The organism is Polynucleobacter ibericus (assembly GCF_018687955.1).
In the GTDB taxonomy this organism is placed as follows: domain Bacteria; phylum Pseudomonadota; class Gammaproteobacteria; order Burkholderiales; family Burkholderiaceae; genus Polynucleobacter; species Polynucleobacter ibericus.
The window spans coordinates 912,297-968,654 of the sequence record NZ_CP061309.1; the positions used below are offsets into that span (position 1 = coordinate 912,297).

The window sequence follows — 56,358 nt, forward strand, 5'->3', positions numbered from 1 at the left end:
GCGCTTATTGCGGCGACGTCATTCATGAGAACCAAGCCGAGGCTGAGCACATCATTCCCAATAGTCGTGGCGGTAAATATAGCTGGATGAATTTAGTGATCTCATGTCGACCATGCAATCAACGCAAGGGTAATCGAACGCCAGAGCAAGCTGGAATGGCATTGCTTTACACACCTTATTTACCGAGCCTCTATGAAGACATGATTCTCAAAGGCCGAAATATTCTGGCAGATCAAATGGACTTCCTGGCTGCAAATCTTCCTAAAAATAGTCGTCTTCTTGAGAGTCTGCCCTGAGCCTGAATCTAGGGCGGGGTCACTTTTTTCATCCGCCTAAGACTAACTCCTTCAGAATCCTTATCGCGGCATTGCTGCTATCAATAGCGGGGCATCTCGTCTTATTTTTTGGTCTACCTTTTTTCTCTTTTTCTGAGCCACCACCCATTGCGGATGACTTAATCATTAGGACTGAATTAAAGGCTGAACCCCCCAAAAAAATTCAGATGGCCAATGCCGCAAAGAAGACTCCTAAAAAAAGTACATCGAGTAATCTTGCAGATGACCTTAAATCGAATATTGATGGACAGCAGGGTGGCTCTAATAATCAATCGGGAGTAGCTTTTAAATTACCAGAGTCCGGAATTATTTATTACGACTCTTATGTCGACGGTCAAAAATACCAAACTGGTGAAATTGATTGGATTGTTGAAGGCAATAATTACCGTCTTTATATCAACATTCCCTATGCATTTGTCGGTCCGTTTGTTTTTGAATCGCGTGGAACTGTGGATGCCTATGGAATTGCTCCTAGCATCTATTGGACCCAACGTGGTACTAAGCCCCCACGCTATTCTCGTTTTGACCGCAATGAAAAAGGGGAGGGGCAGATGTTCTTTTCTGAGAAGCCTGAACATACTCCAGCGATACTGCCAGGCACTCAAGATCGTTTTAGCCTGCTGTTTCAGTTGGCGTCATTGCTCAATGGGGATAGCAAAATAGATGAAGCGGGCTCTATTCGCGCCATCCCAGTTGTGGATTACAACACCTTGGAAATGTGGAACTTTAAGAGTTATGGTGAGAAAGAATCAGAAGACGTGCCCAGTCTTGGAAAATCAGTTAGCCGCCATTACGCTTTGATGCAGCGGGAGAATGACCCATATAAGCGTCAAGTTGATATATGGCTTTCCAAAGACTTGGAGTGGCTTCCTGGTCGCATTCGGTCGCTTGAGTCCAATGGTAGGGTACTTGAGCTTGTTTTCAAGCAGAAGAGCCCGATACCAGCTGGAATGAGACCCTAAGTTTAAAAGCCAGAGCCAGACTTTGGGTTTTGATTGTTATGGCCCAATAGTGCGCCCATCATTGAGTACAGCGCTGCTCCCGACATGGATACAGCAAAAATACCGCTAAAGGAAATAATGATTGGCAAGATTCTCCAATGCTCAGGGAGCGTGTAATTACCGTAGCCTACAGTTGTATACATTTCACCGGCAAAATAAAAGGTTTGCGGATTGGTCGGAAATACTTTTAAAGCCACGCAGATATATGCCCAAAGTACGATTTCACCTAAATGGCTGGCAATGACAAGCAGGATTGCGATGAAGTAGGATAGAAAGCTACCTCCGTACACTCGCTTTCTAGTCATCAAGCGATCAATTGCATGAAATGCTCCTGCGATAGCGAGTACAGCAACTCCATGAATTGCAAGCATTCCGCAAGCAAAAATTAAAACTTCCCAAATCTGGCTATTGCCCATGTCGGCATTAATCTGACTGAATAGGGTGCCGAAGCTTGGCAAACTGGCATTGCGATATAAGTCTAGAAGTAACATGTCATTAAATAAGAAGTTGGCTCAATTGGAGTCTATTGGCATGAAATTAAGAGGTTTGATTATTATTTTTAACAGGGTCGGTAAAGGTGCAGATCAAAAGACTATATAAAGCTGCTCCAGATATAGCCACAGCGAAAAGGCCCGAAAAAGAGATCAAGATCGGCAACATACGCCATTGCGAGCTAAGAACGTAAATGGGGTCATTGTGATCAAGGTTTGTGTACATCTCACCAGCAAAATAAAAGGTGTTTAGGATGCTCGAGTACACCTCAACACTAACCATCGCATAGGTCCAAATGAAAATATCAATGAGGTGGCTAAAAAGGATTAGCAGCACTACGGTGAAATAGACTAGGCCATCAATCTTCTTATTTCTAAAGTTGCTATATCTTTTATTAAAGGCATGAAAGCAGCTCATGATGATCAGAATTAAGACGCCATGAACAAGCACAACCAACACGGCAATAAAACTCATCAGCCTGATTCCAAAATTAGTCAGGCTGCCTGTAATTTCACTCAGGATGTAATAGACGTTGGGTAGGGAGTTAAGGAAGTCTGGCATAAGCGAATTTGTATTGATGTTTAATGAGTGACTCAAATATCTTATTTGACATAATAATGATTATACGCAGATAGAGATATTAAGGTTTCGAGGTCTCAAGACTCTTTGGGCGGATATATTGTTGCTTATAAAGCCTTTGCCAACGTGAACTTAAGCCCTCTGCAATCCATGGTTTCTCATAAATATAAGCAATATCAATAGCAGTAAAACCTTGATCATTCCGTAATTTGAGATCGGCGCCTTTATCCAGCAATAGCTTGATCAGCGTTTCATTGCCGCCTAAAACGGCCATCATTAACGGCGTTGTATTACTCGGACTCAAAGAATCAATAATTGCTCCGTTAGCAATGAGATATTGAGCAACCTCTAGCTGACCCTTTGAGCAAGCGTAATGTAATGGCGTCCAGCCTATATGGTTAATTTGCGCCTTATTTTGCACAACCAGCGTCTTAACCAGCCCTAAATCGCCTTCAATTGAGGCAATCATGAGGGGTGTCTCACCGAACTTATTGGATATATCTACATCAGTTGCCTTATTGGCGAGCAAATAAGAAATAACGGCATCTGACTTATCTCTAATAGCTAGATTGAGCATTAGCTCACCCTTAGGATCAAGGATGTTAGGACTAACGCCCTGCGAAATGAGGGTTTTAATGGTTGAAACATCATTAAATTTAGCTGCTTTTGCGAACTCAGCAATTTGCACATCGGACTGTGCAAGTGCCGCTCCATTTAGAGTTAAAAAAATGGTAAATATATTAAATAACTTTCTCATATTACGGATCTATCTATATGAAAACATTCATAAAAATTACTGGTAGTATGACTAGCCAGGTCCTCAAGAGGAACGCCTTTTAGGTCAGCTATAAATTCACCTACCTTGGAAACCCATGCAGGCTCATTAATCTTGCCGCGATAAGGAATCGGAGCTAAGTAAGGCGAATCTGTCTCAATCAGCATGCGCTCCAAAGGCACCTGCTTGCAGGTTTCCTGAAGCTCCTTAGCACTCTTAAAGGTCACAATTCCGGAAAAGGAGATAAAAAATCCCATTTCCATGGCTGCTTTTGCAACTTCATAAGACTCAGTAAAGCAATGCATCACACCGCCAATTTGCTGAGCACCCTCCTCTTTAAGGATTTTGATGGTGTCATCAGAGGATGAGCGGGTGTGGATTATCAATGGTTTCTTTGCAGCAATCGAAGCTCTAATATGGGTTCTAAAGCGCTCTCGTTGCCATTCCATGGACTCATAACTGCGATCCCCCATTCGATAGTAATCAAGCCCCGTCTCGCCAATAGCGACAATTTTGGGATGCTGTAGAGCGGTCTCAACTAAAAACTCTAGGGTTGGTTCGGGGGTGTCTTCATAATCAGGGTGAACACCCACTGAAGCAAAGAGGTTGGGATGATTTTGCGCTAGCTTTAAGACATTTGGAAAGTCCGGCAAATCAACCGATACGCATAAAGCATGACTCACCTTGGCGGATTCCATGTTATTCAAGACCTCAGGTAGGCGGGCTTGAAATTCTGGGAAGTCTAGATGGCAATGGGAGTCTATAAACATGACTCGCTATTTTAGACTGCCTAAGCTGTTTTTAGGCTTTAAAGATCTGCTGATATTGGGAAAGTAATGCCTCCAACTGAATTCTGTTGGCCAGGGGGTGGTTTTCATGACGGCGTGCTTGAACCAGGGACTTCCAAAATTGCAGCATTCTTTCAATATTCACCATTTTTGATAAGCCCTGAAGGGTCGCCAAATGCTTAGGGTAGTAACGTGGAATGCCGCCCTGAGTTACTGACTGCAGATCCGAAGCCCAGCGCTGCATACTGGCTAATAAAAAGGAATATTGAGCTTTATGAGTTTTTTCAGCGGTATCGAGCCAATTGATTCTGATACCTTGGGCCATTGATTGCAGTAAGTAGCGAGATGCTTGAATTGAGATGCTTAATTCATCCTTATCATCTTTATTGTGTCTAGCAATCAGGGAATCAAGAACCAAAAACGGCGCCCCGCCCTGTTCATCATAGACGGTCTCAATGTCTGCATCACTCATTTTTAGACCGCTAATGTTGTTCAATTGAGTTTTCAGCCAAGCCAATCCCTGCGCTCGATCAGGTCGAGGTGCAGTCAATAAGCGGCACCGTGAACGAATGGTTGGCAAAACACGATCAACTCGATCGGCAAGCAATATAAAAATAGTATTTGCAGGTGGCTCCTCTAATGACTTCAGTAAAGTATTGGCGGAGTCTGAACGCAGCATTTCTAAGGGGTAAATCAAAATTACACGATTGCCGCCACGATGCGATCCAATGGAAAGATTTTCAATCGCATGACGAGTTTCTTCAATTGAAATATTTTTCTTTTCCTTTTTCTCGCTAGATTCACTGTCATCATCACGAGCTGCCTTACCCTTTTTCGGTGAGTCATCACCCTCATAATCGGCATGAGGTAAAAGTTTGCGATGGGTTTCAGGTACGAGTGGGATAAAGTCAGGATGATTGCCGGTATTGAACCAGTGACACGCCTCACATTGGTTGCATGGTTTTACAGCAGAGCTAGTATTTTCACAAAGAAGCGCCTTAGCAAGCTCGATAGAAAACGCAAACTTACCTATTCCAGACTGGCCATGCAACAAAATAGCATTGGGAAAGTTAGCAAGGTCTAGGCCTTCCCATAGAGGCTCAAGCCATGGCGCTATAGAAGTTTCTTGAATCACTTACAGTGCGATCTGAATCAGTTTCAGCCCTTCCCAGATGCGCTCTGGGGTTTGGGTTGCATCTACTAAGTGGAAGCGTTTGGGATCAGCTTTAGCTCGACGCAAGTATTCTTGCCGAACTCTTTCGAAAAAGTTCAAATCCATCTGTTCAAATTTATCTGGCGCACGAACTTTTGAGCGGCGAGACTCTGCAATCTCACCAGGTAAGTCAAACAAGATTGTTAAGTTAGGCTGCAGGATTGAGTGATCAGCGCGACCTTGAACCCAACGCTCCAAATCATTTAACTTGCTCAAACTCAAGCCACGCCCCCCGCCTTGATAGGCAAAACTGGCATCCGTAAAGCGATCAGAGATCACTATCTTGCCTGCCAAAAGTGCTGGTTCGATTACTTGAGCAATATGTTCTCGCCGTGCCGCAAACATTAATAACGCTTCTGTCTCTAAATTCATGGGCGCATCTAATAGTAGATTGCGCAGTTGCTCACCAAGAACTGTACCTCCAGGCTCTCGAGTCAAGACTACTTCCGTATTGGGATAGCGTTCTTGCATGAGATTTCGGAATGCATCTACGTGTGTACTCTTACCTGCGCCATCGATACCTTCGAAGCTGATGAAATATCCGTTGTGTGCTGATGTCATATAAAAATGAATTTAGTTGGCGCTATTCTTAGGGGCAATCTTGCGTTGATATCGATCTACTGCTGTCTCATGCTCTTTTAAACTTTGAGAAAAATGACTACTTCCATCTCCTTTAGCTACAAAGAATAAAGCATTACTTTTGGCGGGATGCGCGGCAGCCAAAATAGACTCTTTACTTGGCATTGCTATAGGGCTAGGGGGTAATCCTTTATGCATATAGGTATTGTAGGCAGTGTCTTTACGTAAATCTGCTTTACGCAAGTTGCCATCAAATTTAGGCCCTATCCCATAAATAACCGTAGGATCGGTTTGAAGTGGCATTCCTTTATTCAGGCGGTTAATAAATACAGACGCTACCAGATCCCGATCACTTGACCGCCCTGTCTCTTTCTCAATTATCGAGCCCAGTATTAATAACTCATAGGGAGTTTTTAATGGGAGTGCTGCCTCCTTTTGATCCCATACTTGCGTTAATTGCTTTTGCATTGCTTGCGCAGCTCTACGATATATATTGACATCGGGCTCATCCGGATCAAATACATACGTATCCGGGAGGAAAATGCCTTCATCACTCGGATAGCTAAGATTCAGGGCCTGCAGTAACTCTTTGCTACTCATGCCCTTGGTTTGGTGGATCAGGGAGGGATGAGTATCAAACATTTTCCGCACTTGCCAAATAGTCATTCCCGGAATAATTGCAATACTTTCTCTTACGCGATCACCACGCGCAATTTGAAGCAAAATCTTTCCAAGGCTCGCCCCGCTTGGAAGCAGGTAAGTACCCGGCTTTAATTTGGATCCAATCAATAAACTTCTAGCGGCTACTTGTAGGACAAAGGAATTAACCGATATGCCTTGATCGCTTAGTTGATTAGCAATGCTTGATAGACTGGATTGGGGATTAATCTTGGCTTTGTATTGGTCTGCATTGTCAACATTAGACTGACTGGGAACCACTGGATATAGAAAAATACCAGCATAAAACGCACCTAAGGCGAATACAAAAACGATAAGCCAATACTTCAGACCTCGATCTTTAGACTTTTTCCTTGAAAACAGTGACCTGCTCTGAATTTTTCTGCTCATCAGGCTATGATAAAAGGGTCATGACAAATACTTCTCAAATTCAGAAAAATTGGCTGAATAACCCTTCCTCCCTTCCCTGCAATTTGTCGCAATGGGGCTTAATTCTGGTCGAGGGGCCTGACGCTGCCAGCTTTTTACAAAACCAAGTAACAAATTCTGTCCTTGGGCTAAAACGTACCTTTCCTGGGGCTATGGCACAGGGCTTTTCTGCGGCTAGGTTGATAGGCTATTGCAGCCCTAAAGGTAGGCTTTTGGCCAGTGCTTGGATTGGCCTATTTCCTAGTGACGAGAAAGCTGAAGATCGCTTTGCTCTATTTATCTCCAAGGATATCGCTGCCTCTACTGCCAAGCGTTTGTCCATGTATGTGTTGCGCTCCAAAGCTAAAGTTATTGATCTTTCGGCGGAGTGGACTGTTTCTGCTTTGTATGGCTCGGATCAACAGATTTCTAATTACAAGTTAGATAACAGCTACATTTCATTGCGCATGCCAGATGTTTTAGTGAACGATCAATCTATTGCTCGTCTATTAATAGCATCCCCTGGTAATAATGCTTTCAACACGGATGATTCTAAGGATTCATTTGACGCCTGGAATGAGCTCGAGGTTCTGAGTGCTATTCCACGCATTGTTCAGGCAACACAAGAACAGTTTGTGCCGCAAATGATTAATTTCGAGTCTGTTGCTGGTGTTGATTTTAAAAAAGGCTGTTACCCGGGGCAAGAAATCGTTGCCCGCAGCCAATATCGTGGAGCCATTAAGAGACGCCTTCATCTTGCCCACTTCAATAACGATGGCCTGAATATTAGCGAAGCCATGCCCGGAGCGGAACTTTTCCACTCAAAAGATCCAAGCCAGCCTGCTGGAATGGTGGTTTTATCGGCACTCAATCCTGGCGCCCCAGAACAAATTGATCTGCAAGTCGAGTGCAAACTTGAGGCGCTTTTAGATGGTGAAATTCATCTTGGTAGCACTGAAGGACCTGTGTTAAAAATAGACCCATTGCCTTACCCATTAATAGAAATTTAATTTTTTTATGTGCCTTGTTCTTTTCGCCTGGAATTCTCACCCAGATTACTCTTTAGTAGTAGCAGCGAATCGTGACGAATTTTATGAGAGAGATACCGAAGGTGTTTCATGGTGGCCTGAACATCCTCATGTATTAGCAGGTAGAGATCGGGCTGATGTATTGGGTAGTCCTGGCACATGGCTTGGATTTACTAAGACGGGAAAATTTGCAGCCTTAACTAATGTTAGGGCCCCAAGTGAAAAAAATCCGGATTCTAGAACTCGAGGTGAGCTTTCTTTATCCTATCTCACCAGCAAAGATAGGCCTGCCCAATTTATTCAAGATAACGCAAAACGTTTTCAGCAATACAACGGCTTTAATCTTTTGATGGCAGATCTGAGCAATCCTGAAAATGCTGAAATGCACTGGGTAAGCAACCGCATGATGATGGGTCAAAATATCCGTCCGCGTAAGATTTTTCCACAGCAAGCCCTAGAGCCTGGAGTATATGGACTATCCAATGCCATGCTGGACACTCCATGGCCTAAAGTGAACCATCGCATTGCTGCATTTGCGCAAACTCTAGCTATGGATCAAGGTCAGCTCAAGAATGCAGATCAGTACTTAAAACTATTGGCTGATACGCATCATGCCAGCGATAACGAGCTTCCTAATACTGGGGTGAGCAAAGAATGGGAAAAAGCCCTTTCACCTGCGTTTATTAAAACGGCTTCCTATGGAACGCGCTCAAGCACGATTTTGAGAGTGCGTAAGGATGGACAGTTTGAACTAGTGGAGCGCCGCTTTGATGCTTCTGGGGCTATAGGTCACGACGTTGTAACAGGCGTACTGAGTTCGGCTTCTGACTCCAATTTATCTGTTTAGTCTTGCTCAGAACGACCATCGTCGTTCACAACGCGTTCACCATCTGCATTACGCGCAGCTAAACGCTTAATGTATTTAAAGGTACCGGTAGCCATACAGCAAATTTCACCCTGATCGTTGTATAGCTTGGCTTCACAAAAGGCCATTGTTGCCGTTCTACGCACCGTGTCTGCTTTTACCCTAAGAACACCGGTTGCGGCTTGCATAAAGTTATTTTTCATTTCAATGGTGACAACACTGCGATCACTGGGATCGCCTGATCGCGCAGCAACTGCCATAGCAACGTCCATCAGAGTCAACAGAACCCCACCATGAGCTACTTCCCAGGTATTGTTATGCTCGGGTTTGAGGGCAAGCAAAATCTCGCCTTTACCCATTTCGGCGCTTAAGCATCGAACACCAAGAAGCTTTAAAAAGGGAACGTTTAGCTCTTCGCCTAAATTGGCAAGCTGGGTCTGCGGATTAATTTGGACTTGTTTGTTCATGGGTTAATTTTAGAGGCATGTACGCGATTTAGGAAATACTCCTAGAATAGCTTATGGCCTTTACTTTAAGCGGCGATGACGTCTGTCAAGCAACCCTTCCGACCCCAATACCCGCACCCTACTGGGTTGCATTTTCCCCCTCATCTGCGAAGTTAGTGAATATCCCTCTGGATGATTTCAGTCTCCCTATTGATCAAACCTGGCTTGAAGTTTTAGCGGGCAATCAGCTCAATACAAAAGATCATCAATTCTCTAATCCGATTTCAACTGCCTATAGCGGGCATCAATTTGGAGTGTGGGCAGGTCAACTGGGAGATGGTCGTGCGATATTGCTCGGAGATATAGCCGGGCAGGAACTGCAGCTTAAAGGTGCAGGTAAAACTCATTTCTCACGTATGGGTGATGGACGTGCAGTTCTTCGCTCCTCAATTAGGGAGTTCTTATGTAGCGAAGCAATGTATGCACTAGGAATTCCGACAACCAGAGCGTTATCCATTGTTGGCTCTGATTTACCGGTAAGGCGTGAAACCATGGAGACGGCTGCCGTTTGCTCTCGCCTTGCGCCAAGCTTTATTCGGGTTGGTCACTTTGAGCATTTTGCTGCACTTCAAAATCATGAAAGACTTCAAGAGCTAGCCGATTCGCTTATCAAATTGCATTACCCAGAGGCTCTGAATGCCGAAGACCCCTATTTGGATCTATTTAAAAGAATTTGCGAGCGTAACGCAAAATTAGTCGCACAGTGGCAGTCCGTTGGCTTTTGCCATGGTGTTCTCAATAGCGACAATATCAGCGTATTGGGATTAACAATTGACTATGGCCCTTTCGGATTTTTAGATCAATTTCAGATCGATCATATTTGTAACCATAGTGATCAAGGCGGGCGCTATGCCTATCATCGCCAACCACAAATCATGCATTGGAATATGGCATGCCTAGCAAGTTCAATGATTCCCCTGCTGGAGTTGCGCTCCGATGAAAAACAAGCTCAAGAACAACTTCGATCAGCGTTGGAGACCTTTCCAGTAATTTACGCACAAGCATGGCAAGAACTATTTCGCAAGAAACTAGGATTTATCACTGCTCAAGAGGGTGACATACCCTTAATTGAACGCTTGTTGCAGGCCATGCATGACTCAAGAGTCGATTTCACAAGCTTCTTTCGCAGGCTTGGCGATTTGAAGGTTGATGAACCAATTGAGAAAAATTCATTACGCGATGACTTTATCGATCGAGAGCTAATTGATCGGTGGTTCGCTGACTATGCAGCGCGTTTACGGAGTGAGTCTAGTGATGATTCATTGCGGCAACAATTAATGAATCAAGTGAACCCAAAATATATTTTGAGAAATCATCTTGCTCAGATCGCTATAGAGAAAGCCCAGAAAAAAGATTTTTCTGAAGTCAGAAAACTCCTCAACATATTCAGCAGACCTTTTGATGAGCAGCCTGAACATGAGTCGTATGCATTGGCGCCGCCTCCAAATTTGCATGCTGTTGAAGTCAGTTGTTCCTCATAATTTTGTGGCTGTATAAATTAGTTTATTGAGAGTAAAAATGAAAAAAACAGATCAAGAATATAAAGAATCTTTAAGTGAAATTGAATATCGTGTCACACGAGAAGCTGCAACTGAGCGCCCTTTTACCGGAAAATATTGGGATCACTGGGATAAGGGACGCTACCAATGTGTTTGTTGCGGGACGCCCCTCTTTTTATCGGAGACCAAGTTTGATGCTGGATGTGGATGGCCCAGCTATAACGCTCCAGAGATTGAGTCTTCCATCAAGGAAGTGAAAGATACGACCCACGGCATGATTCGGACTGAGGTTCGCTGTGCCAATTGTGATGCCCATTTGGGGCATGTATTTGAAGATGGCCCTATGCCAACTGGATTACGCTACTGCATTAACTCTGCATCCTTGAATTTTGAACCCAGTAGCAATGCCACCCCAACAAAAACTGAGGAATAAGCAAATAGCTGGATAATCCTTTTATGAAATTTTTATTTGACCTATTTCCTATCATCTTATTTTTTATCGCCTTTAAATTTGGCGATATCTATACAGCGACGATAGTGGCGATGGTAGCCACTATTGGACAGATTCTTTGGGTTTACTACCGCCACCGTAAAATCGACGCCATGCAATGGGTCAGTTTAGTGATGATTCTGGTGTTTGGTAGCCTCACTATCTTCCTGCATGACAAAACATTTATTCAGTTAAAGCCTACTGCCCTATATTGGCTCTTTTCTGGCGCCCTATTCGTTAGTGCTCAGTTCTTTCAAAAGAACTGGATACAAGTACTAATGGGTAAACAGGTAACCCTGAAAGCTAAAAGTGCCCCCTCTGTATGGCATACCCTGAACAAGGCCTGGGCACTTTTCTTTTTCTTCATGGGCGCCTTGAATCTTTACATTGCTTTTGAATTCTCAGAAGAAACCTGGGTCAACTTTAAGTTATTTGGCAGTACAGGCTTGTTGTTAGTATTTGTCATTGCTCAAGGAGTTTGGCTCTCCAAGCATATGGAGCATCCAAGCGAATGAGCATTAATCAACAACGGATAGCTGCTTTTGATGAAGACTTGCGCAAATCTTTTCAGATCCATGCTTTAAAGATTGAAGATGAAAGCCATCTTCATGCAGGGCATGCTGGAGCAGCTAGCGGCGGTGGCCACTTTCGACTGGAGATTGTTGCTCCAGAATTTAAGGGTTTAAACCTAGTGGCTCGCCATAGAGCGGTTTATGCCGCCCTAAACCGGCATATTCCCAAGGAAATACACGCCCTGACTATTTCTGCCCTCTCCCCAGACGAGATTGACAGCTAAGGCTACTTTAAAATATACCTATCTTTTTATTAACTATCAAAAACTATGCTTAATACACGTCAGATTTTCACTATCAGCATTTTGGGCGCCGCCCTCCTTTCCACAAATGGCATGGCACAAAATGCAGTCATTGTGAATGGCAAATCCATTCCAAAAGCCCAGTTGGATAAGTTGGTACAACGATCTGGCCAGCCTGATAATCCTCAGGTACGTGATCAAGCACGTGAAATGCTGGTTACTCGTGAGTTAATTTTGCAAGAAGCTGACAAGCGTGGCGTTATTCAGAAGGCAATAGTTCGCGAGCAATTAGAGCAAGCTAAAGTAGGCGTTTTGGTTGCCGCTGTATTTGAAGACTATGTTGAAAAAGAAGGTGTTGCTGAGGCTGACTTAAAGGCTGCTTATGAATCAGTAAAAGCGCAATACACTGGTAAGGAATATCACGTTGAGCATATCTTGGTAGAAAAAGAAGCTGATGCCAAAGCGATCATTGCCCAATTAAAGGCTAGTGCAAAATTTGAAGATATTGCTAAAGCTAAATCCATTGATCCTGGATCAGCAAAAAATGGTGGCGATCTTGGTTGGGTAAGCGATAAAGCGCTAGTGCCTGAATTTTCTAAGGCTATGGTGCAACTCAAGAATGGTCAAATCACTGACAAACCCGTTAAATCACAGTTTGGCTGGCACATCATTAAGACGGTTGACTCTCGCGACGTTAAAGCGCCAAGCATGGAAGAGTTGAAAGACCAGTTAAAACAAATGATCATGTCTGATAAAGAGTGGCAAAAAGCTAAATTCGCAGAGATGATGCAAAAACTGCGTACAAAAGCGAAGATTCAATAAGAGAAATTTATCGCTTTATTTGGCGGGGTAATGGCGGGGCCTGAGTTTTTGGATTGCCATACCCGCCAGTCCGCATGCAAACGCGGACATAACAAATACATCTCTAGGTTGAGATACTTCCCATATCCAGCCTGCACATAATCCACCCAGTGTTCCACCTAGTCCGTAAGAGATAGTTGCCATTAAGGCCTGACCTCTTGCTTGTAATGGACCAGTAAACCAACGTTGCAATAATTTTGTGGCAGCACTATGGTGGGCTGCAAAGGTACCGGCATGCATGAGTTGCGCCACGATCAACACTGAGGTGATCGGCAAAAATGCAATCAACACAAATCGAATCACGCCGACTCCAAAGGCAGCTTGTAATATCACTTCAGCGTCAAGTCTACTCAAAACCTTGCTTTGGTAATAAAAGAAAACTACTTCAGCCAAGACCCCTAGAGCCCAGAAGAGTCCAATTTGCAATTTATCGTAACCAAGGTCAGCAAGATAGAGAGAATAAAAAACATATAACGCTGCATGCGCAAAGATCATAAAGAATCCAGACACCAAGAACCAGCGAACATCTGGATTGAAGAGCACAACCAATAGCTCCCCTTTTACCATCTTGCGACGCTCCATTTTGGGTTCATGCAAGCAAAAAGTAATGAGTGCCAAAGCCATTAAAACTATGGTGCCAACAATGGGGTATAGCTCAATACTCTTACGCTGAAATAATTCTCCAGCAGCAAGAACCATGGCAATAAAACCGATAGAGCCCCATAGTCGTAAACGTCCGTAACGTTTATCAAAGGAATTATCTTTATATAACGCATGGATGGTGGCAGATTCACCCAGAGGCATTAAGCTGCTAAGGATGGTGTGTAAGACAAACATCCAGATAAAAAATCCAATATAGCTCTGCAAAAAATAGATACACAAGAAAACAATTGCAGCTAGGCAAGCGCAAAAGCGAATGATGCTAATGCGATTGGATAGATAGTCTGATAACCACCCCCAAGAGAAGGGTCCAATAATTCGCGTGACTTGCAACATGGACATTAATGCTGCAATCTCAATGACGCTAAAGCCTCTTTCCAAAAAGAAAAGGCTTGCATATGGGGATACCAGCCCAACATATGCAAAATATAAAAAGAAAAAGGACCCGAAGGCCCAGCGAAGCGAAGGCGTCATCTAATAGACCAATTAATCGCGATAGGCGCCTGGTTGAGCGGCTGGAATGGATGCACTTACAGGCACATCAGCACACTGTGCGCGATGACGTAAGGCATGGTCCATCAGAACAAGTGCCAGCATTGCTTCGGCTATTGGAGTGGCGCGAATGCCGACGCAGGGGTCATGTCGACCTTTTGTTTGGACGGTAATAGGTTTTCCATCCAAGTCAATTGATTGCTTTGGGCTCATAATGCTCGAGGTCGGCTTGATTGCAATCGAGACGCGGATATCTTGACCGCTACTAATGCCGCCAAGAGTGCCGCCTGAGTTGTTCGTTCCAAAGCCATCAGGGTGAAGTTCGTCGCCATGCTCGCTACCACGTTGGGATACAGACTTGAAGCCAGCGCCAATCTCAACGCCCTTTACCGCATTGATACCCATCATCGCGTGTGCAATATCCGCATCCAATTTATCGAACAAAGGCTCACCTAGTCCCGCAGGAACATTGCGAGCACGAACCTCTATACGCGCACCACAGGAGTCCCCTGCTTTACGCAACTCATCCATGTAAGTCTCAAGCTGAGGGATGATTTCTGCATTTGCAGCAAAGAATGGATTCTTTTCAATTTGAGCAAGATCTTGAAATGGAATTGCAAGATCTCCCAACTGACTCATATAGCCATAAAATTCGGTGCCGTACTTCTCGTGCAGCCATTTTTTAGCAATTGCTGCTGCAGCAACTACTGGTGCAGTTAAACGTGCAGATGAACGACCTCCACCACGGGGATCGCGAATTCCATATTTACTTTGATAGGCGTAATCAGCATGTCCAGGTCGGAACGTCTGCAAAATATCGCCGTAGTCTTGACTCCGTTGATCGGTATTGCGAATCAACAAAGCAATTGGTGTTCCAGTGGTTTTGCCTTCGAATACCCCGGAAAGGATCTCGACTTTATCCTCTTCCTTGCGCTGTGTAACATGACGAGATGTACCGGGTTTGCGGCGATCCAAATCTAACTGGATGTCAGACTCGGAGAGATTCATACCTGGCGGGCAACCATCAACAACCGCTCCGATTGCGGGACCGTGGGATTCACCAAAAGTGGTGACAGTAAAAAGAAGGCCTAATGTATTTCCTGACATACCAACATTATGTCATTTGTCGGAAAATGAGGCTAGAACAGCTCAGGAAGGCGCTTTTTCGGTGTCTTCCGGCCAATCCCGGATATAGGCCTTCAACATCGTATTTTCGAAGTCTTGTGCCTCTACTACGGATTTGGCAACGTCATAGAAAGAGATAACACCCATCAACATTTTTTGGTCAACGACTGGCAAGTAGCGAGCATGGTCCACCAACATCATGCGACGGACCTCATCAATCTCAGTCTCCATATTGCAGGTCAAGGGTTTTTGATTCATGACGGTGTTTACCTGAAGGCCCTCTAATTTGCCGTGATGCTTAGCTAAGGCAGCAATCACTTCACGAAAAGTCAAAATGCCAACAAGCTTGTCGTATTCCATGACAACTAAGGATCCAATATCGTGTTCGCTCATTACCAGCACTGCTGTTTGCAGCGCAGTATCAGGGGCTACTGTAAAAAGTGTGCTGCCCTTAACCCGTAATATGTCGCGTACTTTCATTTGATCTCCAAAAAACTATCTATCTATAAGCCTCAATATAGACTTAAGACCTCTTTGAATCAAGAGCTAGGGATTAATTTTAGTAACGAATAACCCTAACAACGCCGTTGCGGATATCTGGCAAATTGGCCACCAATACAGCTCCGGTCAGGGTAATCCACCAAGTCAAGAAAATCCACATAAGACCCAGAGGGAAAATCGCGAACGCCCCGTAAACCGTTTTGTAGAAGGCGGTATGAGATAGGAAAATGGCAAAGCCAAACTTCATTAACTCAAAGGCAAGCGCCGCCACTAAGGCTCCCGTGAAAGCATCGCGCCATAAAATCTTTGCATAGGGAAGAATTTTATAAACAACCGCATAGACCAAAATTGCCAAGAGGATTGGTGCAATGGTTGCAAATAATTTAAATCCTACGGATACCGCACTTATCCAACCCTCCGAGGCGCTAAACAGTACACCGCTTAAATAGATTCCAATACCCAGCAATATTGGCCCCAGTATTGTTGCGGCACTATAGATTGCAATTTTCTTATGCAAAGGTCGGCTTGTTGTGACCTTAAAGATTTGATTGAAGGCACCCTCAATCACGGCAAGCGTCATGATTGTGGTAATAATCAAGCCGGTCAAACCCACATAGGTTAAGCCCTTTGCTTGCGAGGAAAATTGATCTAAATAGATGAATACTTGCTGGTTGATGCCACCAGGCATATAGGTATCCAAAAGCCATGTTTTAAAAGCATTTTTGACTTGGATAACGCTGGGGAGATAACCTATCAGCAAGGTGGCAATAGTCACCATTGGCACCATTGATAAAGTCGTTGTAAAGGCTAAACTGGCCGCGATTTGCTTCAAATTCTGACCGCGATTGCGCTCCCATATCTCTTTCGCTAGAGAGAGCCATAATTGGGGGTTACGAATAAGGCGCATCGCCGTATCATAAGAGAAGAATATGAGCCAACACGATATTTTAGTTTTGTACTACTCCCGTTATGGTGCAACCAAGGATCTGGCACGCCTGATCGCTGAAGGCATTGAAAGTATTCCCGGGGTAAATGCCCGCCTCAGAACCGTTCCTGCCATATCTGCTGTTTGCGAAGCAACAGAAGCTGCCATTCCCCAGGATGGCGCCCCTTATGCGGAGTATTCAGATTTACAAGAGTGCATTGGACTAGCCTTAGGCTCTCCAACACGCTTTGGCAATATGGCTGCACCGATGAAATACTTCTGGGATGGCAGCTCATCGGAGTGGCTCAATGGCGCCTTGATTGGTAAACCTGCCTGCGTCTTTACGAGCACGGGTAGTCTGCACGGCGGTCAAGAAAGTACCCTGCTAACCATGATGATTCCTCTACTGCATCATGGCATGTTGTTAATGGGCATCCCTTATAGCGAACCAGATTTGATGTCCTCAAGCACCGGTGGTAGCCCTTACGGTGTGACGCATCTTGCTCACGCCGATGGACGAGCGCCAATTAGTCCCGAAGAGCAACGCCTGGCAAAAGCACAAGGTAAGCGTTTAGCCGAAGCTGCTTTAATGCTCCAACAAAAAAAGTAAGGCATTAAATATTCATCATGATGAAAAAGATTCTAGAAAAAAATCCATATCAACTGATCGCTACAGCCGCCTTCATTGATCTATTTATTCTTTGCGTTTGCTGGGAGTGGTTTATCTCCCCCTTAAGACCTGGTGGTTCTTGGATGGTTCTCAAAGGCATCCCTTTGCTATTTGCAATACCAGGAATCTGGAAAGGCAAGGTTTACACCATGCAGTGGGCCTCTATGCTGATATTGCTGTATGTAACTGAAGGCTTGGTCCGCATTCTCGAAACTGGTGCTAACTTTTGGCTTGCAGTGCTTGAGACTACTCTCGCAACAGTTGGTTTTATTTGCTTATTGATGTATCTGAAGCCTATCAAAAAAGAAGCTAAAGCCCTCAAAAAAATATCGGCAGAGTAAGCATGCAAGACTTTGTCCAACAGCTATCATCACTGCTTGATTCCAAATATGTTCTTACGAAGGATGAGGATAAAGCGCCCTACTTAACTGACTGGCGCAAACGTTTTACAGGCAAAGCGCTAGCGGTGGTTCTGCCTAGCACTAGTGCGGAAGTTGCGGACATTGTTAAGCTCTGCGCACATCATCATGTCCCCATAGTCCCTCAAGGTGGTCATACTGGCTTTTGTGGTGGCGCAACACCTGACGACAGCGGCAAGCAAATCATTCTGAATCTCAAGCGCATGAATCAAATTCGTGAGATAGATATTGCCAATCAAACTATAACGCTGGAAGCCGGCTGTATTTTGCAAACTGCTCAAGAAAAAGCAGCTGCGCAAGGATTTTTATTTCCGCTAAGTCTCGGGGCCGAAGGCAGCTGCATGATTGGTGGTAACTTGGCAACTAACGCAGGCGGAACCAATGTGCTGCGCTACGGTAATGCGCGTGATCTCTGCTTGGGTTTAGAAGTGGTCACTGCTACTGGTGAAATATGGAATGGCATTAGAGGATTACGCAAAGACAATACTGGTTACGATTTACGTGATTTGTTTGTTGGCTCTGAAGGTACGCTCGGCATTATTACTACAGCAGTAATGAAGTTATATCCCCTGCCGATTTCTCAGTGGACTACCCTAGTCGCGTGCCAAGACATTGCTTCTTCGATAGCGCTATTAAATTTATTTCAAAAGCGTGCGACCTCATTGCTTACGGGTTTTGAAATGATGACCCAAGAGTCTTTAGAATTAAATGAGAAGCATTTTCCGCAAATGGCAAATCCATTAAGTGGAAGTCCACCTTTTACGATCTTAGTAGAGCTATCAGATCACGAGAGTGAAGACCATGTGAAGCAACTTTTGGAAATGATCTTGGAGGAGGCTTTTGAGTCTCATCTCATTAGTGACGCAGTCATAGCCAGCAATCTCACTCAGGCAAATGCGTTTTGGCATATGCGTGAACACATCACGCTTGCACAGGCCCAAGAAGGCGCCAATTTAAAGCACGACATCACAATTCCCCTGTCCTCTCTGGATAGCTTTATTCAAGAGACTGACGTATTGGTAAGGGCTCAGTATCCCGGAGTCAGAATTATTAATTTTGGTCATTTGGGGGATGGAAACCTCCACTACAACATTGCCCCACCCCTAGGCGTCGACCCCAAATCCTTTAATGAGAAGAATGAAAAATCGATCCACGAGCTTGTTTACGCCCAAGTGGAGCGCTGTCATGGCTCGATTTCTGCGGAACACGGCGTTGGACAGCTTAAATTAAATGATTTAAGGGCTCATAAGGGGGAAGTGGCTCATGAGCTCATGAAGACCCTAAAAAGGGCCTTGGACCCTCAAAATATCCTTAATCCCAACAAAGTAGTCTCAATTTAAAGAAATTGGCTGTTTTTTAATAAATATTTTGTAATTCCTGTCATCTCGACCCTATTTCCATGCGTTGTAAGCTCATGGAGGTGACAAATATGTCAACAAGACTCAAACGTTGGGCCCGTGCAATTCAAGAGATCGACTTGTCCAAAAGGACGCCGGAGGTCGCCATTGGTTATTTAGATAGCAAATATCGTGATATTGCTTGGCGTTATATCCGCATTCTCGGCTTTGAGCGCACCATCAGCTTCATGGCTAGCAATAATTTTCACCCAGAGTGATACTAAAAAACCCTAAATAACTGATTTATTTAGGGTTTTTGCTTTTCTGGCTGCATTGCATTAGCTTTATACAAAAAATTCTTTAGCCTCAGCTAGCAAAAGTTCTGGAATCTCTTCTGGTATGTAGTGTCCACTTGGAACTGGCTTTCCTGAAACATCGCTTGCTACTCTGCCCCAGTCATCTAGTGGCTTAAAGCATTTGTTCACCAAACCATGCTCTCCCCATAGCACTTTTAGAGGCATCTGTAGCTTTTTACCCGCAGCGCGATCCTCTCGATCATGGATAAGATCAATAGATGCAGCAGCTCTATAGTCTTCACACATAGCATGCAGACTCTCAGAATCACTTGCTCCTGCCAAATACTCCACCCATCTTTCAGAAGAGAAAATACCCGTGCCTGCATGACGACCCATATGATTTTTTAGCCAATACTCTGGGTTCGCACCGATCAAGGTTTCTGGAACTGGTTCAGGTTGTATCAAGAAAAACCAATGCCAATAGCCTTTAGCAAATTCCATCGTAGTGTTTTCATACATCGCAAGCGTTGGTGATATATCCAAGACCATGAGGCGCAGAACGCTTTCCGGAAAGTCGATCGCTAAGCGATGTGAGACTCTCCCACCTCTATCATGTCCGAGCAAGAAGAATTGGTTGAATCCCAGACTCTTCATCAGAGCATGCTGATCTGCAGCCATAGATCGCTTTGAGTAGGTAGAGTGATCTGCGTTACCGTGGGGCTTTGACGACGCTCCGTAGCCTCGGAGATCTGCTGCCACTACTGTGAAGTACTTTGCTAACTCAGGGGCTACTTGACTCCAGATTGCCTTAGTTTGTGGAAAGCCGTGAAGTAATAACAATGGAGGTCCGTTACCACCGATGAGGTATGAAATCTCAATGGGACCATCTTTTGATTGCGCGGAAAACTGTTTAGATTCAAAACCAGGAAAAGAAACGGCCATTATTTACCCAATAAAAAAGCCTCTGAAAAAGCTTTTGTTAGATCACCATTGGCGATCAGCGATTGCCTGAATTTCAGCAACCGTCACATAACCTTTATTCGATGAATCGATATAGCTAAAGTTGTTGTAAATACGGGGCATGCATCCCTTGGCCTCTTCCTTGGTAAGTTTGCCATTGCGGTTTGTATCGCATTTAGCGAAACGCTCTGCGATCTCTTTATTTCGAGAAGCTTCGTCTGCATGAGCTACAAATGGGATAGCCATAGAAGCACTCAAAGCAATAACAAACATTAATTTAGAAAGCAATCTCATTGATGATTTCCTATCTGCCTGTTGGCGTTGGATTTGCGGAGGTCTCCATTGCTGTGCGAACAACTGTTTTGGCCATAGCAATAAAGGAATCTGCTGAACCAGAGCTTGTTCTAAATGACTCCCCTTGCACAGTAATTAGGCCTTCACCCAATAATTGCTTGGATTGACTGTCTGTAATTTTGCTTTCAACTAAGAGAGCTGGTGTTTTAGAGTTGACGCCACCAGCATAGGCTGCAGCATTCATGGCCAAGCCAATCGGCGTGAAATTCCAAGGCTGCAAACTATCTGCCGAACTCTCTGCACCAGTGATGCCAACAGAAACTCGTGCAACACCCGGTCCAGACATAGTAACAATCTTAATATTTCCACGCGCATTGACAGCTTCTACCATCGACGCTTGCAATGCAGCCTTTGCTTTGTTAATTACGTCAAGACTGACATCTTTAGTGGCATTTTGATTTAAGTAGATTGGATCCAATATCACTGCGGTATAGGTACTGGGATTAACGCCTGAAACACGATATCTCCAAATTCGGGTATCTTGATTACTGGTTGCCATGGGAACCAAGAGGTTGTAATCCGGCAGGAAGCCAGATCTTGGCATTGCCTCAGTTGCTAATTTAGGCGCATTACTACATGCAGCCAAAGTAACTGCAGCGACGAATGAAATCAGCAATACGTTTAATTTTTTCATGGCGATTCCGAGAGTTGAGTTTGAACAATTAAAGAGCTACTTTGGATAATGACATCATACCCAAATCCACCTAATCTGGTGATGGACAAGGCATGATTGCACCCGTCTTCTTATGATTCTGTGGCTTGCAATCTACCTGCATCGGAGATGCTTTAGTAGGGCTACCTGCTACTTGCGCACTGCCATTGGATGATGTTTGAGCTGATGGTGTTGCCCCTGGCGCCTTGGCTATAGAGGGGGTTGGAGCAGCCTTTGCTGGGGCAAGACCCACCTCTCTATAAAAGGACTTATCGGAGCCTGGACAGGGCATTAATGCGCCTGTTTTTGGATTTACGACATCCTTGCATTGCGGGTTTGCTTCAAGACGCGCCTCCAACTGCGCAACCGAGCACCCAGCAACTACAAAAGCGACGCTAATTACCAAGGAATATGGCTTGATTAAGTTGATATTCATCGGTTTATTCTAAGGTAAAGGAATCGGCATAAATAATTGCTTTGCCGCCTATTGGGGAAAAATGACTTTAATAGTGGCAATATATCGCTATCGGTTTGATAAAAGGAGCAGTAATGAACAAAGATGCATTTGAAAAGGGCTTAAAAACCCGCCGCGAGGTTTTGGGCTCTGAATATGTAGATAACTCGATTCAGAATGCAGGCGAATTTAATATGCCCATGCAAGAGCTGGTAACTGAGTTTGCTTGGAATGCTATTTGGAATAGACCTGGTCTAGATCGTCGCTCTAGGAGCATGATCAACTTAGCCATGCTCACTGCGCTTAACCGCCCTCATGAGCTTAAGTTGCATTTAAAAGGCGCGATTAACAATGGCCTGAGTAAAGATGAGATCAGAGAAATCTTGATGCAAACGGCCATCTATTGCGGTGTCCCGGCGGCTATCGATGGCTTTAAATGTGCCAAGGAAGTCTTTGCGGAAATGGGAATCTAATTCAGGAGGAAGTGGCCTGCCCAGCACGATTCGAACGTGCGACCTACGCCTTAGAAGGGCGTTGCTCTATCCAGCTGAGCTATAGGCAGTGAGTACTGGGACTGAAAACGTAAAACAAAGAGAAAGTGGTCGGAGTACAAGGATTCGAACCTTGGACCCCCTGCTCCCAAAGCAGGTGCGCTACCAGGCTGCGCTACACTCCGACGGAATCGATATTCTACACCGAGAGCGCTATTACAGGCAAATCCTGTAAGATTTGTCCCATGCCTGCCTATTTTTCAAGCAAACTCATCAAGCAACTTCAAGCCGCATTTGCTGCTACTTTGCTTGTACTTTGCTTACTTGGGACGCATTGGATTGGCTTTTCTCATAGCATCTCCCATGAGCAACTTCAAAGTCAGATGGAGGTCGGTTCAACCTCGAGCGATAAGCTACCTTCTCTTAATCATAGTTCTGACGTTTGTCACTTATTTGACGCGCTGGCTTTGGCTGGTTTTATTGCATCTAAGTCTCTTACTGAAACTAGCTACAGTACGAGCGTATTTTTTCTAGTCAATTTAGATACCGCTTTGCTTGCTCAAATTGCGATTGAGCACTATCAATCTAGAGCTCCCCCAACCCTTCTTTCATAAATCACATTAGTAACTAGTTGGTGAACTAGTAATCGATTGATATGCGTCTACTGAAATGGCGCAGTAAAAGAAGGTATTGCAATGAAGTATAGAAATCCCTTAAAACCAAGATTCATTTGCGTTTTGGTGTCCAGTGCATTTAGCTCTATCGCTTTTGCACAAAATCAAAATCCTAGTCTGGAGATTACTGCTACTGGCAGTCAAGAAGCCACACAAAGTATTTTGACTCCCACAAAGATTCTTCAAGGAGATGAACTATTAAATAAGCTGGGTACAACCTTGGGCGCTACTCTAGCTAATGAGCTAGGTGTATCGGCAACTGGATATGGCGCTGGCTCATCCCGCCCGGTAATTCGTGGTCTTGAGGGTTCACGAGTGCAAATTCTGCAAAATGGTTTGTCAGTGGGTGATGTATCCAATATATCCCAGGATCATGCCGTTGGTAACAATATGCAAAATGCACATCAAGTTGAAATCTTGCGGGGTGCCGCCGCCCTGCTCTATGGATCTGGATCTAGCGGAGGCTTGGTAAACGTAGTTAACGATCGAATTCTCACTAATCTGCCTGATAGGCCCACTGGAGCGATTAATACTAGCTATGAGACAGTGAATAACGGTCGAGCTGGATCAGTAGAGCTTGATGGTGCCTTTGGGTCTGTTGCGGTCCATGTCGATACCGCCATTAACAATGCCAACAACTATTCCATTCCTGGAAGTTCCACCCAATCACAGGGCGAACCTGCAGGTGGCTGGACAGTGCCACCTGAAGGAAATGGCGGTAATAATTACACTGGAAAACTACCCAATACGTTTAGCAACCAAAACAATCTTGGTTTTGGAGTCTCCTATATTGGAAAATCTGGATATACCGGAGTTTCTGTAGAGCGCCTAAATAATAACTATGGCATTCCAACACCTGAAGGTGGTTCGATTAATCAATCGCAGAATCGCTATGACTTACAGCATCAAACACGCGATCCTTTTGAAGGCTTCTCGTCATTCAAGTTCAGTGCAGCCAATACGAATTACACTCATACAGAATTCGCCAGTACAGGTGAAGCAGCCTCTCTTTGGAAAAATATTGCAAACGAAGCTCGCTTAGAGCTGTCTCACAACCCTTTATTGGGGTGGAAAGGTACATTCGGCGCCCAAGTCACTGCAGCCTCATTAAATGCTACCGAAGTTGGTAGCGGTAGTTATGCCATAGTGCCCCCAACTAAAACCAATTCCAACGCTATATTTTGGATTGAAGAAGGTAAATGGAATGCCCTACAAGGCAATCTTGGCTTGAGATACAACACTGTCTCTGAAAACCCCAATACCGGCACCCTTTTAGAATCCCAAGACACTACGGCCGGTACTCCCACCCCTGGCATTACATTGCAGAATCGTAACTTCAATTTAATGTCTTATTCCGCTGGTGGCTTGTTGAACTTTTTACAAGGCCATGGCTTGGGGGTGGCGTATACAGTTTCACAACGTGCTCCTAGCGCTCAAGAGCTGTACTCGTATGGAGCGCATGAATCTACCGCGACTTTTGATATCGGCAACCCTAATTTAAGCAAAGAAACTTCAAATAATTTGGAATTTAACTATCAAAAAACATTAGGACTTCTTCGCAGTAAAGCAAGCATCTACGCTAATCGCTTTAATAATTATATTTATGGTTATTACACTGGCAACGCCATTAATAATGGTGGACAAGAAGGTGATGGATTTAGTGTAGTTACGGCTCAACAGGCTGCAGCAACCATCAAAGGTATTGAGGGTGAAATTACTTATAACTGGCGAGAGCAAGGCTTAGGCGGCAGAATATTTGGTGATGCTTCGCAGGGTAGCTTTGATGCCGGAGGAAACCTACCTTTGCAACCTGCACCAAGACTTGGGGCAGAAATTGCGCATCAAAAGAATGGCTGGCTTACGAATGCAAGCTATATCTATAGCTACCAGCAAAATCGTTTAGCAAGTTGGGAGCAAGGTCCGGCACCCAGTTACAACCTCTTAAATGCAGGAATTTCCTATACAGAGCGAGTCAAGGAAGTTAATTGGACTGTTTATCTGAATATGAAGAATTTACTGAATGAGCAAATTCGCTATGCAACTACGCCCATGGCAGTAAGACTTTATGCCCCACAACCAGGAAGAAGTTTCATGATTGGCTTGAGAGGTACTTTTTAAGTGAAGTGCTTACTAAAAAAATTTGAGAAGGAAGAATCCCAATAACCCTGATCCCAGAATAATAAAGACGGGGTTTATTTTTGTTCTCAAAATTAAATAAAGAGTAATTAGAGCCAGTCCTAATGTAATAGGACTAACGATAGAGGCCTTTGCAACTGAATAAACACCAGAAGCCATTAATCCGATGGATATCGGCTCCAGGGCATTTTGTATGCTGCGACGCCAAGGGCTCTCACCAAAGCGATTCCAGATGCGCCCAACGTAAAAGCACAAAATACTCGACGGCAAAAAGAAAGAAAGTAAAACTACGCCCGCACCCAATAGCCCGGCAACCTGAAAACCAATCACTAAGACCATCAGCATATTTGGTCCAGGGGCTATTTGGCCAATACTATAAATATGAACAAAACGGAGGTGATCAATACCGAATTGATGAGCCAATAAGGTTTGCATCTCGGGCAAAACTGCAGTTCCCCCTCCCACCGCTAAAAGTGAAAGCAGGCTGAAACAAGCCGCCAAAGAAATTAATTGGGTCATGAATCGTCTCTAGGGCGATAAATGAATATAGCAATTGGCGCCATAATCAACAACACAATTGGCAGACTCAACTTTGCAATACTCATCAATAAAAAGGTCGGAATGATGATGAGGAGCGACTTAAGATGCTTCCAGTGCTCATCACCTATTCGGTAGGTGATCGCTGCCAACAAACCGCAAGCAGCAGCAGCAACTCCAGCCAATAAAAGATTTGCTAAAGGATGATCTGTATTAGTGGTGTAGGCAACACCAATGACCAATACAAATAGAGATCCAGGCAATATTAAGCCGATTGTTGCCATACATGCGCCAAGGGCACCTCGCAAATGGTCTCCAGCCAATACAGCCAGATTCACTGAATTTAAACCAGGCATAGTTTGACTAATGGCCAAATAACCCATAAACTCATCAGCGGTAAGCCAGCGTCTTTTCTCAATTAAAAGAATACGCTCATAGGCAATTATTCCGCCTCCGAAGCTGACGGTGCCAATGATCAAAAATTGTAAAAAGATGTCAGATAGATTTACCCGTGTATTTTCATTGGGCAAATCAGATGAGATCATTCTGGTTTCCCATAAATAAGAGCAGTTTTGGTGCTACCAATTTCTAGCCAATCAGCTAATTCCATTTGAAGTTTTTTGAAGAACTTGTCTGCCCTCTTATGAGCCTTCTCTTGAGCGCGGTTTTCATCATTTACACGATAAGAAAACGCCAATTCTCCAACTATTGGATCGCCTGCAGATCTCATCCAGATAGCGATTTCACAATGTGCTTGAACACCGTTGCCGAACACGAGATTCCCCAATGGTAGACATGCTTCTAGAATTTTGTTTTTAGGGCCACCAACAATACCGATTGGGGATTTCTTATCAATAGAAAGTGTTGCAAGTCCTGGAAAATATTTGCTAACACTACTTAAGGAGCGATCAAATAAACTATCGATTGGTACTGCATCTAAGATAGCGTTGTTTGAGAATATTTGGCGACGAGAGCCAACCGTATCACCTCTTAATATTTCCTCTTTTAAACGAGCTCTTGATTTAATCTTCTTTTGTGGAGCGGGATTAAATTTAGAGGCATGCTCTAGATCATGAGTGCGACACTTTAGCGTAACCTCTGCATAATCATCAACCCAGATATTTTGCCGGGATTCGCGCACGCGCAAGATTATATTATTTAGGCGAAAGTCCTCACCAGGAGTATCGTAAAAATAAATACTACGTAAACCTGTGTTTGCATTATCAAGGTGAAAAAAATCAACCTTGCTGCTCTTACAAAACTTTACGATCTGTTCACTCAAAGCTTGAATTCTGGAATGACGGTCTAAGCCCTTGGGCTTGATTAGGAGCTTAAATTCTCTATTGGTAATAGATGGATGCATCTTCATAAAAAATTCCTTCTTTGCATGAGATTATTAACCTCTCATGAGTTTCAATACATTGGATTTAAGCCGTTGGTACTAGATCAGCAATACTTTTAGCCGCGCTCATAGCAACGTCACTATCTTTAGTCTCCACCATAACCCGTAACAGGGGCTCGGTACCAGAGGCGCGAATTAACACCCTACCACTATCGGCTAGGTCAGACTTAACTTTAATTACCTGCTGCTGTAATGCTTCATCTGACTTCCAGTCATAGCCAGGTTTAAATTTCACATTCAAAAGAACTTGTGGGAAGACTTTGACGGAATCTAATAACTGAGCAAGACTTCTTTTCTTTTGACTCATTGCTGCCAAAACTTGTAGTGCAGCAATCGTGCCATCGCCAGTAGAGTGCTGATCTAGGCAAAGTAAATGACCCGAACCTTCTCCACCAATAATCCAATCATTCTGCTTGAGCAATTCCAAGACATACCGATCGCCTACATTGGCGCGTTCAAATCCAATTCCAAGAGCCTTAATGGCATTTTCAACCGCAAGATTAGTCATCAGGGTACCAACAGCTCCGCCAAGTTTCTGACCGCGGTCCAAACGGTCTTTCACTAAGACATAAAGCAGCTCATCTCCATTAAACAATCGTCCTGTAGCATCCACCATCTGAAGACGATCAGCATCGCCATCAAGTGCGATTCCTAGGTCTGCTTTTTCTTCTTTGACTTTGGCTATTAGAGCTGCTGGTGCAGTTGCTCCACAGCCATCATTAATGTTACGGCCATCTGGGCTCACACCAATAGAGACAACTTCCGCGCCTAGTTCATGAAAAACGTGAGGTGCCGTATGGTATGCAGCGCCATTAGCGCAGTCAACCACCAACTTGAGGCCTTTGAGGTTTAATTCTCCAGGAAAAGTCGATTTGCAAAATTCGATATATCGTCCAGCAGCATCATCTAAACGGAAGGCTTTACCAAGCTCTTTTGAATTTACGCAACCCATTGGTTTATCTAATTCAGATTCGATAGCAAGCTCAAATTCATCCGATAACTTATCTCCCTTTGCAGAGAAAAACTTAATACCGTTATCTTGATACGGGTTGTGAGATGCGGAGATAACTAAGCCTGCTGAGAGTCGCAGCGCTTTGGTTAGATAAGCTACTCCGGGCGTTGGAATGGGTCCACAAAGCATCACGTCTACACCTGCAGCAGCAAATCCTGCTTCAAGGGCGGCTTCTAGCAAATAGCCTGAAACGCGAGTATCTTTGCCAATCAAAATCTTGCAACGTTCACCTGGTCTCGCATCACGTGTCAATACCTTACCAGCGGCATAACCTAGGCGAGTCATAAATTCCGGAACGATCGGAAACTGCCCTACTTCACCTCGAATACCATCAGTGCCAAAATATTGTTTTTTCATGGATATCATTATAAAACTTAGATAGTTCTCTAAGTATTTACAGCCTCCCAAAGCTTTAGGGCATCTACTGTCTCACCTACATCATGAACACGAACAATTCTGGCGCCTCGGTCGGCAGCCATAATGGCTGCGGCAATACTTGCTGGAACACGATCATTTGTATCTTTGCCGGTAAGCTTACCTAACATGGACTTACGGGACATTCCCGCTAATACAGGCAATTCCAAACTGGAAAAGTCTACAAAGTTCGTCAACATCTTGAGGTTATGTTCAAGACTCTTACCAAAACCAAAGCCAGGATCGATGGCTATGCGGTTTTTAGCAACCCCATTAGCGATCAATAGATCAGCCCGGGCTTTTAGAAATTCCTTTACCTCAGCGATAACATTTTGATATTCGGGATTAAATTGCATGGTGAGAGGATCACGCTGCATATGCATTAGTACGACACCGCAATTATTGCTTTCCAAAACTGCATTCATCGCCCCATCCTGCCTAAGCGCCCAAATATCATTCACGCAATCTACTCCAGCATGCAATGCTTGGCGCATTGTCTCTGCTTTATAGGTATCGATTGATAGTGGTACGCCACAGCCTTTGAGCGCTTCAATGACTGGCAGCACTCTATCTAATTCCTCTTGCAATTCAACTGGCTCTGCACCGGGCCTAGTTGATTCACCGCCAATATCGATGAGATCAACGCCCTGCGCAATCATGTGCTCAGCTTGTGCAATGGCATCTTTCGGACTTCTAAATTTTCCGCCATCAGAGAAGGAATCGGGTGTTGCATTGAGAATGCCCATCACAATCGGGCGCTGACGTTTAGTAAAGTCGAAAAGAAAACGCCCACAACACCAAGTTGTGGGCATGTTTAATTGACCTTGCTTAAGCATTAAAGGCTAAAGCGATCAATAGTTCTTACGCAGTCGCAGGAGCGCCACCAGTTGCAGGGCCAGGGGTTCCAGCAGAATTACCAAACTGTGTAGCAGGCGGAGGCAATGGAGCTCGTGGTGGACGACCTTCCATAATGTCAGTAATCTGCTCAGCATCAATAGTTTCCCATTCAAGCAATGCAGCAACCATAGCTTCAACTTTGTCGCGATTTTGCTCCAAAATGGATCTTGCCAAGGCATATTGACTATCAATCAAGCTGCGAATTTCTGCATCCACTTTTTGTTGGGTTAACTCAGAAACAGTCTTTGTACTATTGCGACCAAAAATGCTCTCAGACTCAGTATCGACATACACCATCGTACCCAAGCTATCACTCATACCGTAGCGCGTCACCATATCGCGAGCCATCTTAGTAGCGCGCTCAAAGTCGTTTGATGCACCGGTGCTCATGGAGTTTAGAAATACTTCTTCAGCTGCACGTCCGCCAAACAGAATAGCCAACTCCTCCAACATGCGATCTTTATAAAGATTGACACGGTCAAACTCAGGCAACTGCCAAGTAACTCCTAATGCCATGCCACGCGGCATGATGGTGACTTTATGAACCGGATCTGCTTTAGGAAGCACTTTGGCAACTACAGCGTGACCTGACTCATGATAAGCAGTGTTACGACGCTCTTCTTCGCGCATTACGGCAGACTTACGCTCGGGACCCATATAGATCTTGTCTTTAGCGTCTTCAAAATCCTTCATATCAACAGAGCGCTTATTACGGCGAGCGGCAAATAACGCAGCTTCATTCACTAAGTTTGCTAAATCAGCGCCTGAGAAGCCCGGCGTACCACGTGCCAAAACAGCAGCATTTACATCAGGATCAATGGGAACCTTGCGCATATGTACTTGCAAAATTTGCTCACGGCCACGGATGTCAGGCAAGCCAACATGCACTTGACGATCGAAGCGACCTGGACGGAGCAATGCTTTATCCAATACATCTGAACGGTTAGTAGCAGCTACAACAATCACACCGCTATTGCTTTCAAAGCCATCCATCTCAACCAACATTTGGTTGAGCGTTTGCTCGCGCTCATCATTACCACCACCCATACCAGCGCCACGATGACGACCAACCGCATCGATTTCGTCAATAAAGATGATGCACGGTGAATTTTTCTTGGCGTTTTCAAACATGTCGCGCACGCGAGATGCACCTACACCAACAAACATTTCTACGAAATCAGATCCAGAGATCGAGAAGAAAGGAACCTTGGCTTCACCAGCAATGGCACGTGCCAAAAGGGTCTTACCAGTTCCTGGAGGGCCTACAAGCAGGACGCCATGGGGAATACGGCCACCTAGTTTTTGAAACTTTTGTGGATCTTTTAAGAAATCGACCAATTCAAATACTTCTTCTTTGGCTTCATCGCATCCAGCAACATCAGCGAAAGTCACTGTATTACTATTCTCATCTATCAAACGCGCTTTTGATTTTCCAAATGAGAATGCGCCGCCTTTACCGCCACCTTGCATTTGGCGCATCATGAAAAACCAAAAACCAATAATTAGTAAGGTCGGTCCAAGATAGTACAAAGCTGAAACCAACATATTGGGTTCATCATCTGCTTTACCGGTAACTTGAACTCCGTATTTCATGAGGTCACCGACCATCCAGATATCGCCTGGAGAGGTAATAGAGTATTTATTACCGTCAGCAGGCGTAACTTGTAATGTGCGTCCTTGCACATCGACACGCTTTACTTTGCCAGCTTTGGCATCATCCATAAATTGCGAATAGGTAACTTGTGTTTGATCCTTGGGCTTATCAAACTGTTTGAAAACAGTAAAAAGCACCAAGCCCACAATGAGCCACACACCGATTTTTTGGAACATATTGCTGTTCAAAATGAGTCCTTTTCTGGAAAAATCCAGGAGTTAAAGCGAATCCGCTACCTAAGTATTTGATTCTACTACCACCCTTTTTCAAGAGCTAATGGCATATTTATTTAATAAACCCCCTCTTTTATAGGGGGTTATTGGGTTTATTTGAGGCTTATTTGGGCGGCTTTAGGTTCCTACCCAAAAGGAAAATCTCCGAAGAGCGAGCCCTAGAAGCCTTTGGCTTTCTAGGCACCACGGTTTTGAAGACCTTTTTGAAGGATTCAACAATCTGGCTATATCCACTGCCGTTAAAGCATTTGATTAATAAGGCACCCTCGGGTTTAAGGTGCGAAACGGCAAAATCCAAGGCAATTTCTGCCAAAAAAGCCATTCTGGCCGCGTCAGCTACGCCAACTCCAGATAAGTTAGGCGCCATGTCAGAAAGGACTAAATCGACCTTTCCCTCTGCTTCTTTTGGCAGTAACGCCTCAAGCGCTGCAAGACCCTCGTCTTCACGGAAGTCGCCCTGTATAAAGCTAACATCGGCTATATCCTCCATTGGCAGAATATCGATAGCAATAATCTGTCCATCCGGTTTGCCCGACTCAATTTTGGGATTGTTTTTTCCAAGTTCAGTTAAACGATTGCGCGCGAATTGAGACCAGCTCCCAGGAGCGCTCCCCAAATCGACAATCGTCATACCCGCTTTGATCAGTTGATCTTGCTCGTCAATTTCACTGAGCTTATAAACCGCTCTGGCGCGATAGCCCTCTTTTTGAGCCATCTTCACGTAAGGATCGGTCAAATGATCCTGCAACCAACTTTTATTAAATTTATTCTTTGCCACAACGCACCCACTTTCGCCTTCTATTTTCCTAGTTTCCGTGCGCTAAAGCAAAAGGTATTGAGGAAAAAATCGTTAAATTCATCCCAATAAGCTGATTTTGGCAACGAATGCTCTATCATCGACCCCATGACAGCACTGATCCTCACCCCCGCACAACGTAAATCCCTCAAAGCCGATGCCCATGACTTAAGTCCTGTGGTAATGGTTGGTGGTGATGGCTTAACACCCGCAGTAGTTAAAGAGGCGAAATTAGCCATCAATCATCATGGCTTGATCAAGATCCGAGTCTTTGGCGATGATCGCGATGCTCGCGTCGCCATCTATGAAGAACTCTGTGACAAATTAGATGCGGCCCCTGTGCAACATATTGGTAAATTGCTTGTGTTATGGAAACCAAAAGATGTGGTTGAGGAAGCATTCAGCAATCTCGGACGCTCAAGCAAGCAAACTAAGAAAACATTGCAAGCACCGCGCACCAAACGCCAGCCAAATCGTACTGTTACTAAAACAGGAGTGCGCACAAGCACTTCCGAGAGGTCTGATCGTCGCTCTGCATCCAATAAATCGCCGTTTGAGAGAGTTGCGGCTGTAAAGTCAGCAACACCTAAGAAAAGAGTATTGCGCTCAGAAGCTGCCGAATCCAAAATTGGCTGGTCATCTCCTGGCTATAGAAAAGCAACCGCAGCACCTGCACCAATTAAAAAACGCAAAGTGAGAATGAGTAGCACCAAGAAAAAATCTTTGGGCTCCTAAAATCTGAGCTTCAAAAACAAAAAACGTCGCTAGTCGGCGTTTTTTGTTGCTCGCCACACTAGTACAAGCCCAAGTAGTGCTTGAATCAGAAAGAGGCTACTGGAAACACCATGAAGTCTACTAAATAAAACAGCATTACTTGTTTCACGTACAGATAAACCTAGATGCAACGCTTGGTCTCTGAGTGAATTCATCCAGGGGATCAAAATAAAAGCAGCCCCTACTGTGCAAGCCAACATGCCCAGCAATATCCAGCGAGTCAAGCGATATTGAGATATTTGGTGGCGAACTAGATGATTGGCTATCAACATCAGAATGATGCAAACAAATACCCCAGAATAGGCTGTTACCTTAAAAAGATTTGCAGCTACAATACCGGCGACCTGCCTATCACCCAAGCTTGAAAATAAAACTGGCACGACCAAAAAACCAATCGTCATAAAGCTTCCAACCCAGAGGCCTGAAATCAGGCTAAATATTCTCTGGGTTTGGAGATTACGCATTAAATGTATTTAACCGCCAAGATTTCAACTTCACGGTTGCCGCCAGGTGCTTGAACAGCAACCACGTCGCCCTCTTCTTTGCTAATCAAAGCACGAGCGATTGGTGAGCTAATAGAGATTTTGTTTAAAGCAATATCCGCTTCATCGTCGCCAACAATTTGGTAGGTCAACTTAGTCCCGTCTTCTAAATCCTCAAGATCAACCGTTGCACCGAAAACAACCCTGCCAGTAACATCAAGGGATGCTGGATCAATAATTTGAGCGGCAGAAAGTTTTCCTTCTAGTTCTTGGATGCGCCCTTCGATGAAGCCCTGTTTTTCTTTGGCAGCATCGTATTCAGCATTCTCAGAGAGATCACCCTGAGCGCGAGCTTCTGAGATTGCGTTAATGACCGCTGGACGTTCTACATGCTTAAGGCGGTGCAACTCTTCTTTTAGAAGTTCTGCACCGCGCTTGGTAATCGGAATTGTGCTCATGCTACTAACCTAACTTAAATTCTTGCGCAAAATTACGCGAGTGAAAGTTAATTTTAGATTAAATAAGCGACCGATGTAAGTTTTGTAATGAATAGACCTCAAGTGACTCTAACTTACCGTTTTGGGAGGCTAATAAGCCATCCATCACAGCACGTGCAGCGCTAATCGTTGTGTAATAAGTCACACCATTAGCCTGTGCACTGGTACGAATTGATCTAGAGTCAGCAATAGCGGTCCGAGTCTCATCCACGGTAGTAAATACCAGTGAAATTTCCCCGTTCTTAATAAAATCCACAATGTGAGGACGGCCATCCTTGACCTTGTTCACCACCTGAACGGGTAAACCAGCAGCCTCAATGGCAGCAGCGGTTCCTTTGGTCGCAACCATCGGAAAGCCCAATTGATGCAATAACTTAGCAACCTCAATTGCCATTGGTTTATCACTATCTTTGACGGTCAGAAGAACAGTCCCACTCTTAGGCAGCTTAATGCCAGCGCCTAATTGGGATTTAAATAAAGCCTCACCAAAGGTTTTACCGACTCCCATTACCTCACCAGTAGAACGCATCTCCGGTCCAAGAATAGGATCAATGCCAGGGAATTTATTAAATGGGAATACCGCTTCTTTCACGGAGAAATAAGGAGGCTTCACTTCTGTCTTAATGCCCTGCTGACCCAGAGTTTGACCAACCATGCAACGGGCTGCAATCTTTGCAAGCTGTAAACCTGTAGCTTTAGACACAAAAGGAACGGTACGAGATGCGCGTGGGTTTACTTCCAACACGTAAATCACATCTTTCCCATCTACATTTTGGATAGCAAACTGAACGTTCATTAAGCCGATAACATTTAGGCCTTTAGCCATTGCAGCTGTCTGACGTTTAATTTCTTCAACCGTTGCATCGGATAAAGAATAAGGCGGTAATGAACAGGCGGAATCACCGGAGTGGACACCAGCTTGCTCGATGTGCTCCATAACGCCACCAATGAAAACAGTCTCACCATCACTAATGCAATCGACATCACACTCAATCGCATCGTTCAAGAAACGATCTAATAGAACTGGGGAGTCGTGTGAGACTTTAACGGCCTCACGCATATAACGCTCTAGGTCACGACCATCATGGACGATTTCCATGGCACGACCGCCCAAGACGTAGGATGGACGTACCACTAATGGGTAGCCAATTTCTTCAGCAAGCTTAAGTGCCTCTTCTTCGGTGCGCGCCGTGCGGTTCGGTGGTTGACGTAAGCCAAGATCCTGAAGCAACTTCTGGAAGCGCTCACGGTCTTCTGCAGCATCAATCATGTCTGGTGAAGTACCAATGATCGGAACACCATTTCGCTCGAGATCTAAAGCCAACTTCAATGGAGTCTGACCGCCGTACTGAACAATCACGCCCTTTGGTTTTTCTTTGGCGACAATTTCCAGCACGTCCTCTAATGTCAGAGGCTCAAAATACAAGCGATCAGAAGTGTCATAGTCCGTTGAAACGGTCTCAGGGTTACAGTTCACCATGATGGTTTCGTAACCATCATCGCGCATGGCTAAGGCAGCATGCACGCAGCAATAGTCAAACTCAATACCTTGACCAATTCGGTTAGGGCCTCCGCCCAGAACCATAATCTTCTCTTTATTGGTTGGGTTGGATTCACACTCACCATGCTCAGCTTCGTATGTTGAATACAAATAAGCAGTGTTCGTGGAAAACTCAGCAGCACAGGTATCTACTCGTTTATAGACAGGAACAACTTTTAAACGATGGCGTGCAGCACGTACTGAAGCAGGATCAACCTTCAATAACTTAGCCAAGCGACGATCAGAGAAGCCTTTTTGCTTTACAAAACGTAATTCTGGCGCTGTCAGACTATCAATCTTGCGCTGTTTAAGCTCAGTCTCAATAGTAATGAGTTCTTCAATTTGCTCCAAGAACCAAGGGTCTACTTTAGTTTCTGAATAAATCTCATCTAGACCCATGCCCATACGGAATGCATCTGCTAAATACCAAATGCGATCAGGGCCTGGTTCGTTAATTTCATTGATGATGTCATCAAGGTCTGTAGAGAATTCATCGAGACCATCAACACCAACCTCTAAACCACGAAGAGCCTTTTGAAAGGATTCTTGGAAAGTTCGGCCAATTGCCATGACCTCACCTACAGATTTCATCTGCGTTGTTAGACGTGAGTCAGCCTGTGGGAACTTCTCAAATGCAAAGCGTGGAATCTTGGTAACAACATAGTCAATGGAGGGCTCAAATGATGCTGGTGTAGCGCCGCCAGTGATGTCATTCTTTAATTCATCTAAGGTATAGCCAACTGCTAACTTTGCAGCAATCTTGGCAATCGGGAATCCGGTAGCTTTAGAAGCCAATGCTGAAGAGCGCGATACCCGTGGATTCATCTCGATAACAATCATGCGGCCATCAACTGGGTTGATAGAGAACTGAACGTTTGAGCCGCCTGTATCGACACCGATTTCTCTGAGAACTGCAATCGATGCATTACGCATGATTTGATACTCTTTATCAGTCAGAGTTTGTGCTGGCGCTACGGTAATAGAGTCGCCAGTGTGGACACCCATTGGGTCCAAGTTTTCAATTGAGCAGACAATGATGCAGTTGTCATTACGATCCCGCACTACTTCCATCTCGAACTCTTTCCAGCCCAAGAGAGACTCTTCGATTAAGAGCTCGCGAGTTGGTGATAAATCAAGACCACGTTTACAAATCTCTTCAAATTCTTCGCGGTTATAAGCAATACCGCCGCCTGATCCACCCATGGTAAATGAAGGACGAATAACAACCGGGAAGCCTGAGCTACCAGTCTCTTGCTGAATACGCTGCTGCACTTCATGTGCCTCATCCATCGAGTGCGCAATCCCAGATTTAGCTGAGCCTAAACCAATTTTGGTCATCGCCTCTTTAAATTTTTGACGATCTTCCGCCTTATCAATGGCCTCAGGTGAAGCGCCAATTAATTCGCAGCCATATTTTTCCAATACGCCATGACGATGTAAATCTAGGGCACAATTCAGTGCTGTCTGTCCACCCATGGTTGGCAAAATGGCATCTGGTTTTTCTACGGCAATAATGCGCTCCACCACTTCCCATGTGATTGGCTCGATGTAGGTGACATCAGCCATTTCAGGGTCAGTCATGATGGTCGCAGGATTGCTATTTACCAAAATAACTTTGTAACCTTCATCACGCAGTGCTTTACAAGCCTGCGCTCCGGAATAGTCAAACTCACAGGCCTGACCAATGACGATTGGTCCAGCACCAATAATGAGGATGCTTTTAATGTCGCTACGCTTAGGCATTATTTGCCCTCCTTCTTGGCAGCATTCATGAGCTCCACAAAACGATCAAATAAATAGGCAATATCGTGAGGACCTGGTGAGGCCTCAGGATGCCCTTGGAAACACAGTGCTGGCTTATCTTTCCATGCCAAACCCTGCAAAGATCCATCAAATAAAGAAACGTGCGTCACACGAATGTTATCGGGCAAGGTATTGGCATCAACAGCAAAGCCATGGTTCTGTGAAGTGATTGCAACGCGTCCTGTATCCAAATCCTTTACAGGATGATTGGCGCCATGATGTCCAAACTTCATCTTCAAAGTTTTTGCCCCTGCAGCAAGACCCATAATTTGATGACCCAAACAAATACCGAAGGTTGGAACGCCCTTTTCAATAATTTCTTTTGCGGCTGCAATTGCGTAATCACAAGGCCCGGGATCGCCAGGACCATTCGAGAAGAACACGCCATCAGGATTCATTGCCAATACTTCTGCTGCGCTAGTTTGTGCCGGTACAACCGTCAATAGGCAGCCACGTTCGGTAAGCATCCGCAAGATATTGCGCTTCACGCCGAAGTCATAAGCAACGACTTTTTTAACTGGCTTACTGACATCTAGTGATCTATAAGCAGGTTTGCCATCAGGACCATGCAGATCCCACTCAGCTTCACGCCATTCATATGAATTTTTAGTGGTGACTACCTTAGCAAGGTCTAAACCCGACATTCCAGGGAAGGCTTTGGCTAGATCAAGAGCTTTCTTACCCAAAGTTTCATAGCTATCACCTACTTTGCCAGCAACAATAGCGCCAGATTGTGCGCCTTTATCACGCAGAATTCTGGTGAGCTTGCGAGTATCAATACCAGCAATACCCAATACACCAGCTTTGGAGAGATAGTCATCCAGAGAGCCTTCCGAACGGAAGCTGGAAACGCGTTTTGGTAGATCCTTTATCACCAGGCCTGCTGCATGAATTTGCTCAGATTCCGCGTCCTGCGCATTCACACCAACGTTACCGATATGTGGGTAGGTCAATGTCACAATTTGGCGTGAATAACTAGGATCAGTAATGATCTCTTGATATCCAGTCAATGCGGTATTGAAAACAACTTCGCCGGTAGTTTCGCCAGGGGCGCCAATACTAAATCCGGGAAATAAGGTACCGTCGGCTAAGGCCAACACGGCGGGGGGAAAAGAAGGAAGCAAGGGTGACAAACCATCTCCAGTCCCTGCTCCATCCGACGCTCAAAACCCTCAAAAAGACCAACCCGAGGATGTTTTTGGCGGGAGGTGAGTGTCTTTAAGCGCTAGGGTATTTAATAAGTTTCGAACCCTGTAATCATACCATTTTTGCTCGTAAACCCTTGAATACCCACCCTAGCGTGGGTTTGGGGACAATGCCCTCCCCAGCTATTAGGCTGGAGGAGGTATTTTTTCAAAACTTCAGGTTTTTTATACCTTGGCGCTTTGTTCGATGATGGTCTTAATTTGAGCCAAAACCGTCTGATCATCCATGGTGCTGATATCACCAGGATCACGACCTTCAGCTACAGCCTGAAGTGCGCGACGCACAATCTTGCCGGAACGAGTCTTAGGCAAAGCTGTGACGATATAAACACGGCCGGGACGTGCGATTGCTCCCAAAGTGGTATCAACCGTTTTCATACATTCCGCTTCTAAAGTCGCAGTATTAGAAGAATCTTTCGGAATCACGAATGCAATTGCAGCCTGCCCCTTTAATTTGTCTTCTATACCCACCACGGCAACTTCCGAAACATTTGGATGGCTAGAAATGCTTTCCTCAATCTCACGAGTGCCAAGACGATGGCCGGCAACGTTAATCACGTCATCCGTGCGACCCAAGATAAAGAAGTAACCATCCTTATCCTTGATGCCCCAGTCAAAGGTTGAGTAAATCAACTTACCAGGGATGGTTTCCCAGTAAGTACTTACGAAGCGCTTGTCATCACCCCAAACGGTTTGCATACAGCCTGGAGGCAATGGACCTTCAATGGCAATAACGCCTTTTTGATCTGGTCCAAGTTCTTCAGAAGTCGCATCATCAAGCAACTTCATGTTGTAACCAAAGGAAGGGACACCTGGAGAACCAAATTTATGCGGCATGACTTCTACGCCGCGTTGAATTGCCAGCATTGGCCAGCCAGTTTCTGTCTGCCAGTAGTTATCGACAATCGGTTTGTTAATCGCTCCATGAATCCAACTTGCTGTTGGCTCATCTAAGGGTTCTCCAGCCAAGAACAAGGCGCGCAATTTAGAGAGATCATATTTCGTTAGAAATGCAGGATCTTGTTTCTTGAGTACGCGAACAGCAGTTGGTGCGGAGAACATGACGGAGACCTTGTACTTGTCTACCAACTCCCACCATATGCCTGCATCAGGACGTAATGGCGTGCCTTCATACATGATGGTGGCCATACCAGAAAGCAATGGTGCATAAATGATATAGCTGTGCCCAACAACCCAACCGATGTCGGATGTGCAGAACATGGTTTCACCAGGATTGCCGGTGAAGATATGCTTCATCGAAGCGGCTAGCGCTACAGCATAACCACCGGTATCGCGTTGCACACCCTTTGGCTTGCCAGTAGTACCAGAGGTATACAAAATATAGGAAGGATGCGTTGCATCAACCCATTCAACTGGCACCACATCATTGAGATGTTTTTGACGTTCACTGGCGTAATCCAAATCACGACCCGCTACGGTAGTGAACTCCGTTAAGCCACGGTTCACAATTAATACCTTCTCGGGCTTGTATTCAGCTAGAGCGATTGCTTCATCTAATAATGGCTTATAAGGCACCGCTTTGCCGCCACGAGCACCCGCTTCAGCAGTCACAATCAGCTTGGGCTTGGCATCATCAATACGAGAGGCGAGACTATGAGAGGCAAAGCCTCCGAAAACAACCGAGTGAATAGCGCCAATACGAGCGCACGCAAGCATGGCAAAACAAGCCTCTGCAATCATTGGCATGTAGATGAGTACACGATCACCCTTTTTAACGCCATTTGCTTTGTAAATTGCAGCCATACGATTCACTTCTTCGTACAGCTCTTTAAATGTGTATGCCTTCTCTTGATTGGTCTCAGTCGAAACCGCTACTAAAGCAATTTGATCGGGGCGTTCCTTCAGGTGGCGATCAACTGCGTTGTAGCAAAGATTCGTTAAGCCACCCTCAAACCATTTTGCAAAAGGAGGATTGTTGTAATTCAGAACCTTATCAAATGGCTTTTCCCAGTGAATTAATTGAGCCTGCTCACCCCAAAATCCATCCGGGTCTTTAATTGAGCGTTCATGATGTGCTTTATAGGACATGGTCAACCTGATTTCTTAAAAAAGTTACTGAAGTTACTGGCTTTTGCTTGCCCCTTTGCTACTTGTATTACTGCTTGAGGCGGCTGAACTACCATTTTTCGCAGATTTTGCAAGTCCTGTCGATGCGGATTTATGCTGAGATGCAGCATTTTTTTGAGAAGAATTACCCTTAGCTCCACTTTTTTCAGTAGTTTTTGTGGCGTTAACAGGGGCACATTTAGCGGGTTTGGCACCTTTTACAGGTTTTGGGCATTTAGGCGCAGGTGGTGCTGGCTTTTCCAGACTAAGGCTGGCGTTTTCTGCCATAGCAGTAGAAACATCCCCTGGGCGACGATTAGTCTTCGGAATCAATACTGTTGATCCAGCTCGTATCCTCATGCCTCTTGGTATACCGTTAACCTCCCTTAGCGTATCAACGTCTACCCCCAAGGTTTTGGCCGCTTGATCAACGCTTTCAGTCTTGGAAACTTGTACTGCGGTCCAAGAAGAAAGCGGCTTATCGTACTGCTTCAAATTAGATTGAAAGATTTCAGCATGAGCAAATGGCAATAGTATTTGCTGATTAGCATTACTCAAAATTACCGGCTTGTTAAAGGAGGGATTCAGACTATGAAATTCATCCGCTGGAATTTCAGCCAACTTAATAGCAAGAACTACATCGATATCACTACCGACATCGACCGCAACAAAGTATGGGTGATTTTCTAGTTCAGGCAACACGATTCCATATGCCTGAGGATCTAAAACAATTTGGCGATAGGCCATTAATTTGGGGACATAGTTACGAGTCTCGCGCGGCAAAGTTAAGCTCTCGTAATCCGTTGGTAAGCCAGCCGCAATATTTCGCTTTTGCGCCTTTGCAATATTGCCAGCACCCCAGTTGTATGCAGCTAGGGCCAATTCCCAGCTGCCGAATTGATTTTTAAGGCGCTGTAGGTAATCAAGTGCCGCATCAGTAGACTGGACAACATCTCGACGCTCGTCCCTAAATACATTTTGTGTAAGTCTAAAGTCTTTACCGGTTGCAGGCATAAATTGCCATAACCCCACTGCTTTTGCGCTGGACTTTGCATTAGTTACGAAAGCACTTTCAACAAAGGGTAGCAGCGCAATTTCCGTTGGCATATTACGGGCATTGACTTCTTGCACGATATAAAACAAATACCGTGATGAGCGCGTCATTGAGCGATGGACGTAGTCCGGTCTTGCAGCTAACCAGCGCACCTGCTCAATTTCTAGCGGAGTATTCATGGGCTCCATCTGATAGCCGTCACGAATGCGCAACCATAGATTATCCGAGGGGGCATAAATCTTGCTAACCGACTGGTTCTTTAAATTAACCCGCGTAGCCTTAGATGCTTTCGAATTCGGTTTAGTCGGTGTATCAGATGACCAATCACCCGTGCTGGCACAGCCGCTCAAGAAAGCAGCAATCAATACTGCTGCATACAGCATGCGCATTAGAAGCGGTCTTTCCAGGCGCGTATAACGGCTAAGACATGTGCAGGCGTTGGTAATTCTGCTTGGCCTGAAATCTCTTTAGCCATTGCAATGACTTCTGCTTGATCACAACGCATAAAAGGATTTACCTGAAGTTCTTGACCAATAGTTGTTGGGAGTGTTGGCAGACCTTGCTCACGAAGTGATTTAGCTTGATCTGCCCATGACAGCAAATTCAGATTATTGGGCTCTACAGCAAGAGCAAAACGAATATTCGATAAGGTGTATTCATGAGTGCAGTAAACCAAAGTATTTTTTGGCAATGCAGCAAATTTTCCAAGCGATTCTGACATTTGAGTTGGTGTACCTTCAAATAATCTGCCACAACCAGATGCAAAAAGCGTGTCGCCACAAAAGAGCATTGGCTCGACAACATTAGCCTGCATATTTGCAAAGTAGGCTATGTGACTCAAAGTATGGCCAGGTACTTCGAACACTTTGAGGCTCATTCGAGGTGAAGGAATTTCAACCTTATCATCCTGCATTACTGCAACAGTTCGACCTGGGATATCGTCGCCGACGGGACCATAAACGGGTATATCAATGCCTAAATTTTGCAATATCTGAAGAATGCCTCCCGTGTGATCTGCATGGTGATGGGTAATTAAAATTCCCTTTAGCGTCAGATTGTTTGCCCGCAAATATGCCAAAGTTGGGACGGCATCACCTGGGTCCACCACAAGCGCAGAGCTGCCATCGTGAATGCACCAAATATAGTTATCATCAAAAGCCGGTATAGGCCAGACCTGCAATAAAGTATTCTTATCCATAGACCGATGATACCAACCCCACCCATTCCCTCTCAGATGCCTGCACCTCCCTGGAGCTCATGGGAAAAATGGCTTCAATCCCCTCCTGGACGCTACGTCCTGGCATGGGAACAGCGCTGTTTTGATCAAATTGTCGCGGATGTTTTTGGCTTTCATGCAGTGCAAATTGGCTTACCCCAAATGAATACCTTGAGTGAAAATCGGATGCCCTTGCATGCCATTTTGATTCATTCAAACGATAGTCTTGCTCACGCTTCTCGTTTTGGCTGGCACTTAATAGAAGGAAATTCGACAGAACTTCCTTTTGCTAGCGAAAGTCTAGATTTAATTGTTTTACCTCACGTTTTAGAATTTGCTACAGACCCCCATAAGATACTGAGAGAGGTTGATCGAGTGCTTCGACCCGAGGGTCGCTTAATTATTTCCGGCTTTAATCCTGCAAGCCTCTGGGGCGCAAGACAATATCTCAGCAGATTAATTGGTACTCCTTACCTTCCAAGAGACGGTCAGTTTATTAGCCTTATTCGCATTAAGGACTGGTTAGAGTTGCTTAACTTTTCTTTGGATCGGGGCCATTTTGGTTGCTACAAATTTCCCCTGAAAGGCGAATCCGTAATGGGGAGAATGGATTTTCTAGAAAAGATGGGGAATCGCTGGTGGCCAATATTTGGAGCAGTTTTTTTAGTTTCGGCCATTAAAAGACAGCAAGGTATGCGCCTCATTGGGCCCGCATCCCTCGTGCGAATTCCGGCACTTGGGAAATTGACGCCCGCTGCCGAACGAAGCAATATCCAAAAAAAACATCAACAATAGCAATACGAAGTAAATTATTGCTATGCCGCATTCCAAAACCGATTCCAACCTTCCTCATATCGTGATTTATACCGATGGCGCCTGCAAGGGCAATCCCGGACCTGGGGGCTGGGGGGCCGTTTTGCGCTCTAGGGGTCACGAAAAGCATATTCATGGCGGCGAAAAACACACCACCAATAACCGCATGGAGATTTGTGCGGTTATTTTTGCCCTGAAAGCCCTAAAACAGCGCAGTACTGTTGAACTTTGGACCGATTCTCAATACGTCCAAAAAGGAGTAACGGAATGGCTTGAGGGCTGGAAAAAAAGGGGCTGGAAAACTGCTAATAAGGAACCGGTAAAAAATGCCGATCTTTGGCAGGAGTTGGACGCCCTCCTTCCAGAGCATGAAATTTCCTGGCATTGGGTTAGAGGGCACAATGGACACCCCGGTAATGAGTTGGCTGATCAATTAGCCAATAAGGGTGTTGAGGAATTTTTGCCCTAGACCTACGGCCTCCTCCAGCCACCTTTTAAAGCATCTTATGAGAGAATGACCTTGCCTCAAGATGCCTTCAAAACAGCATATAAACCCAAGAAAAACGAGACTGTGTCCAAAATAGAATCCTCCCTTGATAAATTGTTAGTCAAGCTCGTTCATCTGAAGGATGCTATTCAGTCTTGCTTATGCAACCTTTGGACTAAATATTTGCCACAGATCGGTAAGTTAAAAAGCATCAATTACGCTTCAAGCAAGGCATTCATCAAACGTTATAAGTGGCGCATTTTGATTATTTTGATTCTGCTATATGCAGGTTCAAAAACATATGATTACTTTTTTCCTGCAGGCAAGAAAGCTAGCGGCCCCCAAACGATTACCAGTATTGTGGTCGAAAAAAAGGATGTTCCGCTCATCATCGAGGCTACTGGCACCATTGTCTCCAATAGCATTGTTGATATTCGGCCGATGATTACGAATACCGTTACTAAAATTCATATTAAAGATGGGCAAGAAGTAACAGAAGGACAGCTTCTGTTCAGTTTAGATGACCGTAACGACAAGGCCAATTACGAAAAACTGAAGGCCTTAGCGGATGACTCTCAAAAGCAGTATTTGCGTGCCAAGGAATTGGTTGCGAAAAACTTCATATCAAAAGCGGGATTAGAAACCTCTCTAGCGAACGCTAAGTCTGCTCAAGCAGCCGCACGCTCTGCAGAGGTGCAGCTTTCCTTTGACTTGATACGCTCCCCTATTAACGGTCGTGCTGGCATCATTAACGTCTTTCCAGGTTCTTTCGTACAAGCAAGTAATGCAGTCATCAGTTCAACCAATGCTTCCGCCACATCCACCACTGGATCCATGGTGACGATCACGCAACTTAATCCTATCAACGTTCAGTTCGTAGTTCCTGAAAAAGATATCCCGATTATTTTGGAGAATAAAAAAGCGGATGAGCCTTTAAAAGTCAAAGTTACTGTTGGCAATACCGGCAAGACTGTTTATGAAGGTCAGGTTTTGGTAATCGACAACCAGGTAGATCCCGCAATTGCTGCAGTGAGAGTCAAGGCGCAAATTCCTAATGAAAAAATGGAGCTCTTGCCCGGTCAGTTTGCTCGTATTTCACTCAATGCCAACACTCTAAAAGATGCCCTAGCCGTTCCAACCCAAGCGATCGTCATTAGCCCAACTGGACGACTTGTCTACGTGGTTGACAAGGATGACAAAGTAACAGCGAAGCCAGTAAAAGTGACTTATGAATACCAGGGCAATTCTGTGGTTACAGGAATTCAAGCAGGCGATCGAATTGTGGTTGAAGGAAAGCAGAATTTGCGAACTGGCAGCAAAGTACGCGAATCAAAAATCAGCAAAGGCCCAGCTCCCGCTGCCCCCGCTAACAACGCACCTGCTTCTGAGCAAAAATGACGCTTTCTGAGCTATGTATTAGACGCCCCGTAATGACGGTGTTGCTTTCAATTGCAACCGTCATAGCTGGAAGCGTAGCCTATTTCAAAATTCCTGTAGCGGCCCTCCCCAGTTTTAATACACCGATTATTTCTGTAACGGCAAGCCTGCCAGGGGCTGCACCAGAAAATATGGCTTCCGCAGTTGCATTACCGCTTGAGAAAGAGTTCTCAACAATTGATGGCATCAAGGTTATTAGCTCAACCAACTCACTAGGCTCAACCAGCATCACTCTTGAGTTTAATAACGATCGCGATATTGATAAGGCAGCGGTAGATGTGCAAGCTGCACTCTTGCGTGCGCAAAGGCGCTTACCTATAGAAATGACGATTCCACCGTCATATCGAAAAATTAATCCAGCGGATACACCAGTTCTCATTGTCAGAATGAGTTCACCATCGATCAGCCTCTCGGAAATGAATGCCTATGCCGAGAATTTGATGGCACCCAATTTATCGACTATTACAGGTGTATCTCAGGTCTCCGTTTATGGTGCCAAACGTTATGCTGTTCGCGTTAGCGTCAGACCCGATGCCTTAGGAAATCGTAATATCACGATGGATGAGGTCGCTGCTGCAATTAATAAGGCCAACACCAACAGCCCCGTTGGCACTCTAGACGGCCCACGACAACTCATTACTATTTATGCCAACCCCCAATTAGTTAAAGCTGAAGAGTTTGGCAATCTGATCATTGCACAGCGTAATGGATACCCAATTTATCTTAAAGATGTAGCCGATGTTCAGGAGAGCTACGAAGATGTTAAAACTTTTGCCTCGGCAAAGGGTGAGAGATCGATTGCCATTGGTATAAATAGACAACCAAATGCCAATACGGTTGAGGTTGTTCAATCTATTAAGCGCTTGCTACCTTCACTTAAAGCGCAAATGCCTGACTCGATTCAATTAACACTGATTAATGATCGCTCCTTATCCATTATTGAATCTATCCATGATGTGAATATCACCCTTCTGTTTACCATTGCTCTAGTTGTTTTAGTGATATTCCTATTTTTAAAGCATGTTTCAGCCACAGTGATTCCGTCAATCAGCCTGCCAATTTCCTTGATTGGCGCATTTTTTGTTTTCTATTTTTTAGGCTACAGCCTAGATAACATTTCCCTATTGGGAATCACGCTAGCTGTTGGCCTGGTTGTAGACGATGCTATTGTTGTTTTAGAAAACATCATGCGTTACGTTGAAAAGGGCATGGATCCCCTTAAAGCTGCCCTCAAGGGTAGCAAAGAGGTTGGATTTACTATTGTTTCTATTTCTTTGTCACTGGTGGCTGTGTTCATACCTCTGTTTTTTATGGCCGGTCCAATTGGCCTCCTCTTTAGAGAATTCGCAGTTGTAGTTACCCTCTCCATTTTGGTTTCTGCAGTTGTTTCTCTAACAATAGTGCCAATGCTTTGCAGTCGCTATTTACCTAAGCCAGATCACAAGCCGAAAGAATATGAAATCATCAGGAAATTTGATCGTCTCTTTGATTGGACGCTAAAGGCTTACGTTCACTATTTGGACTTAGCTTTGGTGAATCGTAAAAAAGTACTTTGGGGAGCGATTGCTAGTTGCGTAATTACGGTTTTTCTATTTATCTATAGCCCTAAGGGCTTCTTTCCTGAAGAGGATATTGGTCAGTTGCGTGTGACTGTTGAGGCTTCAGAGGATACATCCTTTAAAGCGATGATTGCCCTCCAGGATCAAGCAGCCAAGATAGTAGATAGCGACCCCAACGTTGAGACTTCCATCTCCATTCTTGGTGGCGGCCAAAGTTCTGGTCGTAATACTGGGCGATTCTTCATCATCCTCAAGCCAAAAAGCGAGCGGCAAAAGATGAGTAAAGTCATGGAGGGCCTTCGAACGAAGTTCAGAGAAATTCCTGGCATCCAGGTGTATATGAGCCCTGTTCAAAATTTACAGCTAGGTGGCAGAAGCAGCAAAAGCCGCTACCAATTCACCCTTCAGAGCGTTGGGTTTGAAGGTGTGAATGAATGGGCGGATAAGTTACTCCTAAAAATGCGAGCTGACCCGATTTTTAGAGATGTAACAAGTGACTCTCAGCTCAAGGGCTTAAATGTCAAAATTGAAATCGATAGAGAAAAGGCGGCTAGCGCGGGTGTATCTATTTCAGATATTCGCACTGCCCTTTATTCCTCATTTGGTGAACGCCAGGTTTCAACAATCTATACCCCGGTCAATACCTACTATGTCATTTTAGAAACTGCAGAGGATGATCGTCAGTTTGAAACCGACTTGAATAAGGTATATGTACGCGGTAGAGCAACCGATAAGCTCATTCCTCTATCAAGTTTGGCAAGCTTTGTGCGCAGCGTTGGCCCAACAGCAGTAAATCATCAAGGACAAATTCCTGCGGTTACGATTTCATTCAATCTAGCCCCGGATGTATTTCTGGGTGATGCAACTAAAGCAATAGATGGATTTGTGAAGCAAGTGGATCTTCCCTCTTCAATTATTACAAGCTATGGTGGCGATGCCGCAGTGTTTAAAGACAATCAATCGGGTCAAGTAATTTTGCTGCTTGCAGCGCTCGGCGTAATTTATATCCTATTGGGGGTTTTGTACGAAAGCTATATTCACCCACTGACAATTCTTGCGGGTCTGCCATCAGCAGCTATTGGTGCAATTCTAGCTCTGCGTATTTTTGGCTTTGAGTTAACGATTGTTGCTTCTATTGGCATCTTATTGTTGATTGGTATCGTCAAGAAGAATGCGATTTTGATGATTGACTTTGCTTTAGATGCGCAGCGCAACCAAGGTATGTCGCCAGAAAAAGCTATTCGCGAGGCATGTATATTGCGATTCCGGCCAATTATGATGACCACCATAGCTGCTTTAATGGGTGCCTTGCCCATTGCGCTAGGTCTTGGTGCCGGTGCTGAATTAAGACAGCCGCTTGGTATTAGCGTTGCTGGTGGTTTAATATTTTCTCAGTTTGTAACCCTGATCATTACCCCGGTCATTTACCTTTATTTAGATAAATATGCTGGCAATGGTCCGATGGATATTCCACCTGCTGTTCTAGAGGGCACCTAATGCGTCAAGTTATTCTCGATACTGAAACAACTGGTTTAAACCCGGCTACCGGCGATCGCATTATTGAAATTGGTTGCGTAGAAATGGTTGGTCGTCGCTTAACTGACAGGACCTTTCATTACTACATCAATCCTGAACGCGATATTGATGCAGGTGCCTTTGCAGTACATGGTCTTTCAAGAGAGTTCTTGTCTGACAAACCCGTCTTTGCAAACATTGTTGAGCAGTTAATTGAATTTGTGGATGGCGCTGAAATCGTTATTCATAACGCAGCCTTCGACTTGGGCTTCTTAGACAATGAGTTTGCTTTACTCAAGCGTCCGCCATTTCGCAATCTGGCAGCAAAACTAACAGACACGCTACTTGATGCACGTCAAATGTTTCCCGGCAAGAGAAACTCCTTGGATGCATTATGTGAGCGCTTCTCGATTAGCAATAAACATCGTACATTGCACGGCGCTTTACTCGATGCCCAGTTATTGGCTGAAGTTTATGTAGCCATGACCAGAGGTCAAGAGGATCTCTCGATCGATTTGATTGATTACACAGTTGGCGCTGATTCAGCTGGCCACACCAAAGCTTTACCAACTCAGCTTAAGGTATTGGCGGCGACGGATGATGACATCCAAAGCCATGAAAAAATCTTAGCTGAAATCGCAAAGGCAAGTAAAAAGGACCCCATCTGGAGTCCTTTAAGTGCTGCTAGCTAAATTTAAGTTTTAAAAATTTAGATTGCTGCTGCAATCGCTTTGCCTAAATCATCCGTCTTTGCAGTACCACCAAGATCCGGCGTCAAGGGTGCATTACCAGGACCTGATGCCAAAACCTTTTCAATTGCTGTAAAGATTGCATTACCAGCCTCCGGATACCCAAGGTGATCGAGCATCATTGCACCGCTCCAAATTTGACCTATTGGGTTAGCAATCATCTTGCCAAAGATATCTGGCGCAGAACCATGGACCGGCTCAAATAAGGATGGGAACTTGCCCTCTGGATTAATGCTGCCTGATGGCGCAACCGCAATTGTTCCGGTGCATGCTGGACCCAAGTCAGACAAGATATCTCCAAATAAGTTACTCGCAACAACTACATCAAAGCGATCCGGATTCATAACAAACTGCGCAGCCAAAATATCAATGTGATATTTATCCGCCCTTACATCGGCAAATTTCTTGGACATTGCTGCGACACGCTCATCCCAATAAGGCATAGTGATAGCAATACCATTGGACTTAGTTGCTGAAGTTAAATGCTTCTTAGGTCTACTTTGAGCAAGGTCAAAAGCGTATTGCAAGATGCGATCTACGCCCTGTCTTGTGAAAACAGATTCTTGAATGACGATCTCACGGTCAGTATCAGGGAACATTTTTCCACCAACACTGGAGTACTCACCTTCAGTATTCTCGCGCACCACAAAGAAATCAATATCGCCAGGCTTGCGATTAGCCAATGGGCATGGCACGCCTGGTAACAAACGTACAGGGCGCAAATTAACATATTGATCAAAGCCACGACGAAATTGAATCAAACTTCCCCATAATGAGACATGGTCAGGAAGAATATCCGGCATACCTACCGCACCAAAGAAGATGGCGTCGTATTTCATTAAGGTATCAAACCAATCATCCGGCATCATCTTGCCGTGCTTGAGGTAGTAATCACAACTAGCAAAATTGAAATGATCGAACTGCATACCTAAATTAAATTTACGGTTAGCCGCCTCTAAAGCACGTACGCCTTCGGGCATCACTTCCTTACCGATACCATCACCAGGAATAACAGCAATCTTAGGGTTCTTGAAAATTTTCTTTGCATTCATAAGTAATGTGTCTCTTGTTATTTTTTATTGATTGTTGATTTTACAAATTTCTAGCTGATTGCGCGGCGGATGTCATCTGGAGCCTTTTTGCTGCCCTTTTCAAGGGATGCACTATCGTAATCGCTTGTATTTTCGATGGTCTCAGGTACGGCTTCCAACATGCGAATATTGTCTTTGGGGCAGATCGGCGCACCATAACTAGCCCATTTTTTCAGAAGAGTAACCTCGTAACCGCATTGACTACACTTCGCCTTGCTACGACTAGCGTTGCTAGGTCTGGGCGGCGGGAAAACAATCGCTTGATGCGGGTATGGCCCTAACTCCTGACTAATCATCATCAGCTTGACAGTGAGCTCCTCGGTGGCATGAGCCATTCTGGCCGGACCCTCGAGACCAACCGTTTGCGCAATGCCCTTGAAATCCTCGCCATGGCCACTAAAACAGTCATCTACCGCATGGCAAAGCTCGTGAACCAAGGTATCCAAAAGCTGAACGGGTTCATCCAATTTTGGGGAGATAAAGATCTCATTAACACCCCCGCCAGAGCGCTCCCGGGGCCAACATTGACCGAGCGTAGTTCTGGGGCTACTAGACGCTGGAAAGCCACATGAAACCCGGACTGGAGGTATCGCATAGCCTGCCTTAGAAAAAACGGGTTCTAGATGCCTCACTGCATCCTCTAACCATGCTTCACGAACTGTATGTTGCTTCATCTAATCTATCTTTTATCGAAATTTGGGAAAAACTGTAAATTGCGATCATACGCCACCATCAGTAGAATGAATGCATGAAAGATCTCGAAAGCCTCAGCGCCACCCAAGCCATCAAAGCGCTCTCTAAAAGGGAGATAAAGGCGACTGATTTACTGCTTTCTTGCCTAGACCGCATAGGGCAAAAAGAGAGCATTGTCAGAGCCTGGACTAGCCTGGGTAAGGAAAATGCTCTATCCCGCGCAAAACAGCTCGATAAGGGCGCTGTTCAGGGCATATTGCATGGCTTACCTATTGGGGTTAAAGATCTATTCGACACCTATGACTTGCCCACCTCTTACGGGTCGCCAATTTATGCCAATCATTACCCGGCTGCGGATGCGGTTTCAGTCGCATTAATGCGTCAGGCCGGGGGCATCATCCTGGGAAAAACCACGACCACGGAATTTGCCTCATTTAAAAGCGGCCCCACTACTAACCCCCATGATGTTCACCATACCCCTGGAGGTTCTTCAAGCGGCTCAGCTGCTGCAGTCTCTGACTTTATGGTGCCATTAGCAACTGGTAGTCAAACAGCTGGCTCCATTATTCGCCCTGCATCGTATTGCGGTGTAGTCGGCTTTAAACCCAGCTTCGGAAAAATAAGTGTTGCAGGTGTCAAATCCCTAGCGCCTTCCCTCGATACCCTTGGTAGCTTTGGCAGGACGATCGAGGATGTTGCTCTTGGCGTTGCAGCCATGAGTGGCGATCATCGTCTAGCAAAGGTTGAGGACTTGCACAGCAAGCCTCGGATTGCAATTTGCAAAACATCCAACTGGTCCTTTGCGCAAAAAGAGACTTCCACAGCCTTAGCGGTAGCTCGCCATGCAGCTGAAGTTATATCAAGAGGTCTTGTCGGAGATATCAAATTACCCAAGGCATGCGATGACTTAACTGTGGCTCAGACTCGCATCATGCTTTCAGAAATATCTAGAAGCTTTACATTTGAACGAGTCCACTACCCAAAGAAATTAAGTCTGCAATTTTCTAAATCACTTCATGAAGGTTTAGAAATCAGTTTTGAGCAATATACAAAAGATTTGTTGCTAGCGAGTGATGCCAAAGCATCCGTAATGGACTTATTTAATGATGAAATAGATATCCTGATTGCTCCAAGTGCAACCGGTGAGGCTCCTCCCTTAAAAGATGGCACTGGTAATCCTATATTTTGTCGAGAATGGACACTACTAGGTTTGCCATGCATCAATATCAATGTTGCAGCCGGTCCAAATGGTCTGCCTGTTGGTGTGCAGCTAATTGCTGGGCCTGGTAAGGATCGCTTTTTACTAAGCGCCGCGAGGGCATTTGCGTTGGCGTTGCCTGATCCCACTCTGCGAGATCAGGCATAGGTCAATTTTTAATCGAGCGTAATGTTTGCAGACTTGATTGCTTTATTCCAATAAGGCAACTCTTTCTTCACTAGCGCATCTGTTGCAGCAGGATTGAGATAACGCAATTCCACACCTGCAGCATCTGAGCGCTCCTTGACTTCAGGCAGCGCTAAACTTTTCTTCACAGAATCAGTTAGCTTGGTAATGACAGGTGCAGGCGTTCCAGCCGGTGCATATAAGGCAACCCAAGACTCCAGCTGAAATGAAGGTAAGCCTGCTTCCGCAGTAGTTGGGACATTCGGCATACCAGGATGACGATTTTTTCCAGTGACCGCCAATCCCTTGAGCTTGCCACTTTGCACATGTTGCATTAAAGAAGGTGGCGTACTGATGAATACCTGTACTTGGCCTGCTAAAACATCCTGAATAGCTGGACCAGAACCCTTGTATGGGACGTGGATCATGTCTGTACCTGTCGACTGCTTAAACATTTCAGTGCCAATATGCGATACAGAGCCATTCCCCTGAGAGGCATAGTTTAATTTCCCTGGATTTGCTTTTGCATAAGCAATGAACTCTTTTAGATTATTGACTGGTACAGATGGATGAACGGCAATCACATTAGTTGAAACAGTCAACAATGCGACTGGAGAAAAATCTTTTGGATCCCAGGACAATTTTTCAAATAAGGCAGGGTTTCCAACGTGATAACCAGAGTACGAAATAAGTAAGGTGTAACCATCAGGTTTTGCATTGGCAACAAATTGATAAGCAATATTGCCGCTTGCTCCTGGCTTGTTATCAACAACCACGGTTTGACCAATAACTCTTGATAGCGGCTCACTTAATAAACGTGCAGAAGTGTCAACTAAGCCACCCGGTGGGTTGGGCACCACCAGAGTAATCGGTCTATCCGGAAAGGATTGAGCCAAGGCTAAGCTTGCGAAGCTCAAGCTACAGATTACAAGTGCACTGCCAATTACTGAATATTTTTTCATGGTTGTCTCCTACTTTTAATTAAATGTTTATCGTTGCCCTATTTTTACATCGCCAAAAATTACCTGTGCTTCACGAGGCAAACAACGCCAATAGCGTTCGTTTGCATTTACAGTGCCACCTAATGCTGCCGCAGCCTCCCAGGCCCAGCGTGGCTTATAGAGAAATGCTCTTGCTAAAGCAATTAAATCAGCATCACCGGCCTGCAAAATATCTTCTGCTTGCTGAGGATCGGTAATCAAACCGACAGTCATGGTTGGCAAACCGGACTGTTCTTTGACAATCTTTGCAAAAGGTACTTGATAGTTTGGTCCAATCGCAATTTTCTGCTTGGGCGAAATGCCCCCAGAAGAAATATGAACAAAATCACAGCCCAAAGGTTTGAGTTGTTTTGCGAAATCTGCTGTCTCTTGCGGAGTCCAGCCGCCTTCTATCCAGTCGCTCGCTGATATTCGAATACCAAGCACGCCTTGGTAGGCCGCTCTTACAGCAGCAAAGAGCTCTAGAGGAAAGCGAATTCGGTTTTCAAAAGATCCGCCATATTCATCGGTACGTTGATTAGCAATGGGAGATAAAAATTGGTGTAACAAATAACCATGAGCCCCGTGCAGTTCAATGCCATCAACTCCTATGCGATCTGCACGTTTCGCGGATGCAACGAAATCATCAATCAATTTCTGGAGATCACTCTTTGTTAGCTCATGAGGGTGGCGTTCGCCATCTAACTGAGGAATTGCTGAAGGCGCCAATGTTTCCCAGCCGCCATTATCTTTAGAGAGTAATTGACCGCCATTCCATGGGGTGGCGCTAGATGCTTTGCGACCAGCATGAGCTAGCTGAATGAAAACCGGTGTAGCTGGAGCTAACACTCGCGCACGACTTAATTTATCTTTAAGTGCAGCCTCCGTACGGTCATCCCAAAGACCCAAACAGGCCGGAGTAATCCTTGCCTCAGGACTTACGCCTGTAGCCTCAATAATGAATAATGCGGCACCACTATTCAGTAGGTTGGCCCAGTGCATGAGATGCCAATCGGTTGCCTCACCATTAACGGCCGAATATTGGCACATTGGAGCGACAACAATGCGATTAGCTAGCTTCAGAGGTCCTCTAGGAGAATTTAGCGTGTAATTGGAAAATAAAAGACTCATGGGATGCCTTAAAAAGCTCAAAAATAGGTCAAAAAATACGAAAATTGCCGTAAAGCGATAGAATACTTAAAAAGCAGAATATACGAGACAGCGAAGTCGTGCAGGCATCTTTATGCCAAGCGCCTTTTTTACCCAAAACCCTATTAATACTCACTGTAAGAGATTATGAACGCACCTCAAGCCTTTGAATCAAAAGAAGATATTGGCCATTTTGTTGGCGGCAATGTAGTTAATCCAAAAGATGGACGTTTTGCTGATGTTTACAACCCGACCAAAGGGTCTGTAGCGCGTCGTGTTGCCCTCGCCAGCCGCAAAGAAGTAGATGATGCGGTCGCTGTAGCTCAAAAAGCATTTGAGACATGGAGTCAGACTAGTCCACTTCGTCGTTCACGCATTATGTTCAAGTATTTAGAGCTTTTGAATGCCAATCGAGATGAATTGGCCGCCATCATTACAGCAGAACATGGGAAAGTGTTTACTGATGCCCAAGGTGAAGTGACTCGTGGTATTGAGATCGTAGAATTTGCTACCGGCATCCCAGAATTGCTGAAAGGTGATTACACAGAACAGGTTTCTACTGATATCGACAACTGGGTCATGCGTCAGCCATTGGGTGTAGTTGCTGGTATCACCCCATTCAACTTCCCCGTCATGGTTCCAATGTGGATGTTCCCTATGGCGATTGCCTGTGGCAACACCTTCATTTTGAAGCCTAGCCCTACTGACCCATCTGCCTCTGTGTTCATGGCAAAGCTTCTCAAAGAAGCTGGTCTTCCTGATGGCGTATTTAATGTGGTGCAAGGCGATAAAGAAGCGGTTGATGCCTTAATTGAGAACCCAGACGTTAAAGCGGTTAGCTTTGTAGGCTCGACCCCTATTGCCAATTACATCTACGAGCGTTGCGCTCACTTCGGTAAGCGTTCCCAGGCATTAGGCGGTGCTAAGAACCACATGGTCATCATGCCGGATGCTGATATTGATAAAGCAATTGATGCCCTGGTTGGTGCTGCTTATGGCTCTGCAGGTGAGAGATGCATGGCGATTTCTGTAGCGGTATTGGTAGGCGATGTGGCGGAAAAAATCATGCCGAAACTTATCGAGCGCACCAAAACCTTGAAGGTTAAGAATGGCATGGAACTCGATGCAGAAATGGGTCCTATTGTGACCAAAGCAGCCCTAGAGCGCATTACTGGCTATATTGATAGTGGCGTAGCTTCAGGCGCAAAACTCCTTGTGGATGGCCGCGGTCTCAAAGTTCCTGGCAATGAAAATGGTTTCTTTATCGGTGGCACCCTTTTTGATAACGTCACCCCAGATATGAAGATTTACTTAGAAGAAATCTTCGGACCGGTTTTATCTTGCTTACGTGTTGCCAACTTTACAGAAGCCCTGAATTTAGTGAACTCCTGTGAGTTTGGTAATGGTGTTGCTTGCTTTACGAGCGATGGCAATATTGCCCGTGAATTTGCCCGTCGTGTTCAGGTAGGCATGGTTGGTATCAACGTACCTATTCCGGTGCCGATGGCATGGCACGGTTTTGGGGGTTGGAAGAAGTCGATCTTTGGCGATATGCATGCATACGGCAAAGAAGGCGTTCGTTTCTATACCAAGCAAAAGAGTGTGATGCAGCGTTGGCCTGAAAGCATAGCCAAAGGTGCAGAGTTTGTAATGCCGACCTCCAAGTAATCTCTGAGGTAGAAAGCAAAAAAGCGATCTTCGGATCGCTTTTTTATTTGTCGTACCTAACTATGGAAATTACTGCAGCGTGTTTTTTAGCGCAGGAATCATGGGCATCGATAAAACATCAATGCCCTCTTCTCTTAAGGCATCAGCTTCATCCAGGGTAGTTTGCCCACGAATACTTCTCTCTGGAGACTCT

At 44.9% G+C, this 56,358-nt stretch carries 59 protein-coding genes and 2 tRNA genes (2 of these 61 running past the window's edge); 24 read left to right on the forward strand and 37 right to left on the reverse strand.

Translation table 11 applies throughout. The annotated features are described in order from the left end of the window. On the forward strand, positions 1-296 hold the 3' portion of the coding sequence (locus tag AOC20_RS04750) for an HNH endonuclease (protein ID WP_433915465.1). 274 nt of this gene lie to the left of the window's left edge; the window shows 296 of its 570 coding nt (coding positions 275-570); its start codon lies beyond the left edge, outside the window; its stop codon occupies positions 294-296. A 206-nt stretch (positions 297-502) separates the two neighbouring features. Next, positions 503-1,297, forward strand: coding sequence for a DUF3108 domain-containing protein (locus tag AOC20_RS04755; protein WP_251373166.1), 795 nt, complete (start codon positions 503-505; stop codon positions 1,295-1,297). Positions 1,298-1,299: 2 nt separating this feature from the next. On the opposite strand, the gene AOC20_RS04760 is transcribed toward AOC20_RS04755, so the two are convergent. The 7 genes from AOC20_RS04760 to mltG form a co-directional block, all read right to left on the reverse strand. Continuing rightward, positions 1,300-1,827 (reverse strand): ion channel, encoded by a 528-nt coding sequence (locus tag AOC20_RS04760; protein ID WP_215361958.1) that lies wholly within the window; start codon positions 1,825-1,827, stop codon positions 1,300-1,302. 46 nt (positions 1,828-1,873) lie between these two features. Next, positions 1,874-2,389 (reverse strand): hypothetical protein, encoded by a 516-nt coding sequence (locus tag AOC20_RS04765; protein ID WP_215361960.1) that lies wholly within the window; start codon positions 2,387-2,389, stop codon positions 1,874-1,876. Between the two features lie 79 nt (positions 2,390-2,468). Next, positions 2,469-3,164 (reverse strand): ankyrin repeat domain-containing protein, encoded by a 696-nt coding sequence (locus tag AOC20_RS04770; RefSeq protein WP_215361962.1) that lies wholly within the window; start codon positions 3,162-3,164, stop codon positions 2,469-2,471. Further along, on the reverse strand, positions 3,161-3,952 hold the full coding sequence (locus AOC20_RS04775) for a TatD family hydrolase (RefSeq protein ID WP_215361965.1): 792 nt from the start codon (positions 3,950-3,952) through the stop codon (positions 3,161-3,163). The genes AOC20_RS04770 and AOC20_RS04775 overlap by 4 nt, the downstream gene beginning before the upstream one ends. 31 nt (positions 3,953-3,983) lie before the next feature. After that, on the reverse strand, positions 3,984-5,105 hold the full coding sequence (locus AOC20_RS04780) for a DNA polymerase III delta subunit-related protein (protein ID WP_215361967.1): 1,122 nt from the start codon (positions 5,103-5,105) through the stop codon (positions 3,984-3,986). Next, positions 5,106-5,744: a dTMP kinase gene (gene tmk, locus AOC20_RS04785; RefSeq protein WP_215361969.1), complete on the reverse strand. Its 639-nt coding sequence runs from the start codon at positions 5,742-5,744 to the stop codon at positions 5,106-5,108. It abuts the gene before it with no gap. Between the two features lie 12 nt (positions 5,745-5,756). Continuing rightward, a complete protein-coding gene (gene mltG, locus AOC20_RS04790) occupies positions 5,757-6,830 on the reverse strand; it encodes an endolytic transglycosylase MltG (RefSeq protein WP_215361971.1) in 1,074 nt (357 codons plus the stop codon). 20 nt (positions 6,831-6,850) lie between these two features. On the opposite strand from mltG, the gene ygfZ reads away from it, so the two are divergent. After that, positions 6,851-7,858: a CAF17-like 4Fe-4S cluster assembly/insertion protein YgfZ gene (gene ygfZ / locus AOC20_RS04795; protein WP_215361973.1), complete on the forward strand. Its 1,008-nt coding sequence runs from the start codon at positions 6,851-6,853 to the stop codon at positions 7,856-7,858. A gap of 7 nt (positions 7,859-7,865) precedes the next feature. After that, positions 7,866-8,723, forward strand: a complete 858-nt coding sequence (locus tag AOC20_RS04800; protein WP_215361975.1) for an NRDE family protein — start codon at positions 7,866-7,868, stop codon at positions 8,721-8,723. On the opposite strand, the gene AOC20_RS04805 is transcribed toward AOC20_RS04800, so the two are convergent. Next, a complete protein-coding gene (locus tag AOC20_RS04805) occupies positions 8,720-9,208 on the reverse strand; it encodes a PaaI family thioesterase (protein WP_215361977.1) in 489 nt (162 codons plus the stop codon). The two genes, AOC20_RS04800 and AOC20_RS04805, sit on opposite strands and share 4 nt — an antisense overlap. Positions 9,209-9,261: 53 nt before the next feature. Between AOC20_RS04805 and AOC20_RS04810 the strand changes: the two genes are divergently transcribed. Genes AOC20_RS04810 through AOC20_RS04830 form a run of 5 tightly spaced genes read left to right on the forward strand, consistent with a single transcriptional unit; the run spans position 9,262 to position 12,872 of the window. Further along, positions 9,262-10,728: a protein adenylyltransferase SelO gene (locus AOC20_RS04810; protein ID WP_215361979.1), complete on the forward strand. Its 1,467-nt coding sequence runs from the start codon at positions 9,262-9,264 to the stop codon at positions 10,726-10,728. Between the two features lie 37 nt (positions 10,729-10,765). After that, positions 10,766-11,179, forward strand: a complete 414-nt coding sequence (gene msrB, locus AOC20_RS04815; RefSeq protein WP_215361981.1) for a peptide-methionine (R)-S-oxide reductase MsrB — start codon at positions 10,766-10,768, stop codon at positions 11,177-11,179. A 23-nt stretch (positions 11,180-11,202) separates the two neighbouring features. Then, complete coding sequence (locus tag AOC20_RS04820; protein ID WP_215361983.1) at positions 11,203-11,751, forward strand: septation protein A; 549 nt, start codon at positions 11,203-11,205, stop codon at positions 11,749-11,751. After that, positions 11,748-12,032: a BolA family protein gene (locus tag AOC20_RS04825; protein WP_215361985.1), complete on the forward strand. Its 285-nt coding sequence runs from the start codon at positions 11,748-11,750 to the stop codon at positions 12,030-12,032. Before AOC20_RS04820 ends, AOC20_RS04825 begins: the two co-directional genes overlap by 4 nt. A gap of 45 nt (positions 12,033-12,077) precedes the next feature. Next, positions 12,078-12,872: a peptidylprolyl isomerase gene (locus tag AOC20_RS04830; protein WP_215361987.1), complete on the forward strand. Its 795-nt coding sequence runs from the start codon at positions 12,078-12,080 to the stop codon at positions 12,870-12,872. Positions 12,873-12,887: 15 nt separating this feature from the next. Here AOC20_RS04830 and AOC20_RS04835 read toward each other — a convergent pair whose 3' ends face one another. From AOC20_RS04835 to AOC20_RS04850, 4 genes are all read right to left on the reverse strand, one after another. Beyond that, entirely contained in the window at positions 12,888-14,045 is a 1,158-nt protein-coding gene (locus AOC20_RS04835) for an MFS transporter (RefSeq protein ID WP_215361989.1), read from the reverse strand. 12 nt (positions 14,046-14,057) lie between these two features. Beyond that, positions 14,058-15,170 carry a chorismate synthase gene (gene aroC / locus AOC20_RS04840; protein WP_215361991.1) on the reverse strand — a complete coding sequence of 371 codons (1,113 nt, stop codon included), beginning with the start codon at positions 15,168-15,170 and terminating at the stop codon, positions 14,058-14,060. 42 nt (positions 15,171-15,212) lie between these two features. Further along, a complete protein-coding gene (locus AOC20_RS04845) occupies positions 15,213-15,668 on the reverse strand; it encodes a CBS domain-containing protein (RefSeq protein WP_215361993.1) in 456 nt (151 codons plus the stop codon). Between the two features lie 79 nt (positions 15,669-15,747). Further along, positions 15,748-16,596: a YihY family inner membrane protein gene (locus AOC20_RS04850; protein ID WP_215361995.1), complete on the reverse strand. Its 849-nt coding sequence runs from the start codon at positions 16,594-16,596 to the stop codon at positions 15,748-15,750. A 22-nt stretch (positions 16,597-16,618) separates the two neighbouring features. Between AOC20_RS04850 and wrbA the strand changes: the two genes are divergently transcribed. The 4 genes from wrbA (at position 16,619) to AOC20_RS04870 (ending at position 19,318) form a co-directional block, all read left to right on the forward strand. Beyond that, a complete protein-coding gene (gene wrbA, locus AOC20_RS04855) occupies positions 16,619-17,224 on the forward strand; it encodes an NAD(P)H:quinone oxidoreductase (RefSeq protein WP_215361997.1) in 606 nt (201 codons plus the stop codon). Positions 17,225-17,241: 17 nt separating this feature from the next. Continuing rightward, positions 17,242-17,625, forward strand: a complete 384-nt coding sequence (locus AOC20_RS04860) for a DUF2069 domain-containing protein (RefSeq protein WP_215361999.1) — start codon at positions 17,242-17,244, stop codon at positions 17,623-17,625. Between the two features lie 2 nt (positions 17,626-17,627). Next, the gene (locus AOC20_RS04865; protein ID WP_215362001.1) at positions 17,628-19,043 is read left to right on the forward strand and encodes an FAD-binding oxidoreductase; all 1,416 of its coding nucleotides are present in this window, start codon (positions 17,628-17,630) and stop codon (positions 19,041-19,043) included. A gap of 89 nt (positions 19,044-19,132) precedes the next feature. Beyond that, the gene (locus AOC20_RS04870) at positions 19,133-19,318 is read left to right on the forward strand and encodes a hypothetical protein (RefSeq protein ID WP_087909997.1); all 186 of its coding nucleotides are present in this window, start codon (positions 19,133-19,135) and stop codon (positions 19,316-19,318) included. 66 nt (positions 19,319-19,384) lie between these two features. On the opposite strand, the gene AOC20_RS04875 is transcribed toward AOC20_RS04870, so the two are convergent. The 4 genes from AOC20_RS04875 to AOC20_RS04890 form a co-directional block, all read right to left on the reverse strand. After that, positions 19,385-20,278, reverse strand: coding sequence for an alpha/beta fold hydrolase (locus tag AOC20_RS04875; RefSeq protein ID WP_215362003.1), 894 nt, complete (start codon positions 20,276-20,278; stop codon positions 19,385-19,387). A 42-nt stretch (positions 20,279-20,320) separates the two neighbouring features. Then, on the reverse strand, positions 20,321-20,590 hold the full coding sequence (locus tag AOC20_RS04880; RefSeq protein ID WP_251373167.1) for an EF-hand domain-containing protein: 270 nt from the start codon (positions 20,588-20,590) through the stop codon (positions 20,321-20,323). 10 nt (positions 20,591-20,600) lie between these two features. Then, positions 20,601-21,284, reverse strand: a complete 684-nt coding sequence (locus tag AOC20_RS04885; RefSeq protein WP_215362005.1) for a DUF3313 domain-containing protein — start codon at positions 21,282-21,284, stop codon at positions 20,601-20,603. A gap of 70 nt (positions 21,285-21,354) precedes the next feature. Then, positions 21,355-21,738: a hypothetical protein gene (locus tag AOC20_RS04890; RefSeq protein ID WP_215362007.1), complete on the reverse strand. Its 384-nt coding sequence runs from the start codon at positions 21,736-21,738 to the stop codon at positions 21,355-21,357. 113 nt (positions 21,739-21,851) lie between these two features. Here AOC20_RS04890 and AOC20_RS04895 point away from each other — a divergent pair, with 113 nt between their 5' ends. Further along, entirely contained in the window at positions 21,852-22,229 is a 378-nt protein-coding gene (locus AOC20_RS04895; protein WP_215362009.1) for a carboxymuconolactone decarboxylase family protein, read from the forward strand. A gap of 12 nt (positions 22,230-22,241) precedes the next feature. Here the strand turns inward: AOC20_RS04895 and AOC20_RS04900 are convergent. Together AOC20_RS04900 and AOC20_RS04905 are read right to left on the reverse strand one after the other, a co-directional pair. Continuing rightward, positions 22,242-22,318, reverse strand: a tRNA-Arg gene (locus tag AOC20_RS04900). Positions 22,319-22,355: 37 nt separating this feature from the next. Then, positions 22,356-22,432 (reverse strand) — tRNA-Pro (locus AOC20_RS04905). Positions 22,433-22,492: 60 nt separating this feature from the next. Here AOC20_RS04905 and AOC20_RS04910 point away from each other — a divergent pair. Both AOC20_RS04910 and AOC20_RS04915 read left to right on the forward strand, forming a co-directional pair. Then, positions 22,493-22,861 (forward strand): hypothetical protein, encoded by a 369-nt coding sequence (locus AOC20_RS04910; protein WP_215362011.1) that lies wholly within the window; start codon positions 22,493-22,495, stop codon positions 22,859-22,861. A gap of 81 nt (positions 22,862-22,942) precedes the next feature. Then, positions 22,943-25,039, forward strand: a complete 2,097-nt coding sequence (locus AOC20_RS04915; RefSeq protein ID WP_215362013.1) for a TonB-dependent receptor — start codon at positions 22,943-22,945, stop codon at positions 25,037-25,039. 12 nt (positions 25,040-25,051) lie between these two features. On the opposite strand, the gene AOC20_RS04920 is transcribed toward AOC20_RS04915, so the two are convergent. From AOC20_RS04920 to AOC20_RS04950, 7 genes are all read right to left on the reverse strand, one after another. Continuing rightward, positions 25,052-25,576 carry a chromate transporter gene (locus tag AOC20_RS04920; protein ID WP_215362015.1) on the reverse strand — a complete coding sequence of 175 codons (525 nt, stop codon included), beginning with the start codon at positions 25,574-25,576 and terminating at the stop codon, positions 25,052-25,054. Further along, positions 25,573-26,139 (reverse strand): chromate transporter, encoded by a 567-nt coding sequence (locus tag AOC20_RS04925; protein ID WP_215362017.1) that lies wholly within the window; start codon positions 26,137-26,139, stop codon positions 25,573-25,575. Before AOC20_RS04925 ends, AOC20_RS04920 begins: the two co-directional genes overlap by 4 nt. Beyond that, positions 26,136-26,963 (reverse strand): CYTH domain-containing protein, encoded by an 828-nt coding sequence (locus AOC20_RS04930; protein WP_215362019.1) that lies wholly within the window; start codon positions 26,961-26,963, stop codon positions 26,136-26,138. The genes AOC20_RS04925 and AOC20_RS04930 overlap by 4 nt, the downstream gene beginning before the upstream one ends. Positions 26,964-27,021: 58 nt before the next feature. Next, the gene (gene glmM, locus AOC20_RS04935) at positions 27,022-28,365 is read right to left on the reverse strand and encodes a phosphoglucosamine mutase (RefSeq protein WP_215362021.1); all 1,344 of its coding nucleotides are present in this window, start codon (positions 28,363-28,365) and stop codon (positions 27,022-27,024) included. Positions 28,366-28,394: 29 nt separating this feature from the next. After that, the gene (folP, locus tag AOC20_RS04940) at positions 28,395-29,234 is read right to left on the reverse strand and encodes a dihydropteroate synthase (protein ID WP_215362023.1); all 840 of its coding nucleotides are present in this window, start codon (positions 29,232-29,234) and stop codon (positions 28,395-28,397) included. Between the two features lie 49 nt (positions 29,235-29,283). Next, complete coding sequence (gene ftsH, locus AOC20_RS04945; RefSeq protein ID WP_215362024.1) at positions 29,284-31,161, reverse strand: ATP-dependent zinc metalloprotease FtsH; 1,878 nt, start codon at positions 31,159-31,161, stop codon at positions 29,284-29,286. A 148-nt stretch (positions 31,162-31,309) separates the two neighbouring features. Beyond that, positions 31,310-31,984 carry an RlmE family RNA methyltransferase gene (locus AOC20_RS04950; RefSeq protein WP_215362026.1) on the reverse strand — a complete coding sequence of 225 codons (675 nt, stop codon included), beginning with the start codon at positions 31,982-31,984 and terminating at the stop codon, positions 31,310-31,312. A gap of 126 nt (positions 31,985-32,110) precedes the next feature. Between AOC20_RS04950 and AOC20_RS04955 the strand changes: the two genes are divergently transcribed. Further along, positions 32,111-32,737, forward strand: a complete 627-nt coding sequence (locus AOC20_RS04955) for a YhbY family RNA-binding protein (protein WP_215362028.1) — start codon at positions 32,111-32,113, stop codon at positions 32,735-32,737. A 29-nt stretch (positions 32,738-32,766) separates the two neighbouring features. Here the strand turns inward: AOC20_RS04955 and AOC20_RS04960 are convergent, their stop codons facing one another. The 7 genes from AOC20_RS04960 to gloB all read right to left on the reverse strand — a co-directional run bounded on the left by AOC20_RS04960 (position 32,767) and on the right by gloB (position 42,622). Continuing rightward, positions 32,767-33,240 (reverse strand): DUF4149 domain-containing protein, encoded by a 474-nt coding sequence (locus tag AOC20_RS04960; RefSeq protein WP_215362030.1) that lies wholly within the window; start codon positions 33,238-33,240, stop codon positions 32,767-32,769. Further along, positions 33,240-33,716, reverse strand: a complete 477-nt coding sequence (greA, locus tag AOC20_RS04965) for a transcription elongation factor GreA (RefSeq protein WP_215362032.1) — start codon at positions 33,714-33,716, stop codon at positions 33,240-33,242. The genes AOC20_RS04960 and greA overlap by 1 nt, the downstream gene beginning before the upstream one ends. A 58-nt stretch (positions 33,717-33,774) precedes the next feature. Next, positions 33,775-37,038, reverse strand: coding sequence for a carbamoyl-phosphate synthase large subunit (gene carB, locus AOC20_RS04970; RefSeq protein WP_215362034.1), 3,264 nt, complete (start codon positions 37,036-37,038; stop codon positions 33,775-33,777). Further along, positions 37,038-38,222, reverse strand: coding sequence for a glutamine-hydrolyzing carbamoyl-phosphate synthase small subunit (carA, locus tag AOC20_RS04975; protein ID WP_215362196.1), 1,185 nt, complete (start codon positions 38,220-38,222; stop codon positions 37,038-37,040). Before carA ends, carB begins: the two co-directional genes overlap by 1 nt. A gap of 246 nt (positions 38,223-38,468) precedes the next feature. Beyond that, the gene (locus AOC20_RS04980) at positions 38,469-40,352 is read right to left on the reverse strand and encodes a propionate--CoA ligase (protein ID WP_215362036.1); all 1,884 of its coding nucleotides are present in this window, start codon (positions 40,350-40,352) and stop codon (positions 38,469-38,471) included. A 33-nt stretch (positions 40,353-40,385) separates the two neighbouring features. Next, a complete protein-coding gene (locus AOC20_RS04985; protein WP_215358938.1) occupies positions 40,386-41,813 on the reverse strand; it encodes a transglycosylase SLT domain-containing protein in 1,428 nt (475 codons plus the stop codon). Then, entirely contained in the window at positions 41,813-42,622 is an 810-nt protein-coding gene (gloB, locus tag AOC20_RS04990; protein ID WP_215358940.1) for a hydroxyacylglutathione hydrolase, read from the reverse strand. Before gloB ends, AOC20_RS04985 begins: the two co-directional genes overlap by 1 nt. A gap of 6 nt (positions 42,623-42,628) precedes the next feature. Here gloB and AOC20_RS04995 point away from each other — a divergent pair, with 6 nt between their 5' ends. From AOC20_RS04995 to dnaQ, 5 genes are read left to right on the forward strand one after another with little or no spacing between them, the layout of a single operon-like run. Then, entirely contained in the window at positions 42,629-43,435 is an 807-nt protein-coding gene (locus tag AOC20_RS04995) for a class I SAM-dependent methyltransferase (protein WP_215358942.1), read from the forward strand. 22 nt (positions 43,436-43,457) lie between these two features. After that, complete coding sequence (rnhA, locus tag AOC20_RS05000) at positions 43,458-43,922, forward strand: ribonuclease HI (RefSeq protein WP_215358944.1); 465 nt, start codon at positions 43,458-43,460, stop codon at positions 43,920-43,922. A 45-nt stretch (positions 43,923-43,967) separates the two neighbouring features. Further along, positions 43,968-45,338 (forward strand): efflux RND transporter periplasmic adaptor subunit, encoded by a 1,371-nt coding sequence (locus AOC20_RS05005; RefSeq protein ID WP_251373060.1) that lies wholly within the window; start codon positions 43,968-43,970, stop codon positions 45,336-45,338. Beyond that, positions 45,335-48,433 carry an efflux RND transporter permease subunit gene (locus tag AOC20_RS05010; protein WP_215358946.1) on the forward strand — a complete coding sequence of 1,033 codons (3,099 nt, stop codon included), beginning with the start codon at positions 45,335-45,337 and terminating at the stop codon, positions 48,431-48,433. Before AOC20_RS05005 ends, AOC20_RS05010 begins: the two co-directional genes overlap by 4 nt. Next, entirely contained in the window at positions 48,433-49,143 is a 711-nt protein-coding gene (gene dnaQ, locus AOC20_RS05015; RefSeq protein ID WP_215358948.1) for a DNA polymerase III subunit epsilon, read from the forward strand. The genes AOC20_RS05010 and dnaQ overlap by 1 nt, the downstream gene beginning before the upstream one ends. 17 nt (positions 49,144-49,160) lie before the next feature. Here dnaQ and AOC20_RS05020 read toward each other — a convergent pair whose 3' ends face one another. Beyond that, positions 49,161-50,252, reverse strand: a complete 1,092-nt coding sequence (locus AOC20_RS05020) for a tartrate dehydrogenase (RefSeq protein ID WP_285896894.1) — start codon at positions 50,250-50,252, stop codon at positions 49,161-49,163. A gap of 50 nt (positions 50,253-50,302) precedes the next feature. Next, entirely contained in the window at positions 50,303-50,965 is a 663-nt protein-coding gene (locus AOC20_RS05025) for a SprT family zinc-dependent metalloprotease (RefSeq protein WP_215358950.1), read from the reverse strand. A 74-nt stretch (positions 50,966-51,039) separates the two neighbouring features. Here AOC20_RS05025 and AOC20_RS05030 point away from each other — a divergent pair, with 74 nt between their 5' ends. Continuing rightward, positions 51,040-52,350, forward strand: coding sequence for an amidase (locus tag AOC20_RS05030; protein ID WP_215358952.1), 1,311 nt, complete (start codon positions 51,040-51,042; stop codon positions 52,348-52,350). An 8-nt stretch (positions 52,351-52,358) separates the two neighbouring features. Here AOC20_RS05030 and AOC20_RS05035 read toward each other — a convergent pair whose 3' ends face one another. Together AOC20_RS05035 and AOC20_RS05040 are read right to left on the reverse strand one after the other, a co-directional pair. Continuing rightward, positions 52,359-53,330, reverse strand: coding sequence for a Bug family tripartite tricarboxylate transporter substrate binding protein (locus AOC20_RS05035; protein WP_215358955.1), 972 nt, complete (start codon positions 53,328-53,330; stop codon positions 52,359-52,361). Between the two features lie 27 nt (positions 53,331-53,357). Continuing rightward, entirely contained in the window at positions 53,358-54,479 is a 1,122-nt protein-coding gene (locus tag AOC20_RS05040) for an NADH:flavin oxidoreductase/NADH oxidase (protein ID WP_215358957.1), read from the reverse strand. Positions 54,480-54,644: 165 nt separating this feature from the next. Here AOC20_RS05040 and AOC20_RS05045 point away from each other — a divergent pair, with 165 nt between their 5' ends. Beyond that, the gene (locus AOC20_RS05045; RefSeq protein ID WP_215358958.1) at positions 54,645-56,165 is read left to right on the forward strand and encodes a CoA-acylating methylmalonate-semialdehyde dehydrogenase; all 1,521 of its coding nucleotides are present in this window, start codon (positions 54,645-54,647) and stop codon (positions 56,163-56,165) included. Between the two features lie 69 nt (positions 56,166-56,234). Here the strand turns inward: AOC20_RS05045 and AOC20_RS05050 are convergent, their stop codons facing one another. Further along, positions 56,235-56,358, reverse strand: the final stretch of a protein-coding gene (locus AOC20_RS05050; RefSeq protein WP_215358960.1) for a DUF1178 family protein. Its footprint extends 362 nt past the window's final position; 124 of the gene's 486 nt are visible here — the last part of the coding sequence; the start codon falls outside the window, past its right edge; its stop codon occupies positions 56,235-56,237.

Excerpts from the sequence above, each read along its gene's own strand:
- AOC20_RS04755 (WP_251373166.1), top strand. The coding sequence starts at position 503 with ATGGCCAATGCCGCAAAGAAGACTCCTAAAAAAAGTACATCGAGTAAT.
- AOC20_RS04760 (WP_215361958.1), bottom strand. The coding sequence starts at position 1,827 with ATGTTACTTCTAGACTTATATCGCAATGCCAGTTTGCCAAGCTTCGGC.
- AOC20_RS04765 (WP_215361960.1), bottom strand. The coding sequence starts at position 2,389 with ATGCCAGACTTCCTTAACTCCCTACCCAACGTCTATTACATCCTGAGT.
- AOC20_RS04770 (WP_215361962.1), bottom strand. The coding sequence starts at position 3,164 with ATGAGAAAGTTATTTAATATATTTACCATTTTTTTAACTCTAAATGGA.
- AOC20_RS04775 (WP_215361965.1), bottom strand. The coding sequence starts at position 3,952 with ATGTTTATAGACTCCCATTGCCATCTAGACTTCCCAGAATTTCAAGCC.
- tmk (WP_215361969.1), bottom strand. The coding sequence starts at position 5,744 with ATGACATCAGCACACAACGGATATTTCATCAGCTTCGAAGGTATCGAT.
- mltG (WP_215361971.1), bottom strand. The coding sequence starts at position 6,830 with ATGAGCAGAAAAATTCAGAGCAGGTCACTGTTTTCAAGGAAAAAGTCT.
- ygfZ (WP_215361973.1), top strand. The coding sequence starts at position 6,851 with ATGACAAATACTTCTCAAATTCAGAAAAATTGGCTGAATAACCCTTCC.
- AOC20_RS04800 (WP_215361975.1), top strand. The coding sequence starts at position 7,866 with ATGTGCCTTGTTCTTTTCGCCTGGAATTCTCACCCAGATTACTCTTTA.
- AOC20_RS04805 (WP_215361977.1), bottom strand. The coding sequence starts at position 9,208 with ATGAACAAACAAGTCCAAATTAATCCGCAGACCCAGCTTGCCAATTTA.
- AOC20_RS04810 (WP_215361979.1), top strand. The coding sequence starts at position 9,262 with ATGGCCTTTACTTTAAGCGGCGATGACGTCTGTCAAGCAACCCTTCCG.
- msrB (WP_215361981.1), top strand. The coding sequence starts at position 10,766 with ATGAAAAAAACAGATCAAGAATATAAAGAATCTTTAAGTGAAATTGAA.
- AOC20_RS04820 (WP_215361983.1), top strand. The coding sequence starts at position 11,203 with ATGAAATTTTTATTTGACCTATTTCCTATCATCTTATTTTTTATCGCC.
- AOC20_RS04825 (WP_215361985.1), top strand. The coding sequence starts at position 11,748 with ATGAGCATTAATCAACAACGGATAGCTGCTTTTGATGAAGACTTGCGC.
- AOC20_RS04830 (WP_215361987.1), top strand. The coding sequence starts at position 12,078 with ATGCTTAATACACGTCAGATTTTCACTATCAGCATTTTGGGCGCCGCC.
- AOC20_RS04835 (WP_215361989.1), bottom strand. The coding sequence starts at position 14,045 with ATGACGCCTTCGCTTCGCTGGGCCTTCGGGTCCTTTTTCTTTTTATAT.
- aroC (WP_215361991.1), bottom strand. The coding sequence starts at position 15,170 with ATGTCAGGAAATACATTAGGCCTTCTTTTTACTGTCACCACTTTTGGT.
- AOC20_RS04845 (WP_215361993.1), bottom strand. The coding sequence starts at position 15,668 with ATGAAAGTACGCGACATATTACGGGTTAAGGGCAGCACACTTTTTACA.
- AOC20_RS04850 (WP_215361995.1), bottom strand. The coding sequence starts at position 16,596 with ATGCGCCTTATTCGTAACCCCCAATTATGGCTCTCTCTAGCGAAAGAG.
- wrbA (WP_215361997.1), top strand. The coding sequence starts at position 16,619 with ATGAGCCAACACGATATTTTAGTTTTGTACTACTCCCGTTATGGTGCA.
- AOC20_RS04860 (WP_215361999.1), top strand. The coding sequence starts at position 17,242 with ATGATGAAAAAGATTCTAGAAAAAAATCCATATCAACTGATCGCTACA.
- AOC20_RS04865 (WP_215362001.1), top strand. The coding sequence starts at position 17,628 with ATGCAAGACTTTGTCCAACAGCTATCATCACTGCTTGATTCCAAATAT.
- AOC20_RS04870 (WP_087909997.1), top strand. The coding sequence starts at position 19,133 with ATGTCAACAAGACTCAAACGTTGGGCCCGTGCAATTCAAGAGATCGAC.
- AOC20_RS04875 (WP_215362003.1), bottom strand. The coding sequence starts at position 20,278 with ATGGCCGTTTCTTTTCCTGGTTTTGAATCTAAACAGTTTTCCGCGCAA.
- AOC20_RS04880 (WP_251373167.1), bottom strand. The coding sequence starts at position 20,590 with ATGAGATTGCTTTCTAAATTAATGTTTGTTATTGCTTTGAGTGCTTCT.
- AOC20_RS04885 (WP_215362005.1), bottom strand. The coding sequence starts at position 21,284 with ATGAAAAAATTAAACGTATTGCTGATTTCATTCGTCGCTGCAGTTACT.
- AOC20_RS04890 (WP_215362007.1), bottom strand. The coding sequence starts at position 21,738 with ATGAATATCAACTTAATCAAGCCATATTCCTTGGTAATTAGCGTCGCT.
- AOC20_RS04895 (WP_215362009.1), top strand. The coding sequence starts at position 21,852 with ATGAACAAAGATGCATTTGAAAAGGGCTTAAAAACCCGCCGCGAGGTT.
- AOC20_RS04910 (WP_215362011.1), top strand. The coding sequence starts at position 22,493 with ATGCCTGCCTATTTTTCAAGCAAACTCATCAAGCAACTTCAAGCCGCA.
- AOC20_RS04915 (WP_215362013.1), top strand. The coding sequence starts at position 22,943 with ATGAAGTATAGAAATCCCTTAAAACCAAGATTCATTTGCGTTTTGGTG.
- AOC20_RS04920 (WP_215362015.1), bottom strand. The coding sequence starts at position 25,576 with ATGACCCAATTAATTTCTTTGGCGGCTTGTTTCAGCCTGCTTTCACTT.
- AOC20_RS04925 (WP_215362017.1), bottom strand. The coding sequence starts at position 26,139 with ATGATCTCATCTGATTTGCCCAATGAAAATACACGGGTAAATCTATCT.
- AOC20_RS04930 (WP_215362019.1), bottom strand. The coding sequence starts at position 26,963 with ATGAAGATGCATCCATCTATTACCAATAGAGAATTTAAGCTCCTAATC.
- glmM (WP_215362021.1), bottom strand. The coding sequence starts at position 28,365 with ATGAAAAAACAATATTTTGGCACTGATGGTATTCGAGGTGAAGTAGGG.
- folP (WP_215362023.1), bottom strand. The coding sequence starts at position 29,234 with ATGCCCACAACTTGGTGTTGTGGGCGTTTTCTTTTCGACTTTACTAAA.
- AOC20_RS04955 (WP_215362028.1), top strand. The coding sequence starts at position 32,111 with ATGACAGCACTGATCCTCACCCCCGCACAACGTAAATCCCTCAAAGCC.
- AOC20_RS04960 (WP_215362030.1), bottom strand. The coding sequence starts at position 33,240 with ATGCGTAATCTCCAAACCCAGAGAATATTTAGCCTGATTTCAGGCCTC.
- greA (WP_215362032.1), bottom strand. The coding sequence starts at position 33,716 with ATGAGCACAATTCCGATTACCAAGCGCGGTGCAGAACTTCTAAAAGAA.
- carB (WP_215362034.1), bottom strand. The coding sequence starts at position 37,038 with ATGCCTAAGCGTAGCGACATTAAAAGCATCCTCATTATTGGTGCTGGA.
- AOC20_RS04980 (WP_215362036.1), bottom strand. The coding sequence starts at position 40,352 with ATGTCCTATAAAGCACATCATGAACGCTCAATTAAAGACCCGGATGGA.
- AOC20_RS04985 (WP_215358938.1), bottom strand. The coding sequence starts at position 41,813 with ATGCGCATGCTGTATGCAGCAGTATTGATTGCTGCTTTCTTGAGCGGC.
- gloB (WP_215358940.1), bottom strand. The coding sequence starts at position 42,622 with ATGGATAAGAATACTTTATTGCAGGTCTGGCCTATACCGGCTTTTGAT.
- AOC20_RS04995 (WP_215358942.1), top strand. The coding sequence starts at position 42,629 with ATGATACCAACCCCACCCATTCCCTCTCAGATGCCTGCACCTCCCTGG.
- rnhA (WP_215358944.1), top strand. The coding sequence starts at position 43,458 with ATGCCGCATTCCAAAACCGATTCCAACCTTCCTCATATCGTGATTTAT.
- AOC20_RS05005 (WP_251373060.1), top strand. The coding sequence starts at position 43,968 with ATGACCTTGCCTCAAGATGCCTTCAAAACAGCATATAAACCCAAGAAA.
- AOC20_RS05010 (WP_215358946.1), top strand. The coding sequence starts at position 45,335 with ATGACGCTTTCTGAGCTATGTATTAGACGCCCCGTAATGACGGTGTTG.
- dnaQ (WP_215358948.1), top strand. The coding sequence starts at position 48,433 with ATGCGTCAAGTTATTCTCGATACTGAAACAACTGGTTTAAACCCGGCT.
- AOC20_RS05020 (WP_285896894.1), bottom strand. The coding sequence starts at position 50,252 with ATGAATGCAAAGAAAATTTTCAAGAACCCTAAGATTGCTGTTATTCCT.
- AOC20_RS05025 (WP_215358950.1), bottom strand. The coding sequence starts at position 50,965 with ATGAAGCAACATACAGTTCGTGAAGCATGGTTAGAGGATGCAGTGAGG.
- AOC20_RS05030 (WP_215358952.1), top strand. The coding sequence starts at position 51,040 with ATGAAAGATCTCGAAAGCCTCAGCGCCACCCAAGCCATCAAAGCGCTC.
- AOC20_RS05035 (WP_215358955.1), bottom strand. The coding sequence starts at position 53,330 with ATGAAAAAATATTCAGTAATTGGCAGTGCACTTGTAATCTGTAGCTTG.
- AOC20_RS05040 (WP_215358957.1), bottom strand. The coding sequence starts at position 54,479 with ATGAGTCTTTTATTTTCCAATTACACGCTAAATTCTCCTAGAGGACCT.
- AOC20_RS05045 (WP_215358958.1), top strand. The coding sequence starts at position 54,645 with ATGAACGCACCTCAAGCCTTTGAATCAAAAGAAGATATTGGCCATTTT.